Origin of the sequence: Lunatibacter salilacus, from assembly GCF_009797935.1 — a bacterium.
Classification (GTDB): domain Bacteria; phylum Bacteroidota; class Bacteroidia; order Cytophagales; family Cyclobacteriaceae; genus Lunatibacter; species Lunatibacter salilacus.
Genome location: NZ_VOLC01000012.1, coordinates 1 through 57671, shown reverse-complemented (window position 1 = coordinate 57671; position 57671 = coordinate 1). Strand labels below are relative to the sequence as shown.

Genomic DNA, 57671 nt, shown 5'->3' with positions numbered 1-57671 from the left:
GTTATTTGAAACAATCAACTAATAATCATAAAGTTATGATAAAAATTCTTTTGTGTTTTTCCAATCATAAAAATTATGAGAAAAATCATTAAATATAAATTTGGATTTTAAAAAATAAATTTAATAAGTGAGAATAGATAATTTTTTATATTCAACGCCTAAAGCCTAATATTCTAATTCTCAATTTATTAAAATACTTATTGGAAGATAAGTTAAAAAGCAGGCTATCAAAAAACATGGAATCAGTAAGTGGGTATCCTCCGAAAAAAGAACGATCGGTATACAAATTTTACCTGAAATATTGAAAATATCTACAAATATAAACCGTTTATATAAATTATGGTTTTAAGCATCTACTATTTAAGGACTAAGCTTAGTTATCCTTTTTTTATGGAACCACGAAGGTACTCTCAGAACGAAGGTATTAATTGCTCTTTGCAAACTTTGCGCTAACCTTAGCGTCCTTTGCGGTGAAAAAAAAAGGAGTAACCACTCGAAGAACACGAAGGTTTTTAATACTTCTTTGTGGCCTTTGTGGTATTTTTTGACAAGTGATCACATCGCCTACGCTCTATCCACAAAATAAAACGGATCCTGCCTCAGCACTTCCGCAGCTTTTTTCCAGAAAACCTGGCAGTCAAGCAGATAAACTTCCGCTTCCAATACCTTTCCAATCCCATAATCTTCCGGATCCAGCACATCCAATAGCCTATCATAACGCTGAATATAGCCTGCGAACCCATGGGGGACATAGGTTTTCTTTATAGTCTCATCGGACGAAATCCGTAGGGTGTACTCCCTTTCTTCGCCAAACAAATAAGGAGGTGTAACCAACTCCTCTACCCCATGCATGCTGGTATTGGGCTTTAGGCCACAGCCAAGAAAAAGCACCTTTCCTTTCGCTTGCTTTAGTTTAAAAAAGGGAGAATTTGATCCCACAGGAGTACGTTCATTAAAGTGACTTTCGGTAAAATGACCTGCCTCCTTCCCCAGCGCACAAACACTGTGGGTGGGATGAATACTGCGAATGGCACCGGTCCTGGTTCGGAAATACTCTGAAAGCCCTCCAACACAGGACGGGGTGTGACCCCAATCGAAAAAAGGATTTTCTTTTGTTACAGAACTATAAGATAAAGCCGGCATCAAGAGTGTCCCTTCATTTCCCAAAAGCTCTAAAAATGCATCGGTGACAGTTTTAGCCGCATCCGGCAGCTTTCCTAGTGACTTGAGGGATGCGTGTACCAACACTTTATCTCCCTTCTTAAGCCCGAGGCCTATTAGTTCGGACTTAATAACATCTTTAACCATCCAAGCGAATGGATTTAAAATCTCTAGTTAGGTCTGTAAGCGATTGCTCCACTCCCATTCGTTCCAAGGATGAGGCTCCTACAAATCCATGTGCCGTAGTTTGCCTTAATATCTCCCGAACATCCTCCGGGGTATTGATTGGGCCCCCATGGGCTAGGAAAAATAGGTTTGGATTTATCGAGGAACAGGCGTCAATAATTTCCTGCGTACGGGCAACGGCCTCATCCATGCTGCAGGTGGCTCCGGTAACTCCAACAGATCCCCCTACCGTGGTGCCTACATGGGAAATAATCGCATCCGCCCCTGCCTCAGCCATTTGCCGGGCTTCTTCTGGTTTAGCAACATAGACGATGGAGAAAAGCTCCATTTTGTTGGCTAAGCGGATCATTTCCACCTCTTTTTCAAATCCCATCCCGGTCTCCTCCAGTACCTGCCGGAAGTGTCCGTCCACGATGGAGTGGGTGGGGAAATTATTGATCCCGGAAAAACCCATCTCCTTAACCTTGAGAAGGTGATGCCAAATCCTTCTCCTGGGATCTGACCCGTGGACCCCACAGATCACGGGAACTTCCTCCACAACGGGTAGCACTTCAAATTCGCCAATTTCCATGGCTACGGCATTGGCATCTCCATATGCCATCAGACCGGCTGTGGAACCGTGACCTGACATTCGAAAACGCCCCGAATTATAGATGATAATAAGATCAGCACCGCCCTTTTCAATGAATTTAGCAGAAATTCCAGTTCCAGCGCCGGCAGCGATGATCGATTTTTGTTGGTTGACGGTGTTTCGCAATCTTTCTCTTACCTCTTCACGTGTGTAGGGATTCCCTTTTCCGGTCCATGGGTTTGGCATAGTGATATTGGATTTTGTTTTTGATTAAAGAAAGCAAGTTAGGAGAAATATGCGTTTCTGTCAAAATATACTAAAACTCAAAACAAATGAATTCGAATTATCCTAAACAATTGATCTTGAAAAATATTCGTAGTATATTGATAGTCAATTTCCTATAAATAACCCATCCACCTATGGTTAATTTTCAAAAATTGCCCGAACGTCTCCAAAATATTTTCCCTACACTATGTATCTTCTCAGTTCTGGTTTTTTTCGGCTGTGAAGACAACAATTCAAATGAATCCATAGACAGCGATGACATTGCTGGCCAAGTAACCGGGCCGAACGGCCGCGAAGCTGGGGTTTGGGTAATCGCCGAAACATTTGACCTTCCTACCAGGTACGCCAAAATTGTGGTAACTGATGACGATGGGAATTATTTGCTTCCAGATCTACCCGATGGCAATTTTTCAATATGGGTACGGGGCTATGGTTTGATAGATTCTGAAAAAGTCCAGTCAAAACCTGGCACAACGGTAGACCTGACTGCCGTAACTGCTCCTGATCCCCATGCAGCCGCGGAATATTACCCCGCAGGGTATTGGTTTTCCCTGTTGGATGTGCCGGACAAGAGCAATTTTCCGGGCACAGGTCCTGAAGGCAACGGAATTTCACCCACCGTCAAAACCCAAGCACAATACCTGATGACAATCAAGTCCGGCACCTGTCTTGCCTGCCATCAGCTAGGCAGCAAGGGGACCCGCGAAATGCCCGAAAATCTAGGCACTTTCGAAAATTCGGTGGAAGCCTGGGAAAGGAGAATTCAATCCGGCCAGGCTGGAGCTAACATGATCTCCTCAGTCGTACAGGTAGGCAAAGAGGGTCTCCTTAAAATGTTCGCAGACTGGACAGACCGGATTGCCGCAGGGGAAGTTCCAGAGGTACCCAAACGGCCGGAAGGAATCGAACGCAATGTAGTGATTACCCAATGGGATTGGGCGGATCCGAAGGCATACCTGCATGACCTGGTGTCCACCGACAGAAGAGACCCTACCGTCAATCCTTACGGCCTGATCTACGGGGCATTGGAATTAAGTGCCGACTACCTCCCGGTATTGGATCCAGTGAACCATACCATCAGCCAAGTCCCACTGACCGTGCGTGACACAGCCACCAGACCTACTAGTCCGGATATGCCCCAACCTTCGCCATATTGGGGAGATGAAGTAATTTGGGACAGCAAGGCAAATGTACATAATCCCATGTTTGACGAAAAGGGTAGGGTATGGATTACCGCTGCGGTAAGGCCGCCTGACAATCCCGCGGAATTTCAGGAAGGATCAGACCACCCATCCGCACAGGCCTTTCCTGTCCAGCGGGCAAGCAGGCATTTAGGTGTTTACGATCCCAGTACCGAAGAATACAAACACATCAGTACAGCCTTCAGCACCCATCACCTGATGTTTGCCGAGGATGAAAACAATACGCTGTGGACCAGTGGGGGTGGACAGGTAATCGGTTGGCTGGACACAAAAAAGTTCGACGAAACAGGAGACGAAGTCGCTTCACAAGGATGGACTCCGCTGATTTTGGATACCAACGGTAATGGCAAACGGGATGAATATGTAGAGCCAAATGACCCCATTGATCCTGCCAAAGACAAACGGATAGCGAGAGGATTATACGCCGTTGCACCCGCACCGGATGGCTCGGTATGGGGTTCTACACTTGGTTATCCTGGAGCAGTAATCAGGCTGGATCCCGGCGACAATCCCACTGAAACTGCCTTGGTAGAATATTATGAATTGCCCCTAGACGACAATGGCGAACCGATTGAAGGTTTTTCGCCAAGAGGTATGGACATAGACCGTAACGGAATAGCCTGGGTGGCACTGGCAAGTGGTCATATGGCCAGCTTTGACAGAAGCAAATGTACCGGACCATTAAACGGACCAGACGCGACGGGTCAGCATTGTCCCGAAGGATGGACATTTTACACCGAACCCCTTCCACAAATGAAGGGTGTGGCAGGTACCGGAAGTGCGGAAGGAAGCTATTATACTTGGGTAGACCAATTTAATACGTTGGGATTGGGTGAAAATATACCCATCAATACCGGTAATGAATCCGAGGGGTTGCTTGTGCTCAAGGACGGTGAATGGATCGTTTTGCGGGTGCCGTATCCCATGGGGTTCTACACCAAATGGATGGATGGGAGAATTGACGATCCTGACGCAGGTTGGAAAGGCCGGGGAATTTGGGCAACTATCAGTTCCCGCACACCCTTCCATATGGAGGGTGGTAAAGGCACTACATCCAAGGTATATCATTTCCAAATCAGACCGGATCCGTTGGCAAAATAGCTTACCAGATAAGAATACCTCCTGATAGCCATTTTTTGAAACTATCGGGAGGTTTTTTCTATCAACTCAATCAATTGGTTTACCGCAGCATGCGCAAAATCCGGGTGATTGATGGAAGATTCCACTGCAATTATAGGAATAGCTGAATCTAATTTTTCCCGTAAACCAAGAAGCCAAGCATTATCCGCTTCCGGATTATAAAACTTCCCTCCTGTTTCCCCCACTTGGGAGAATCCCTGTGTTGGAAATATTACAGCTACTTTATCTTTCAATGGATTAGTTATGGTCGCCATGTAATTTCCGAGCAGTTGATTTTCCTGCCTATTGGTTCGCATCAGGGTCACATTCGGTGCCCAATGATAAAAAGTCCGGTTTACGAACTCATCAGGAATGCTCTGGGGTTCTCCGAAGTTCACCATATCCAAACAGCCCGGTGCAATAACAAGCGGCAGATTCATTTCCACCGCCGCCTTCATCCTGTCGGGCCCCGCACTTAAGATCCCACCACAAAACTCATCGGCAAGTTCCGTGGTCGTCAAGTCCATTACCGCATCAAATACACCCTCTCTGATCAGCGCTTCCATAGCCTTCCCTCCTATTCCGTTGGCATGAAATGCCATGACCTCATATCCCTTTGCTTCCAGTAGGTGCGTACAAGTATTGACGCAATCCGTGGTATTGCCAAACATACTAATTGCTATGGTGCCTTTATACTTTTTAGTTTCCGCTAGCGGAACCTTGGCCATAGCCACCAATGCGGCTGCCGCCTGATTGATGATGGGTTCTATCACAGAATTGATACCGGCCACATCCACCACAGAAGGTATCAACACAACATCTTTGGCTCCCACCAGTTTGGAGACATCCTTGGTTGCCAAGGTTGAAATAATCACCTTTGGAAGACCCAAGGGCAAGGACTGTATCGCAGATAAAAAGACAAAGGTGCCACCGCCTCCACCCATGCCAATCACGCCTTTTAGTTTCCCCTGATCCTGCCATTCTTGCAACAGGTGTCTACAGCCCTCAGCCATCCGCTCCAATGCCCAGCCCCGGTCCTTTTTCTCCCGAAGGCTTTCAAGGTTCGCTCCTCCCCTTTCCGCAATTTCTACGGACTCTACCGCTATGGGAAAAAGGTCCGTACTTCCCATAATACCCACGTTGACCATTTCAACAGACTCTCCGGCCTCTTCAAGTTTCCTACGCAAATGGGCAAAAACTTCCGGTTTGGTATCAAAGCATCCAATGACTGCGAAAAATTGATTGGTATTGGTTTGGGGCATAGTGACGGTGTTTTTATAAGAGATTATTCAAAGGTATATAATCTGTTGTTTTGATGCCAATTGATTATCTTTGCTTTAATGAGAATTGTAAATTTTAAAATACCCAATGAAGGCAATGCCCAACCTTTCGGCGGTAAACATCGGTCGTGCCTACGGCACTTCTGGGTTATTTTGTTGCGCTTGACCATGGGTTCAAACCCATGGCTACTATGTCGGCCGCTCCTACGGAGCTAAGGAACCGAAGAGACAATCGATTGAAACCTATGGCAACTATGTCGGCCGATCCTACGGAGCTAAGATGTCGAAGAGTGCATTCAATCCCATAGTTCGCCAATTACTCCATTTTCATGGTGGAAGGGATTTCTTACTATCCCACAGTGCCGTAGGCACGAACGATATAGTAGCCGTAGGTTTTAACCTACGGAACTAAAGCACCACCGCCTCCCAAAGTCCCGTAGGGACGGACGATAGAAGGCGGTATAATTGACCAAGCAAAATAAACATCAAAAACAAGCCTACCATTCCATTCGGTTTAAACATTTCTGCCTTCAAAAAAATTGCTTCTTTAAAATCCCATTTCAATTCTATATTTTTTAAAAAACCAGTACTTTACTTACCTTTTTTTTGCTTGAACCAAACAATACACCTATATTAGTAAACTTCTTCACCAAAAATTTAACCCTATCCTCTATGCTACTTTTTGCCACATTCATTCAAAAAAAAAAAGGTAACGCAATCATATCGTGGGTTGTATTTAGGCTGTTGACAGCGGTAGTGTTTAACCGCAAAAACCTCCCCGAACGAATAGAAGATTTGGACGACTCCCTAACCAACCACTGCACCAGGGAACGGAGGAACCAATGGGTAAAACGGGTCAACTTTGTCGTCCAACCAAAATGGATCCGAAGAAAGATCGAAGCGAGGCTGAACAGAACTTCTCCAAGCCACGAGCATGTTATGCTTTCCCTGGACAATGAGCTTTCCTACAGTAAAATATACAAAAGTGACTTTCCCTACCGACAACGTTGGAGCAACTGGTATGGCAACCACAGTTCCGAACCCTTGAAAATATTTGTTCCCGGCAGCGGCAGCCATTCGGACTTCGAAAAAATGTCCGAAAGATGGAGCACTTACGATTTTGAGGGATTGCAGGGAGTAAAGGATATCATCCTCAGGGCAGAAGATGAAGGCAGAAAAATCAGGGCCATAGGTTCAGGTCATGCGCTAACCCCAATCGCCCAATGTGAAGATTTTATCATTTGCACCCACGACTTGAACCTAACCCAGCGTAAAGCTTCCCAATTTATCAAGCCGGAATATGTGGATGGATTTGATGTGGAAGTAAATTTCCAGAACAAAAAATCCTTAGAAAAGCATTTTCTCTTCGAAACCAGTGGGGGTACAAAAGTACACCAGTTAATAACCGCCCTGGAAAAAGAAGGGCTAGCCCTGATGAACAAAGGTGGATCAAGCATACAATCCATCTCCGGTGCGATCGCCACCTCGACGCATGGTTCGGGAATAGGCATTGGTCCCCTACCAAGTATCGTCAGGTCTATGACCATTGTTGGCACAGGCGGAAAGTCTTACCGGATCGAACCCTCGGAGGGTATCACTGACCGGGGGCTGTTTCTGGCAGACAGGGATATTCAAGATCATGAAATTCAACTTATTCAGGATGATGACGCTTTTCACGCAGTTATGGTCGGAGTGGGGTCGATGGGACTGGTTTTTTCCATGATTATAGAAGTACAGGAGTCTTATCGGCTATACGAGGAGCGCACAGTATGGGAGTGGGAAGCATTTAAAGCCAAAATGCGGGAAGGAGATCTCTATAAATTTATCAACAGCCATAGGCATTTTGAAGTGTTGATCAATCCCTACATAGATGAAACGGAAGATGTTCCTGCTAGAAAGTGTTTGGTGACCACCCGGAATTATACCCATTCCTGTAAGGTGCCACCAAACGCGCAACAGAACCGCAATTATCTATCCTCTTTTGTATCTGGGATTTCGATTTCTGGCAGGTTATCCTCCTGGATCTTTAACAGGAATTCACAAAACATCCCCCGGTTGACCAATAATTCTCTAATACGCTTGGAAGATTATGCGGAGAAGGGAGGCGGTTTTGAAGATGTATATAATAAAGTATTGGACCAAGGTCTGGGTGAACTTAAATTTTACGGCTATGCCATCGAACTGGGATTTGAGATTGATAAGGCTTTTGAGGCAGTGGATCTGATTATCAACGTCTGTAAAGAAGCGATGGAATACGGACACTATTTGGCAGCACCTTTTTCTTTGCGATATGTCAAACAGTGCCCCGCTTACTTTTCCATGATGAACCAATTCGATACCTGCATGATCGAGGTTGTGAGTGTCAAAGGAGTAACGGGTACCATTTCACTGCTGAAACGCCTTGAAGCCGAACTAGTTGAAATTGGAGGAGTTCCCCATTGGGGTCTTTCCTTACTTCCTTGGTCTAAGGAAATGGTGTCCGCCGCGTTTCCCAACTATGAGGACTGGAAAAAACACCAGGCAAAATTTGGCGGGGAAACCTTTACTAATCCTTTTATTAAAAATTTACTAGACTGACGCACCATTTTTTCTGAATTCAGCCAATTCCTTGTAAACTGCTTTTCTTGCCCTGTTAATAGCTCCAACAGGTTGATGGGCCTCCATGCAAACCCAGGGAGAGAACGAAAGCGCTTCGCCGAATTCGTTTCGCTGCCCGAAATCGAATTCCTGTTTGGGTATAATCAAATCTGCTACCGGAACTGCGGCTGTTTTCCATACGATGGAGGTATCCTCCACAGGCTCCGTTTTTTCATTTTCTTGAACCTGCACACAAAGCGTAAAGCCTTGACTGGCTTGTTGAAAATCTGCGGTTAACTGATCTTTCAAAAAATTTTCCGACTTCTCTTTTTCCAGCGAATATCCCAATTCAGGATTTTTCGGTTTCAACAGGAACTTGACAAATAGGTCTGGACCAAGAGAAAAAGCCCCTCCCGAGAAATAGGTTTGGGCCAACAGGTTGTCGTGCTTTTTGGAATATTTAAGGGTTAAATAAAGGCTTCTCCAATGCTTCGGGTTTAGTGCAAAAACTAATTGTTGTTTCCATCCCTTTAGAATGGCCTTAATGGCTTTGTTGTAAAGTGGTATATTCCAGGCAGAAAGAATGGGGCTGGTCGTCAATAAAAAATTTTGGCAATTCATCCCTAGTGGATCTACTTCAATTACAGGTCCCGGCACATCCAACACCTTGATGGCTAATCCCCGACCGGAACTTCCTTTATCCGATCCGATCTTTGGAGGCGCATTTGAAAACCGTAGCCAAACATCATAGGTACTGGGGTCTTGAAACAATCCATGCTTAAGGTTATCCGGTATGTCATTGCGGATAGCAAAGGTTGCCGATAAGCATCCGTGCATCTTGGGATGGAAATTTCTTTTTATTTTCCCATCCGGATAGGTCTTTGAAAGAAAATCCTTCATCGTTTGAATAATTTCCTGGATTTCCTTTTCCTCGTTGGGATTTATAGCTGTTTTATTCATGGCTGGCTAGGTATTTTAGTGCCCTGATTCCCGGGAAAAAGAAATAACTTCCACCTTTTATAAGCGTGAAATTCGGGATGTTTTTAAGTTTGCGTTTAACGGGATACTCGGGAATACAAAATTCATCGGTAACGACCTTATCGGATTTGTAGTGATTGCCTATGATCGGATCCGCATCGTGATCCTGGCCACCAAACTTGTGGAAGTTCACCCAGTTGTTTTGCACAAACTCAAACTGCCGTCGGATGTCTGTCACTAAACACAGGAAGTGCAATCCCCTCCTTTCATTATCCCTGGGCAATTCCATGATGCCTTTAGGTTCAAGGGGTTCCAAAACCGGCGTCCCGTAGGGTCGTCCTTTACGAAGCATGCGATGCTTGGCCGCCATTTCACTGGAATCTTTTTGCGTACGCTCGGTGACAAGGTGGTCCCTGGGATTGGTTCTGCGGATATGGGCTCCAATGGGACATTTTAATCCGGCTTTATCCTCATCCCAAAAACCAAAGGCATTGGCCGTACTAAGTGAAGGATCCGCTCTATCAGGTGTCAAAGTCAGTGGAGACCCATCCGGCCATCGGCCTACCATTTTGCTGGCTAAGCAAATTGTTTCTTCCGTGTCTTTTCCCTGTCTTTTAAGGTAGTCCCAGAATCCAAATACATCCTGTTCCATCTGTCTAAATACCAAATAGGTCCCATTCTTTCCAAAATCCTTCTTATCCGCAAAATCCGGCGAAGAGGGCAGGATGTTCATTTGATCGTGGGTAGCTGATAAGTATGGGGCGGGAGCGTATTCATTGTATAGGTTTTTGTATCCCATGATAAACTCCCCAGCAGGGAAAGTAACACCGACTTTCTTCTCGACGTTTTCAACCAGTTCCTCGATGATGGGTCTTGATATATCATCCCGAAACCCAAAATGCTCCTTGTGGTCCTGCAACAGTCCTGTTGGTAGGGTATGCAACTCCACTACCCCGTACTGGTCAGCCCGTGCTTTTTCAAAAAGAAGCTTTTCAGCCAAAGTGTCCGCATCTTTTGAATAGATAATCAGCAACAGGTGAATATCCTCCTGAGCGGCATTTCCCCATACCCAATTGTTCGGTGCATTTTCCCCGCTATCTCCAAGTATAAACTGACGGTGGTCTTCAGTCATTCCTTCCCGAAATTCTCTTGAAAAACTTATTAAACCCTCGTCAGGCAACTTCAAAAATGAAAATCCCGAATAGGTAAATGCCATCTGAATGGCGTGATCCGTTGGTTTGTCAGTCGCCGGAGTAATCAGGGGGAGCAGTTCGCTAATATATTTTTTACCGAGAGCCGCATCCGTAAAGCGAAGCAATACATATTGAGCTCCCAGTAGATTTCCAAATCCACGGATCAGAAGTCCCTGCATGTCATTTAGTTCAAGCGTCATGCCATTAATTCGTTAAAAGCCATTCTTTAATTTCCTCTTCTTCCATTTTTTGAAATAAACCTTCGCGGAACTTGCGGTTATTCTTTAGATTTTCCACACTAAGACCCGTATTAAAAGCATACCAAAACTGAGTGATTTTTTGATGGAAGCGAACTCCCTTCATGTACTCACTTCGGTGGTTATATCCCCGTTTGACGAGCCATTTTGTAGCCGGAAAACCAGCCGCATGGCTGAAAACCACAGCCATATTTCGGGACCGGTTGTCGCTGTCGACGAAATCGTGGGCATAGGCTTCTGAAATATTGTCAAAATTGGCAATAAATACCAATCTCCTTCCTCCATCCAACTGTAGCCAGCGGGCAGTATGTACGGTAGGTATGTAGGAGAAATATCCCACAAGCGTGATCAACCTTAAAGAGAGCCCGAGAAAAATCCTCCGAATCAACCCTTTCTTAAGAGGTGCAATTACGGTCATTTCGTTGAGCACCGGATTTTTCTCCCGTTCGATTATTTGTCGAATCCATTCATCGGAAACAGGCTCGTTGGGAATATGGGGATTGTTCTCATTGATTCGAAGCCAAATGAAAAGCAGGACAAGAATTACCAAAAACGCAGGAAAAACTAACCCCATCCAAGATAGAACTGCATAATCCATGAAAAATGACAGAACTAAGCAGACTAACGAGGTTGCCATAGCCAAAAGGAAGATGCCTAACGGTAAAAGCATCCTGACTTTATCCGCCTTTTTATCACTTAGGCCTGCACTGGCCCACCCAAATTCATCCTGATTTTTTACGAAATTTTCGATATCCTCCTTTACCGACGCTGGTGATTTTTTCGGAAAGTCAGCATTCTCCCGCTGCGTTTCCAAGAAGTCAAAAACAGTGGATTTTATCTCCTGTTCACGAGATACATCTTGGGTAGGAATAAATTTAAACCCCGAGTAAAATGCCTGAAAAACTGTCTTTCTGCGGATAAAAGCGGCAAGATCATCCAAGTTTGCAATGGAAGGCGAAAACTCTTTACTTATCTCAAATACAGCCTGAAGGCGTGGCCCTAAAAAATTTACCAGTTCCGAGATATGTTGCTTTTTACTTCCCACATAGCTGGTCATAAACAGGATTCGTGCGGGAAGTTTCACCTTTTCCGCATATACCTGCGCGGGAAGCGTAAGCCAGCTAATAAAATAAGTGCTCGGCAAATGCTCTTTGTAGGCTGTCTTATAGGTTTTGGCATGTTGGTTAAAATCATGCAATAACACGTTGACCTGCTCCAGCTTTTCCTCCTCAACGACAACCGTGACCGTCAATCCTCTGTGAATAGTAGACATAGGAGTGAAATAAAATTAATAACTACCAATATATAAAATTAACCGTAATAAAATTTCAATTATACCATTAATTCAAAAATAAAAAAGTAAAAAGGTCAACTATATCTCTTTTGGGTTATTGGTTAATAAGTTATTGGTTATTAAATGACAAGTGAATTAAATATAGGGTTAATGGCTAATTATTCAAAATTGGACTGGTTGAAGGTTAAATGGGTAAGTAAACGGTTCGAGGTTTGGTGGAAAGGTTTGGAATTATTAGAAATCGGCTATCATCATTCGGGGGAGAGAAAAAAAATTACTTAGGTGGTACACTTTTCTGGAATAAGTTGATTAATTTTAATTGATTGAATTTTCCGAAAGGATATATTTCACTTATCACCTATTGCACACTACCTATTTTGCCATTTCAGTTTTATTCCAATTATCCAAACAGCTGGACTTTAATTCTATCGGGTAATTGCCAATTCGTTCAGGTTTATTTGATTACATCAACTTTACCGCTATTGCTTCGGGCGTAATAGCTTAGCACCTATTCGGGCACCTACCCATCTACTTATTGTTCCATTAATTGAAAACAGGTCATGTATTGTGAAAAAATTAACGGATTGCTGGATTTCCAGCTGCAACATATCGCATTTAAGCATTTTGATCACTTATCCTCCTATCCAAACGTAACCAGTCCTTTCTCAAGAATGTATTTAATTACCAAGGGAGCCGGAAAGCTTACCACAGGGTCCGGTAAAGTGTGCATGGAGGAAAACCATATCTATCTCTTGCCCAGTTTTACTCCCTGCACCTATGTCTTCCAACCTGGACTAAGTCATATTTATATTAATTTTAAAGTAAGCATGAAGAACGGCCTGAATTTTTTCTCTTTGTTCAGCACAAACCAAAAAGAGAAATCTTCCCCATTTATCTCCTGCTTATTTCAGCGTCTTCTGGAAATAAACCCGGGGTTGGAACTACCACATGACGATCCAAAAGTCTATCAAAACAAACCCTGGATAAACAAGACCGCAACATTCGACTCACTCAAGCATCACTTGGAAACAACAAGCATGATTGGGCAACTGCTAAGCAATTTTATAAATCCGGAGCCCCCCTTACCCCCAACTAAAATAATGCGGTACAATCTACAGCCTATCCTGAACTTCATTCAAGCGAACCTTCATGCCGAAATAACTGTAGATGACCTCGCTACCATGGCCTGTTTTTCCAAAGACCATTTTACCCGGATATTTAAATCCATTTTGGGCATACCCCCTCACGAATACCTGATTCGAAAAAGAATAGAAAAAGCCCAAGCCTTATTGGTGACCTCAGATCTCTCTCAGGCCCAAATCATGGAAGAGACGGGTATCAGAAATGTTTCTTATTTTTCCCGAATGTTTAAAAAACACACTTATAAAACACCTGCTGAGTTTAGAAAACAAAGCTGGGCAATGGAGTAGAAATCTCTTTTCCAAAAACTGTGTAGGCAAATTGAGATAAGTTTTACAATCACCCTGCCTTTGGGTTCAAAAATTAAATAAGGCCAAGTATTAAATAACCTGGCCTTATGTGCATTACTATGATTTCGATTAATAACCCGGATTTTGAACCAGATTTGGATTAATATCAATTTCAGATTGCGGGAACGGAAACAGATAATGTTTTGCCGGATCAAATACCCTTTGGATATTGCTTCCCGGTTCTACCAAGGTATTGATGTATGTTTCGGCTAACTTCCATCTGCGAATATCCCGGTATCTCATGCCCTCGAAGGGAAATTCCACCCTTCTTTCGTTCCATATTCTATCCCTCATTTGTTCTTTCGTCAAGCCTGCCGGTAACGAAGGCATTTCAACACCAGGCCTTGCCCTCAGATCATTTATGGCGTCATAGACCGCTGCCGTTGGACCTTGGGCTTCATTGGTAGCTTCCGCGAAATTCAACAGGACCTCTGCATAGCGGATCAAGATCCAGTCCTGTTCACTACGGGTAGAGTAATCAATTGGCAATGTCTCCACATTGCCGCCTTTTACCGGAGACAACCCTGTTTGGGAAATGCCATTCCACGCAAACTGAACCACTTCACCGGATGCTTTGATTGCCGGATCCGTAAATGCCCGGATATTTTCCTCCAACCGCGGATCCCTGTTAAGTTTCCAGTTGGTAGGATCGTACAAGGGAGATGCAGTAATTGGTAATCCATCAATGCATTCATAGGCATCCCTTAATTCTCCGCGAGGATTCCATATACCATGCCATAAAACCCGAATGTCCTGCTGACTGGAATTGTCCGGGTTCAGGTATTTGGTGGAGAACATAATCTCCGGATTGTTAGTCTGACCCTCGGCTAGAAACATCGTTTTGTAATTATCGGAAAGGCTAAATTGTCCTTCATCCATTACTTGTTTAGCGGCAGCCGCAGCTCCTGTCCAATCAGACATATTGAGCAGCACCCTACTTTTTAAAGCAAGGGCGGATCCTCTTACAGCATGCCCGCCGGAGCTATAATCCGTATTTGGAAGGTTCGCAATGGCAAAATCCAAATCCGACAAGACCTGCGCATAAACCTGTTCTTTGGTGCTTTTAGCAATGGTTCCTTCTTCGATGGTTACCGGTGTCGTGTATAAGGGAACGCCACCATAAAAGTCCACCAGATTGAAATAAAACAACCCTCGCAAAAACTGGACTTCCGCTTTGTAGATGGTCCTAACGTTTTCAGGCATATCCACGTTATCGATATTTGCTAGAAAGAAATTACATGAGCCTACGCCCCTGTAACATTCATTGTAAATATTCGCCAATAAACCTCCTGAAACCGCTTCCATGTTCCCAAGGGCAAAAGATCCAGTGGAGCTCGCCCCGAGGCTTTGGGCCCCTTCATTTGCATCGCCCGCCATAATGTCCAGGGAGTAAACTCCCTCATAGTTAAATGAGTTTACATTCAGCCGGGAATATACTCCCGCCAATGCCATATCCGCGTCGTTTTGAGTTTTCCAAAATGTGGGACTTGAAATCTGCGTCGTCGGATTCTTTTCCAAGAAATCCTCGCAGGAAATCAACAGGGTCGAAAAGGCACATAAGAGGAAGTATGGACGCATTATATTGTATCTGATTCTATCTATATGATTCATGATATTTCAAAATTTGTGGTTGGAAAATGCCAGCTTATAGGCGTACTTTGAGACCCATAGTATAGGTGGTGATCTGCGGATAGGCTTGAAACCAGTTGGTAGCAGCTCTTTCAGGATCAGAACCTGGCCATTTGGTAAATGTCAGGAGGTTATCGCCGGAAACATAGACTCGGGCATTTTGCATCCCAATCCGCTGGGAAATTACCCTGGGAAGGTTATACCCGATTTGCAGGTTTTTCAACCTGAGATAAGAAGCATCCAACAACCAATACGAGTTTCTGGTGCCAGTAACCGGACCATAACCGGAAATATACATGGCAGGATGGGAATTGGTAGACCCCTCTCCGGTCCACATATTATTGATAAAATCCACCGGTGGCGGTGATCCCTGAATATAAGGCACCAAACCCCATGACAAGCCCTGCGTACTTTGCTTCACGCCTTCTACGCCTTGAAAGAAGGCATTAATATCAAAATTCCTCCAAGCCAAATTAATGGTACTGCCGTAGATAAAATCCGGATAGGCCCCGTCCATTACAACCCGATCACTCGCGTTGATTACCCCATCTCCATTTTGGTCTTTGAATTTCAAGTCACCGGGTTTGGGGTTAAAGGGATGTAAAGGGCCTTCTGCAATCTCCTGCTCATTCTGGAAAATTCCCGTCCATTCAACCATAAAATGGGAATTGAAAGGAAGCCCCTCCTGCACGGTGTAGTTTCCGTAAATTGGAGCCAAAATCCGCAACACTTCATTTTTATAGGTAGTGAAGTTTACACTGACGTTATACGTGACCTCTCCAATTTGCTTTGTTGAGCCCAACTCTATCTCCCAACCCCTGTTTCTCATCTTGCCGAAGTTAACGGTCGGAGAGGTCAAACCGATGCTTGCCGGAATGGGTATATTATAAAGAATGTCGTCGGTGACTTTATCAAACCAGTCAAATGTTACATTCAACAGTCCCTCTTTTACACTTAAGTCAAAGCCAATATCAGCCATGGTGGTGGTCTCCCATCTTAGTCTTGGGTCCACCATCCTGTTCATGATCGCTCCTGGAAACGCGGTAGAAAACGGATACGAAGTGGTGGACAAAACTTCCTGATAAGGATATAAACCGATGTTTTGGTTTCCTAACTGTCCCCAAGAAGCTCTGATTTTCAAATTGTCCATCCAAGTACTTTGCATTAAAAATGGCTCTTGGGAAATTCTCCATCCGGCGGAAACAGAAGGAAAAAAACCCCATCTGGTGTCTGCCGCTATTCTGGATGTTCCGTCATACCGGGCATTTGCTTCAAAAAGGTATTTCCCTTTAAACCCATACATGGCCCGCATAAATAGGGATTGAATGGCCCATTCCCCAGAGCTACCGCTTGTGCTTTGATTTAGAGGCGCTCCGGCATCCAATTCTTTTAGTTCATTTGTTGGGAAGAAAACCCTGGATCCTCCCAATGATCGGTCCAAGTTATATTCTTGATTGTATCCTCCCAGAATATTTACATCGTGTATGGCATTAAATTGTTTTTGATAATTCAATGTGGAATAAAACGTAGATAACATCTGTGTACTCCAATTTTCCCTCACCCCAAGCTGCCAAGTTGAATTGTTATGGGCATAGGATCCGTCTTTGAAGAAATAATTGTCTACAGGCACTTCATGGTTCTTATAGGCCCTAGTATTGTAATTGATGGCTCCCTTTGTAAACCATGTTAGGTTCTTTAAAGGTTTGATTTCAGCATAGAGCTGCGGAAGGACATTATAGCGGATATCTGTCTGGACTCCGCTGGCATCTTGGGCGTCCGGATTTCGAACGGTCCATTCCCCAATCGCTGAACTATATCTTGCCACATGCCCTTGAGACCCGTCGGAGAGCGTCATAGTAGGATTGTAGTTCGGACCTGCCCCGTATATCGCCAATATCTGATAATCCACATTGCCATTGTCCCAATTGCTACGTTGAATGTCCTGACTTACAAATTGAATATCACCCCCAATCTTTATTTTATCTTTTATTTGGGACTCAATCACGACTCGGGAGTTTACTTTTTTAAACTCATACAAACTTGTAATCCCTGGCTGATCAAAATAGCCAAGGGAGACATTGAACGTCGTCTTTTCATTACCCCCTCCAATATTGATGGACTGGTTGTGGGCAACGGCAGTTCTAAAGGAATGATCTATCCAATCGAAATTGGGATAATTCACCGGGTCGTTCGTATTGTTTCGGAAAGCGTCTATCTCTGATTGCGTAAAATAAGGAGTCTGTCCGGACCTTTCCCTTCCTTGATTCCAATACATCATATAGTCTGCGGAATTTGTCAATAATTTCGGCAAGCGGGTGGCTTGCTGGACTTGTACGTTGCTGTGGATGTCAATAGACAATTCACCGGCTCTGCCCTTTTTGGTAGTGATCAATATTACACCATTAGCAGCCCGTGCGCCATAAATCGCACTGGATGCGGCATCCTTTAACACCGAAATGGATTCCACATCATTTGGATCCAAGGTGGTCATGTCACCTGCGATTCCGTTGATTAAGACAAGGGGATCACTTCCCGCTGCGCTAAAGGTACCCAAACCCCTGATTCGAAGGGTATTGTTTTCACTTCCGGGTTTTCCCGAATGGGAAGAAACCTGCAACCCAGCAACCTTTCCCTGTAGCAAATTAGCCACATTGGTACCGGGACGTTTTATGATTTCATTCGCGTCTATCGTTGCCACTGATCCTGTTAGGTTTGCCCTTTTCTGGGTTCCATACCCTACCACGATGACTTCATCCAGGCTTTTCAAATCCTCCTCCAGCACAATGTCAATCACACTTCTGTTTCCAACCGCCACACTCTGACTGATAAAGCCGATGAATGAGAAGGATAAGGTAGCATTTTCCGGTGCTGATAGCCGATAGGAGCCATCACCATCCGTCACCGTCCCGACATTGGTTCCCTGGACGACAACAATAACTCCGGGTAATGGTTGGGCATTTATATCCTTGACGGTACCCTGGACGATAATATCCAATCTAGTTGATTCCATTGCCTTCGCCGAACTCGACGAAACCAACTGAAACCCAATGAAGATGCCAAGGATCAAAGCCTTGCCCCATAATTGATTAATAAAGATTTTTTTCATAATGGTTTTTTGAGTTTATACACCCTTAAATCTATCCATTATCGAAGCATCATTTTATGCACTAAACCGACATTTATTGGCATAAAAACGACATGTTTTAAGTTAAATAATCTTAAATCAACGGAATGAATTGATATCGATGGCAAAAATGATCAAATGCAGGTAACCAAAAATGAAAATGTTGTCGCCTTCATTTTGTCTAAAGTCTCGAAAATAGCTTTATATTTCAACCATGCAGGAATCGTGGAAATTTATAAACCTTAAAGCCCCTGAAAGTAGGGAGAAATCTCTTATTCCCTGGTTAAATAACGTAATGGATCAAAACGACAGCGAGATGGGGATCTTCTTGTCTTACTATTACCGCCGGGAAGGTGCGGTAGTGGAAAATGTTCGGCTTAAGCCTCCTTCCTCCGATTTGACTGAAATGACAGGCTCGATTACAGTTACCTTTGAGCTAGTCCACTTCAATGCCTGTCTTAATATCCATGACACCAACCCTGAGCAACTGATCCTTTTCTACGAAATCTCAGACCAAGGAACAGCACTTACCCTCACAGGACCCTATTGGCCGGAACGGGAACCCGATGAGCTTTGATTTTTTTGGTGTTTGGTCAAAAATTTAATTTTACATTTGTATTTTTAGCAGTTATTTTAAAACCTTTTATTCTAAAATAATATGAATTCATTTGATGTAGTGGTTGTGGGTGCCGGACCTTCCGGTGCTATGGCTGCCTACGAAGCTGCGGCGGGAAATCTTTCGGTTTGCATTTTGGAGAAGAAGGTCCTACCCCGGTATAAAACCTGCGGAGGGGGTTTGGTCTATAGGGGTAAACGAAAACTCCCCTTTGAAATCTCAGAAGCTGTCTCAAAAACCTACAATGATCTAGCTGTTTACTTTGATCATTCTCCCATTTCCTTTACAACCTCTAGAGACAAGCCTATCATTAGTATGGTGATGCGGGATACGTTTGACCATTTGCTCGTCAATAAAGCGAAGGAAAGAGGTGTAGTCGTAATGGAAGATAGCTGTGTATTGGAAATAGAGTCTAAAGGGGAAATTTTGCTTAAAACCTCTAACGGGAATATTTCTACCCGATTTTTAATAGCAGCTGATGGGGCATACAGTCCAACTGCGAAGTTGTTTGGTTGGAAAGAAACTAGAAAGCTAATCCCTGCTCTTGAATATGAAATTATAGTTTCTGAAGCAGATTTTAATCGGCTTTCTAATGAAGTTCGATTTGACGTAGACGCTATTCCATATGGCTATGGCTGGTGTTTTCCAAAAGAAAACCACTTGTCTGTAGGTGTTGGATGTTTTAAACACAACAATATAAGTTTGAAAGAATACTACCGTAAATACCTTAAGACGTTAGGTATTAACGAAATTTTAAGAGAAGAAGCGCATGGGTTTCAAATCCCAATATCGCCCAGAACTGACGGGTTTTATCGGAACGGGGCATTTTTAATCGGAGATGCGGCCGGATTTGCTGACCCACTTACTGCCGAAGGTATTTCCAACGCCATATATAGTGGTCAGATGGCTGGAAGGGCCATCGCCCAACATCCCCAGGATCCTTATAAAGCCGGAGGACAGTACGAACAACTATTAAATGAAGACCTGCTCCATGAATTAAAGATCTCTGGATTTCTTTCCAAAATATTCTATGAAAACCCCCGGCTTCGTAATTTGCTTGTTGACCGCTACGGACAGCGGGGTTGTGAAATTCTCACGGATATCTTTATGGGGGACAGAAAATTCCCCAAAGATATCCGCAAGAAATTAAAGGAAAAAATACCTTTTTTACCGTTTTGAAATGGGAATCCGAATGACATAGCTGTCAGCAGTCACATAGAGAAAGTTCTCATCGGCATCTAACGCTACATTTGAGGTTAATTCCCCGACTTTTAGGCGGCCAATGACCATCCCCAAGGCATCGAAAACCCAGACCCCACCGGGGCCTGTTGCGAAAATAATTCCCTCTTTAGAAACTTTTAGGCCGTCAGGCAGTCCTTTTTCTTTTTTCAACGCATCGCTGCTATCGTAAAATAATTTCCCATCCGAAAGCGATTTTCCCTGATCTGCCAATCGATAACTATACCAATGAGGTTTCTGGGGATCCGAATTAGCTATTATTAACGTCTGTTCCGCAGGCAAAAATGCTAGGCCATTTGGGCGGGTTAGGGAATCCAACAAAAGAGTAAGAACACCTTCCGTATCGTATCTATACACTCCCTGAAAATCAATTTCCTTTGCTGGGTCATCTATATTAAACTCCAGTCCATAGGGCGGATCTGTAAAATATAGATTGCCCTGGGAATCATAAACGGCATCGTTGGGGCTGTTGAAGCGCATCCCTTTATATTCCCCAACGATTGTTTCATATTCAGGGGTGGGAGAATTTAAAGAAGCAGTCATTCTACCCATTTGCCTATCCCCATGTTGACAAAGCACTAGATCCCCGGATGGACTTAGCAAAAGTCCATTAGAACCAACTTCCCCTCCCCTGTCCGTATCTCCCGTATATCCTGACGGATTCAGATAAACTGACATTCCTTCAGCTTCAGTCCAGCTGTGTATGGTATTGGTGGGAATTTCTGAAAAGAGCAACATATTCTCTGAATCTACCCAAAGAGGACCTTCCGTCCACTCAAATCCCGAACCTAAAATTTCCGCTTCCGTACCCTCCGGAAACAGGATGTCTATTAATTCATGATTCCGTTCAATTTCAAGAGGCAACGTTTTCGTTTTGTCGCCCTCTACCTGCTTTTTCCCAGAAGGGCCGCACCCTGCAAAGACTATAAGCAGGGATGCGACGATGTAATTTGAAATTTTATTCATCTGCTGCTTCAATTTGTTACGGAAAAGGCATAGATGCAGCTATGTTGATATTTCTCTCCCGGGTTTAACACTGCCGATGGGAAATTAGGCTGGTTGGGAGAATCCGGGAAATGTTGGGTTTCCAGACAAATAGCACTTCTTTTTCCATACGTTTTGCCTTCTTTCGATTTGGAGCTGCCATTCATAAAGTTGCCTGTATAAACTTGAATTCCAGGTTGGGTAGTATATACCTCCAATGTCCTTCCGTTTTCTGGGACGACCACCGTAGCAGCCCAATTGGGCGCATCACTACTCCCACCAGGGTTTATTACCCAGTTATGATCATATCCACCACCCACTTTCAACTGTTCGAAATCCTCGTCTACACGCTCCCCAATCAAGTGGGGCTCTCTGAAGTCCATTGGAGTGCCTTCAACCGGGGCAATCTTACCCAAGGGAATTAACACATCGTTTACTGGCGTGTAGTGATCAGCATTTAATTTAAGCTGATGATTGTGCACATCTCCATTACCATGGCCGTTAAGGTTAAAGAAAGAATGATGAGTCAGGTTGACGACGGTTGGCTTATCTGTTTCCGCCTCGTATTCGATCTTAAATTCATTTTCGTCCGTCAACGTATACGTCATTACTACCGTGAGAGTACCTGGAAAGCCTGCCTCTCCATCTGGAGATACGTACTTCATTTTGAGCATCTGATCGGATTCCTCCAATACCTCCCAAACGACATTATGGTATCCACCTGGCCATCCGTGAAGGTTGTTGGGGCCATTGTTGGCTTCCAGTTCATACTTTTTGCCATCGAGCGTAAAGGTAGCATTGGCTATCCGGTTGCCATAGCGGCCGATAGGAGCGCCAAAATATCCTCCGGGGCTGTCCTGATAGTCTTTTAAGTTATCAAACCCCAATACAACATCCTCAAATTTTCCTTCTTTATCCGGGGCGAAAAGCTCCACTACACGTGCACCAAAATTGGTAACGGTCATCTCCATGCCGTTTTTATTTTTCAATACATAAAGTTTTACCTCACCTGCCGGAAGTGAGGCTTGGAATTTTGCTGGGTCAATTTTTGAATACATAAGGGGTTGGTTTTCTTCAGTTGATTTTTCTTGTGGTGAGCTGCAGGCCAAGGCCAATGCAACAGCGGTAATAAGGAGGATGGCTTGTTTCATGGTTAGTCAATTATTTATCATAAATTGGATATACGGGTTCAAATTGGCAAACTTTGGCATTGGCAATAAGCTCGGAATCGGAATCCGATTGGTTTTCGTTTTTGAGCAAAAGCAAAGGTTAGGCAATAAAAAGTAATAAAGGAACGATTTCTGTTTGCATAGATTTTGGGTTTAGGACAAATTTAGCTTTTTTACCCGGTACCCCCAAGAGTTTTATTTGCTATCCCGTTACCCTTCATTCGCGAATATAAATACACCGGATATTATTCTTCTCCTTAATTTCCTAACCACACATATAAAGGAGTTTTTTAGATTTATCAAAATTTAGTTATTTTTAGCCAAATGAAAAACTTTGTCCCGAATCTCCTCTTTTTGTTCCTAGTCTGCTCGGTCCTCTTTTCCTGCCAAAAACGATGGTCCGACGAAATTGCCGCCAATGAAGCCGTGGCTACATATATGGAAAATTTTGAGGGGAGGGGTGATCTTACCGATCCACTTTCCCGACCTACACCTCCGGAGGATGCTGTTAAAGGTTTCGAGACTGCTCAAGATTTATCTATATCCCTTGTTTTGTCCGAACCCGATATTGTTCAGCCACTTGAGATCAACTTTGACCATAAAGGCAGACTTTGGGTAGTGCAATACAACCAATATCCTTACCCAAAAGGGTTGAAAGTGACCGCTATAGATAACCACACCCGTGTGATCTTTGACCGTGTCCCTGATGCACCGCCGGCAGGAGCCAAAGGAGCGGATAAAATCACATTTTTTGAGGATACCAATGGAGACGGCATCTTTGACAAATCCACAGATGCCATCACTGGTCTAAATATCGCCACCTCTGCGGCCTTGGGCAGAGGCAAAATCTGGGTGCTAAACCCTCCCTATCTGCTTGCCTACCCGGATAAGGACAACGACGGGATTCCCGATGGGGAACCAGAAGTGCATGCAAGTGGATTTGGATTGGAGGACACCCATTCGGTGGCCAACAGCCTTACATGGGGCCCTGACGGCTGGCTATATGGAGTGCAAGGAAGTACTACCACCGCTACAATAAATACGAAGGCAACGAAAAACCTCCGCTTTTTGGGGCAGGCAATTTGGAGATACGATCCAGAAACTACAGTCTTTGAAGTTTTTGCCGAAGGAGGAGGAAATAACCCTTTCCACCTAGAATTTGATAGCAAAGGAAGGATTTTCTCCGGTTCCAACGGGTCAGGAAGAGGACCCTATTACAAGCAGGGCGGCTATTATATCAAAAGCTGGGGAAAGCATGGTCCCCTGACCAATCCCTATGCGTTTGGTTATCTGCCAACGATGCCCTTGGATGGTGACACCAAAAGGTTCACACACGGACTAATAAGATACGAAGGTGGAGCACTGCCTGACCGCTATACAGATAAAATGTTTGCCGTTAACCCCCTGCATAATTTTATCCAGCTTACCCGATTTGAACCATGGGGATCCTCCTATAAGAATATTGACGAGGAAATCGTTTTGTCCACACCCGATAGATGGTTTCGACCCATTGACATCAAACTAGGTCCAGACGGAGCCATTTACTTGACGGACTGGTACGACAGCCGCCTTTCACACGTGGATCCCCGGGACACTTGGCATAAAACCAGCGGGAGGATATACCGGCTTGGTGCAAAAGGTGCAATAACTCCGATTCGCCCCTTTGACTTAAGCCAGTACAGTTCCAACGAATTGGTCTCCCTACTTACTCACGATAACAAATGGTATAGGCAACAGGCCCAACGGTTATTCGCAGACCGAAAAGACCGACTTATCGTCCCTGATCTTCTGAAAATTATGGAGGATAACAACGGACAGGTTGCGTTGGAAGCACTATGGGCCGTCTACTTATCCGGGGGATGGAATGATTCAGTAGCATTACAGGGGCTTTCACATGCCGACCCCTTTGTCCGTATGTGGAGTGTCAGGTACCTAGGAGATCAGGGAACCTTGTCCACGGAGGTGTCGCAAGCAATTAATAAATTGGCGGCTAATGAATTACATCCCGAGGTCCGAAGCCAGCTCGCCTCCTCGGCAAAAAGACTTGAGAGTATTTCGGCATTTCCTTTAATTAGGATTCTGTTAGCAAGTTCGTCCGATGTTGGGGATCCGGATATTCCGTTGTTGATCTGGTGGGCAATAGAATCTAAGGCCCATGAAAACCATGCCGAAATAATGAAATTATTCAGCCAGGGGAATTCTTGGAAATGGCCCTTGGTGGAACAAACAATCCTAAAAAGACTTGCTCAGCGTTGGATTATGACCGGAGAAAAAGTTGATATGGAAGCATGTGCGGCGTTACTTCGGCTGGCACCAACTGAAGCACATGAGAAGCTTCTGGTAGATGGAATCATGGAAGGATTGAGGGGAACAAGTGCTGCTTCACTTCCCAAAGAACTCGCTGAAACCTTAGAGAGCTTTCAGAAGTCACTGGGCACGGCGCCTCTTACCTTAGCCCTCAGGCAGGGGAATCAGGAAGCCATAAAAGAGGCATTGGCCATTATCTCTGACAGGAATCAAGAAATAAGCCTGCGCTTGTCATATATTGAAATAATGGGAGAAATAAACCCAAAAGAAGCTGCACCCGTGCTGTTGACACTGGTGGAAAAAGATCCTTCGTCCGCAATAAAACAAAGGGCACTCCATGCCCTTCAGGGGTATCCCAGTTACGAGATTGGAGAGAAAATAGCCAGTATATACCCAGGTATTCGGGCAGACAGCTACGTCCGGGAAGCAGCGATTTCGCTCTTTGCCACTAGGGCAGAATGGGCAAAGGCCTTTTTCAACGAGATTGAAAATAGCCGTGTCATTTCACCTGATGACGTTCCCTTTCATTTGGCCCAAAACTTCGGTTTCTTGGAGGACCAGACCGTCAGTAAAAAAGCAGAGACACACTGGCCGACAATCAAGCCCGCTACACCCTCCGAGAAAACCAATCAAATGAACGATTTAAGAGCGATACTGACCAAAGAAAAGGGGGATCAAGTACGTGGAAAAGCCATCTATGTGGAAACCTGCGGAGCATGCCACCGTATGAAAGGATCAGGAGGTATTATCGGACCAGAACTGACCGGCTATGACCGAAAAAACCTGGATTATATGCTCCTACACATTGTCGATCCCAATGCAGACATCAGGGAAGGTTACGAAACCTACCAAATTCAAACAACAGATGGCCGGTCGTTGGTAGGAAGTATTGCCAGTCAGTCAGGTGGAACTATTGAGCTAATGCCGATTTTCGGAAACAAGCGTACAATAATTCCTGAGGAAAGAATTTTGACAAAAAATATCCAACAGGTATCCTCCATGCCGGAAAGGCTTTTGTCACCTTTAACCGAGCAGGAAGTGAAGGATCTCTTTGCTTATTTAATGCAAGATTAAACTAATTATAGTTTTTCTTCTCCTAGCAATACAGATGGCTTTACAACTTCCCGCTGCCTCAATCCAAACTCTTCGATGGCATATTTTTTCAGATGATTCTCCATTTCCTCCAAGTCATCGGTCAAGAGAAACAAATCTATATCAGATTTGCTGATTGTACCAACCTCTGCCATGTGGACGATATGCTCATAGACATGTTGATGAAATTCTTTTCCCATTAATACAACAGGAAAGCGATGAATCACCTCCGTTTGAATAAGCGTCAACGCTTCAAAGAGCTCATCCAAAGTACCGAAGCCTCCTGGTAAAACTACAAAACCATAGCTGTATTTGGACAAAAGCACTTTTCTGACAAAAAAGTACTTAAAATTGACGAACTTGTCCAGATAGGCATTGGGAAACTGTTCAAATGGAAGGACGATGTTGCAGCCCACCGATTTTCCCCCTGCATTTTTTGCACCCCGGTTAGCTGCTTCCATAATACCCGGACCACCCCCGGTCATGACTGTAAAGCCCAGTCGGCTAATTTTCTCCCCTACTTTCATCCCAAGTTGATAATAGTCGTCCTTCTCCTCAAAACGTGCCGATCCAAAAACGGTCACACAGGGGCCAACAAAGTGTAGTATTCGAAAGCCCCGGATAAACTCCCGCAATACTTTTAAGCTAAATTTAAAGTCTTTATATCGGGTTTGCGGACCTGCAAAAAATGCCTCCTCTTCCGGGTTCACTAATGGTGGTATTGATTTATCTGTCTTTTTGATCATGGTTCAATTATTTTAAAAACATTAGGCATTGCTTAGTAATAGCACTTATACCCCTTCCTTCGATAATTTAAACGCTTCTTGAAGGATTTTAAATAATTATAAGTATGTTCAAAACGTGATTTTTCGTTAAGAAGTTTACATTACACAAAGCTGGAAAATATCAATGTTGTTTTCTTTCCAGTCTATTTGAAAGTAAAAACTTGTGATTCAATCGTTTACAAGCATGTTCTTACTTGGGGTAATTGACATAAAAATTTCGAGGATTTTCAGATTATAAGAATTTCAGTCCCACTGTATGGATTTTAACCTTTCAGTAAGGTCGTTCAGCGAGTTAATGTTGATTTTAAACTCATTTTCGAGTAAGGACAAAAGTTCCTTTGGAGTTTGAAGAATTCTTTTTACAGTTGTTCCATCCTTTTGATGCTTACTGAAAAGATTGTTTTTCAATGTATATCTTCCCTCATGTAGTGTTCTAGCGGCCATAAGGTCTTTAGTAAAAATAGAATCCGGATGGTTTCCCAAATACCAACTGATCACCTGATAATCCGGAAGCAAATACTCCTCCAATCCAAACTGGTACATCTCCTGCCATTCACCGTTGATCTGTATTGAAAGCATAAACTGATCGTCCAATCTGCTTACCCGAAACCATTCGTGGGATGTTGGCTGAGGCTCATCGCTATCCATAAGCATAGGTGCTGTCATCGTATTTCCGCCAAATCCTACATCCACTAAAAATCTTTGTCCTTCCAACCTCACCATTAATGCCATATGATCTCTCGGAAGAATTTTATTTTCCGGTACGTTCCATAATACCCTTCCCGCCAAACTTTTTACTTCAAAACCTAGAGAATGTAACAGGGCACCAAAAAGTAGGTTTTGCTCAAAGCAATAGCCTCCCCTTCCGTCTACTACCATTTTTTGAAATATTGCAGCCGTGTCAAGGTCCACGTCAATCCCTAAAAGGGGATTTAACGACTCAAAAGTAAAAACCTGCGGGTGGAGATAGTGCAACTGTTGTAAGGTTGCCAAGGTTGGCATAGGGGAAGAAAGTATTCCCAATCTATTTAAGTAGGTTTTAACTTCGGATGGAGAAAGGGGTAGTGCAAAGGGAGAAAAGCCTAATCGGGAATAGTTTATGGACATTTGGAGGCTTTTTTATCTGTGGTAAACAAGAGGCTAAAATTCATTGTTGAGGATTAGTTTTACGGATTTTTCCAGGTCCACTATATTCTCTTTGATCGTATGCCAAACTGCTATGTGCCTAATCTCAAAATTATCTTGCCGCAAGAGTATTCGGAATGTTTTCAATAGATACCACGGATAGTCGTATTTTTCAAGATAACTATTGTCAACTTCCAGTATGGCATCACTAATAACTGCAAACTGAAAAAGTACCGCATCCTTAAGCATACTACTCGTTTTAAAATCATCCCAGTTGGTTAATCTCATGTATTCGTTGATTTTTGCGATTGCCTGGAGAATCTCCCGAAAACGGTTTAAGCTTTTATCACCCTTTTTCATAAATCAAAATTATCTCATCTTTTATGGATTGCATCACCTCTTCCCGAAATTGATCCATCCATCCGATATCAATGGGCCTACCAACCCTATTCTCCAACTTGTTTTTAATATCGGCTAGGTCAAAATAAGTAAATGAATCGGCTGTCTGAATAGCTAAATTAATATCACTCGCCGCAGTAACCCGCTTTGAGGCGAATGAGCCATATATCCAAGCCTTTTCCACTTTTTGAAATCTACTTATGACGTCTACCAAATCTGATAGATTTCGCCGATAATTGAACTTTTGGAAATTGCGAAAAGCAACCACCTGATGGGACAGTTTTAGTGCCTCGTCGGCATATTCGTGGTCCTCTCCGATGGTCGAAGCTACTTTTTCCGCAACCCAGGGTGTGAGTAAAATCTCAGGAGAAACGTCAAAAATTGAGATAAGTTTCATCACCTGAGGTTTAGTTAACTTTCTGATTCCCCTTTCGGCCTTACTTAGTATCGCTTGATCTACTCTAAGGAGATCGGAAACCTTTTTGAGCGTCCATTTCTTTTGTTTTCTTAGTGTCCGGATTTTATCTCCAAATGGGTTTATCATGAAGGGTGGCTTTGTTGACGAAATTAGGAAATAAAATAAAAAAAGCAAGACCGAAATCTTGCTTTTTTACAATTGTTTGAAATTGGTAAGCTCTATACCTTAGGCAGTTTCCAGCCATTATTATAATTAGCTTTGGCGATTTTATTTGCTTCTGATTCAGAAAAAGCTCCTTTTGCGGCGTCCCAGTAAATCTTCTTGCCCAACTTATAAGCCACGTTACCCATGTGGGCGTTGATCGCAGCCACAGAGCCAGTTTTTATTCCACATTTTAACATTGAGGGATCATTTGCTTTAATGGAATCAACAAAATTTTTGCAGTGAAGCTGTTGGGCATTGCCTTCCGGCTTTACCAGCTCCATCGCCTCAATTTTTTCTTTTCGCTGCCCATTCACATTTTCTGTTTCGGCGATGACTTTCCATCCGCCTCTATTTACCACAAGGGTGCCATTGTTTCCAATGAAAGCTATACCCTCCGTAGTACCATAGTTTCCCCCGTCAATTCCAGTCGCATGTTCCCAAAGCATATTAAACCCATCGTATTCATATACGGTTTGCAATGTGTCGGGAGTTTCGGAAGCATCATCCGGATAGGCCAGTTTACCCCCGGACGCCATAATGGATTTGGGAGCACTGACACCCATGGCAAATAAGGCAATGTCAATTTCATGTACACCCCAATCGGTCATAAGACCTCCAGCATAATCCCAAAACCAACGGAAGTTAAAATGAAACCTGTTTTCATTGAAGGCTCTACTTGGAGCTGGGCCCAGCCACATGTCGTAGTCTACGCCAGGAGGAGGAGTCCCATTTGGTTTTACAGGAACCGGATTCATCCACCCCTGATAGGCCCAGGTTTTTACGAGACGTATATTTCCAAGCTTTCCAGTCTTTACAAAGTCGATTGCTTGGGCATATTGGGAACCACTGCGCTGCCATTGTCCCACCTGAATTATCTTTCCATACCGTTCAGCAGCTTTCACCATCAGGTTGCACTCCTCTATAGAATTGGCCAGGGGTTTTTCCACATACGCGTGTTTTCCAGCCGAAAGACTGTCTATCAGATTCAGACAATGCCAATGATCCGGCGTACCGATGATAACGGCATCAATATCCTTATCTTCAAGCATTTTCCGGTAATCCTTATATTGCTTGGGTTTCTTACCCCGTAGTTCCTCCACATTGGCAGAACGCTGATCCAGGACACTTTGATCTATGTCTGCCAATGCAACACAATTGACTTCCGGTAACAACAAATGGCTGTTCATATTTGACCAACCCATTCCTTTGCAACCAATCAGCCCAATATTTAGTTGATCATTGGCGCCCACTCTCTTTTTTAATGCAGCAAGATGCTCTGCGGTAATCACGTTCGGTAAAGCCGTCATACCAGCAGTGGCTAAAATGGATTTTTGGATGAATTTTCTTCGTGTATTCATGGTTAGTTTGTTCTAATTGATGGGTTAGTCAAGCTTTCTAACCCAAATGTTTCGAAAGCTCACCAGATCTCCATGGTCCTGTAGATGAATAGGTAATGCCTCCGGGTGACCCACATAGTGGGGAATTCCGATGTATTCGGTAGGTCCTTTTAATTCCACGTTGTTTTGAACCAATACACCATTATGAATAACCGTAATTCGAGCAGGAGAGATTAACATCCCGTTCTGATTAAATCGTGGAGCGGTGAATATAGCGTCATATGTATTCCACTCTCCCGGAGGTCGCATAGCGTTGGCCAATGGAGGGTGTTGCTTATAAATACTAGCAGCCATACCGTTTGTATAGGTTTCGTTGTCGTAGGAATCCAGTATTTGCAATTCGTATTTGCCCATAAAGAAAAATCCGGAATTCCCTCTTCCCTGTCCGGTGCCTTTTACGACAGTGGGTGCTGACCATTCGACGTGAACCTGCACGTCACCGAAGGATTCTTTGGTGCGAATGCCCCCAGTCCGTGGAACAACAGTAAAGGCTCCATTCTCCACCTTCCAGGGAGCGGCGGTACTTCCGGCTTTGTCGCTTACCCATGCATTAAGATTATTTCCGTCAAAAAGTACAATGGCGTCGGCAGGCGGCTGATGGTTTTCGTTTCCGGGTGAAACTTTCTTTACAACCGGGGTATAAAACTCAGTGGCCTGGGGGGGTAATTTAATCTCTTCCTCCTGTGCCATCGACGGGGAAAGTACAAAAAGGCCCGAAATAAGACCCAAAGATATAGCGTGTAATTTCATAGGTAATTGAAGTTATGTTAATTGTCAAGTTCAAAATAAATGAATATTGAGAAATAAACCCCACCATTTGTAAATAAATTTTGGAGGCTTACATTCAAATCATCGGTATAGCAACTGAGATTTTTCACTTTAAAACAAAAAATGTGAATTGTGAATTGTGAATTTGTATGCATTGACCATTCACTTTTCACATCTATCAGTATATCCCCTAAATCTTCAATCTTTGCCCTACTTCCTTCATCCAATCTCACGATCAAATCAAAAATCTTAGCGCCTTCATAAATATCCGATACTTTTTTTCCCGCAATAGCGGCATCTATAAATTCATTGAATGCTCCGATGGTAATTCCGGAATTGTTGAGTAAGTCCCTATTTGGTTTTATTTGAATCTGCGGAATTTCAACCTGCTGTTCCACACTCAAATCAACCAATCCTTCAATATTTTGTATTTCATTTTTAATTTGGATAGAAAGATAAAAGAGTTTGTTCAGGTCGTCTCCAAAAATCCGGATGGCAATATTTGCCCGTGTCCCAGTTAGCATATGGTTTATCCAGTGTCCAATAGGTTGTCCAACCGTAATATTCGCTCCTGTTCTTAATTCATCCCAACATTCAAAATTAAAAACCCGATTTTTTGGTTCGGCGTTAATCCGTATTTTTGTGCCATGCAAGTGAAAACATTATCCCTTACGCCCCAGCACTGGGAAGATTATGAACTGTTGGATACCGGTGGTTTTGAGAAATTGGAGCGGTTTGGGGAATATATACTTAGCAGACCCGAACCTCAGGCAATATGGGACAAGCGTATGGATGACGAGACTTGGCGAAAAATGGCCCATGCCCATTTTGCCAAAGAAAAGGGAAATCCCGACAAGGGCAACTGGGAAATCCTTAAAAAAATGCCCCAACATTGGACCATATCCTATAGGAATCCCGCGGGTTTACAGATGACCCTCAATCTATCTTTAACCTCTTTCAAGCATATCGGAATCTTTCCGGAGCAGGCCGTAAACTGGGACTATATCACAGAAACGCTCGATGGGTTTCCTCCGGGAAAAGCAAAGGTACTAAACCTCTTTGCCTATACAGGAGCCGCAAGTGTGGCCGCCAAGGCAGCGGGTGCAGATGTGACACATTTGGATGCGGTAAAGCAAGTAGTAACTTGGTCCAAATTTAACATGGAGGCCTCCAAGCAGCAGGACATCCGCTGGGTCATAGACGATGCGATGAAATACGTCAAGAGGGAAGTGAGAAGGGGCAGCCAATATCAGGGAATCATATTGGACCCCCCTGCTTATGGCCGCGGACCAGATGGTGAAAAATGGATTCTGGAGGAAGGCATCAACGAACTGTTAAAACTTTGCTCCCAAATACTGGATCCAAAAACAAACTTTCTAATTCTTAACATGTACTCCCTTAGTTTTTCTTCGCTGATCGCTGCCAATTTGGTCCAGGCGAGTTTCCCCTATATTTCCCAGGCAGAGCATGGAGAACTTTATTTGGAAGACAAATTTGAGAAAAAGTTACCCCTTGGTATTTTTTACAGGTTTAGAAGCCACCCATAACCTACATCCCCCACTTCAAATTTCCATACATGAACAACCGGCAACTTTTTCTTTCCAATCTGGCACAGACCACCGATTTTCCATTACTTATAGAAATTGATCGGGCTGAAGGTATTTGGCTGTATGGTCAGGAAGGGGAGAAATATATAGATTTGATATCTGGAATCGGAGTCAGTAATGTGGGGCATCGCCATCCCAAAGTACTCGAAGCAATACACCGACAACTGGATAAATACTTACATCTGATGGTATATGGCGAATACATCCAGGCTCCCCAGACGCTCTTAGCACAGGCACTTTGTCAGACTTTACCCTCCAGGCTCGACAATGTATATTTAGTGAACAGCGGCAGCGAAGCTGTAGAAGGTGCTTTAAAGCTCGCTAAGCGATACACCAACCGCCGGGAAATCGTGTCCTGCATAAACGCTTACCATGGCTCGAGCCACGGGGCACTGTCCGTGGGTGGCAACGAACAATTTAAGCGGGCCTACCGACCCTTACTGCCTGGCATTTCCAACATCGTATATGGCAGTATGAATCAATTGGAAACCATTAATTCGGAAACTGCTGCGGTAATTATAGAAACCGTTCAGGGAGAAGCGGGAATTCGGGTAGCCTCCACGGAATACTTCAAGGCCCTCAGAAAACGCTGCGATGAAGTGGGATCTCTGTTGATTGTGGATGAAATTCAGGCAGGCTTCGGCCGTACCGGAAAATTTTGGGCATTTGAGCATTACCATTTCATACCAGATATCGTTGTTTGTGCCAAAGGAATGGGGGGAGGAATGCCCATAGGCGCGTTTATCGCCCCGCAGCGGATTATGTCCGCATTAAAAAACAATCCCTTGCTGGGGCATATTACCACCTTTGGTGGGCATCCTGTATCGGCAGCGGCTTCCTTAGCTACGTTACAAATTCTCCAATGTGAAAATCTCATTGCGCAAGTGGAAGAAAAAGCCAATCTTTTCAGACAGCTATTGGTACATCCCAAAATCAAAGGTATTCGAAACAAAGGATTGATGATGGCCGTGGAATTTGAATCCTTTGATGTATTAAAGCCAATAATTGACCGGGCTATCGCTTTAGGGGTAATAACTGACTGGTTTTTATTCTGTGACGATGCCATGCGAATAGCACCGCCGTTGATTATTTCCCACGAGGAAATTCGGATTTCCTGTCAGATTATATTGAAAGCCATAGAAGGAGATTAGTTCAAAAACCAAAACAATGGCACCATTCTTAGGGTAGTTCTGTTACACTCAATTAAATCAAGCTATCATGAAATCCCCCAAAGAGCACAGCTTTCCTATAAAAAAAGAAGAGCAGGATTGGAAAGAAAAATTGGATCCGGAAACCTACCACGTCCTAAGGCAAAAAGGGACGGAAAGACCTTATAGCGGACAATATTATTTAAACGAAGAAACCGGCATCTATGAATGTGCCGGCTGCGGAAACGAGATTTTCCACAGCAGGCACAAATATGACAGCGGCTGCGGATGGCCGAGTTTTACAGAACCGGTAGCTCCAGAAGCCATTTTGGTAGAAACCGACCGCTCACACGGAATGATCCGAGAGGAAATTTTGTGTGCTTCTTGTGGCGGACATTTAGGCCATCGGTTTCCGGACGGACCAAAGGACAAAGGTGGGATTAGGTATTGCATCAATTCTGTTTCACTGGAATTTAAAAAAGAAGCCTAATGCGAAAAACTTGATTATGACCATGAATATCATGATGTATTACCATAATTAAGTCCACAATCGTTAATATTGTAAAAAATTTAAAGCATTTTACCGATAAAATTTAAGTACCAACCGATTAAGCTATGAGAAGAAACAACCTTATTGTGCTCTCCGCCGCAATTTTTATTTTCGCCGCATCATTTCAGCATACCGAAGCCTATGCCCAAGAAGGCGGGTTGGATAGAGGGTCAATCAAGAGTCAATTTGAATATATTAACAGTGTTTCTACAAACTACCAAGAGTATAAAGTTATCAGAAAAACACAATTGGATCAGCTTGAATCCAATATTATTGATTCCATCGGCGCTTACCAGAAACAAATTGCTGACATCAATATCCAGCTTAATGAACAAAAGTCAAGTATTGAAGGGTTAAATGCGGAAATAATTCAAACTAACGAGGCTTTGGAGGATGCAATATCCCAAAAAGACAGTTTCTCTTTCCTTGGTTTTTATTTACATAAAAACCTCTATAATAACCTGGTGTGGGGGTTGATAATAACATTGGCTTTGATTTTGATCGTATCCTATTTTCGGTTCAGACGAAGCCATGTCGTCACTGCGGAAACCAAAAAGCGTTTGGATGAAGTTCAGGAGGAATATGAACAACATAGGAAAAACACTTTGGAACGGGAACGAAAACTGAATCGTCAGTTGGTAGATGCGCTCAACAAAAAATAAAAGCATGTTCAAACCTTCGATTGCGGTGGATATGGATGGTGTCCTGGCTGATGTCTACGCAAGCTTCATAACGATGCATAGGGAGGAGACCGGCGTATTACTGACGGCGGAACATCTTGTAGGGAAAACGGAAGCAGAAGCGTTCCCACATATCCTGAAACATGTCAACAGCCCCGGATTCTTCAGCAAAGCCCCAATAATTGCTGGATGTCAGCAGGTAATGGAAAAGCTTAACGAATCCTTTGAACTATTTATCGTCTCAGCGGCTATGGAGTTTCCAAACAGCCTAAAGGAAAAGTACGATTGGTTGGCGGAACATTTTCCGTTTATCCATTGGAAGCAGATTGTCCTCTGTGGTTCGAAATCGTTAATTTGTACAGATATTATGATTGATGACCACTTTAAGAACCTAAATGTCTTTAAGGGACAGAGAACAATTCTCTTTACCCAGCCACACAATTCAATTGCAGATCCCGGAAAGCATCATCGGGTTGAAAATTGGGAAGAAGTGGAGCGGTTACTGCTTTGATTTTATTCCTTCCGAAAAACCTTGCTAGCCTGCGTTGCTTTTTCTATCTGTGCACGGTCCATCAGTTGAGGTCTATACTGGCCGTTAGCATAAAGAGATGCCTGATCCTTGTACCAAGGGCTGAAGCGGTTGCCGCTCTGACCGGTGGGTAGAATTGACTCAGAAGCATCAACATTTGCAAAATCTAAAATGATTCGCATCGCAGGACCGCTACTCACCTGATACCTGCCGGACCCGTTCAACTTAAATGGCAGCTTGTTTACAGATTCTTCGTTGGCAGGAACCGGACCAACTGTGACGTTGAAGATTCGGTCAAGCGGCTTTTTTGCACCCAAAGGATGAGGGTGCTCCAATGAGACAGATTTTTCCCATTGCCATTGCGATATGTCCGTACCAAATTGTTCCTTTAGTTCGTTCAGTGATTTTTCCAATGCCTGATTTATAATTTCCTTTCTTGTTTCTACCTCATTAGTTTCGGTATTATCCCACCAGGGTGAATCAGAATTTCTAATCATGCCCGGTGTACTGCGAATATAGAGGAAGGTTGCCAAGTAGGTATCAAAATCCGCCTCGCCCAGCTCGTCGGCCATCATTCCATGGAGGGTATAGTAGAGCCATTTATAATATAGCGTAGGGGCAATTTCCTTTAACCCGTGGTCTCCTGTCCAATTATACAGTGCATCCCTTATTGGCTCGACACCATCGAACGCACCTGGCTGAGCCTCTTCAAGCATGATCCGGGCAGTTTTTGGGTGGTTTTCATTGAGCACTTCAAGCTGCAACGTTTTGATGGATTCCTGCGTCCAGTCATCACGGGATTCCAAAGTTTTGGCAATCCGGTTCCAACGGTCTCCCGGATAATAATAGCCCGGATAAAAAGTACCGTTGCTGAGCGTGTCGGGTTGATTATTGGCAGATGCCACATAGCCGGAGGGAGGATTGATACTCATGGGATTCTCCTCAAATGGAATCCAGCCAATGGATTCATTGTCGGGATCCGACCCGTCTATGAAAATCTTGCTGTTAATGTGTAAAGGCCGAATTGGTAATTTTGCTGCTGCCCACCAAGCAATGTTTCCGGCCTTATCTCCATACATCACATTGAGACCGGGGGCGTGGATAAGCCGAACCGCAGCTTCCACCTCCTTTATATTTCCGGCATGGTTCATTTTCCAAAGAGCCTCAAGAGCTTTCGTAGGTTCCTGCGTATACACCCACCAGGAAGAGACGGGATTATCTGTTAACGCTGCCATCTCAGGAATTACGCCATTCATAAAAGGTCCGTGTATAGAGGATTCAATTTGAAGAAGAACTGGATCCTTTCCCTTGACTTGAATGGTATCTGTTCGTAAAGCTATGGGACGGGTTTCTTCCCCGTAAACCATTTCTTGCGGGTTTGTCGGATTTCTAGTTTCTTCATAAAAATCCTGGTCGTCGTTTTCAAACATGGTCAGCCCTATGCTGTGATGCCTAGAATGGCCAACTAACCCAAAGGGAATTCCCGCCAGGTGATTGCCATAAAAGCTGAACCCCGGATATTCCATATGTGCTTCAAACCACACAGACGGCTGGGCAAAACCGATATGGGTATCGTTACAAAATAAAACCGCACCGGATGCCGTCTTTTCCGGACTTACTACCCATCCGTTGCTTCCTTCCAAAAGCGGTACGGGTAATTTTTCCAGCAAAGACGTAAGGGAATTTCCTAAGTCTATTTCTTTACTAGAATCTCGATGGGGATAGTGGTTGGGGATAATATGGTGTTCCGGCAAAGTGTGGATAGAAAGATCTTTCAGGTATTCCGGGCCAAGCTGCCGGGCCATCTTAGTCACCAAGGGGTCGGTTCGCAGCGACATGGCAAAGGTAAATGACATATAACCAACGATGCCATGCATATCATTCACAGAGAACGGCCGAGGTTTATGGCCTAGAAGAGAATACTCCAGCGGAAGTTTACCTTTCTGAATAAATTTATTTACACCTTGGACATAGGCATCAACAGCACTTTTCCAATCAGAATTTCCAGCCTCATTCCATTCCTCCGTACTCCAATGGGCATGTTCGGGTACGCCGAGGGTTCGGAAAAACCTGTCAATATCCACGACATCTTCTCCTAAAAGCTCTGCCAGCGTTCCCGTACCTACGCGGCGCATCATATCCATTTGGAATAGTCGTTCTTGGGCATGGACATAGCCAAGCGTAAGGTACGCATCGGCCATGGTGCTGGCATAGATATGTGGGATTCCGTAGTTGTCATAAAGTACCTCTGTCTCTGAATTTAAGCCAGCAATGATTACTTCCCCTGAATAAGTTGGGGAGAATCTCCACCATGCCCAGAGAACGGTGGTCAAAATCAAAATCACCAATATACCTATTACCAGTAGAATTTTTTTCATAAAGGGGTGGCGTTAATATGATTTACCGGAGAAAATAACTATACAAATATCAAAAAAATAATGGGTTTACAAAGAAATTAAATTCATACCGTAAGTCCGCAAACCTTGCTAACAATAATCCTTCCTTACAGATACTGACCGGGCTGGGTTTAAATGATGTCATTCACGGTTGGACGGATGAGCACACTATACAAGAAGCTGGCTGGTACCAACAATACACCTCAATTGACAGTGGGATTACGATTACTTATGTTCCAAGTCGTCATTGGTCCAAGCGATGGCTTAACGACGACAACAAAAGCCTTTGGGGAGGTTTTTATATACAGTTTGGTGATAAAGCCATTTATTTTATGGGAGACACGGCAAAGGTTCCCATTTTTCAGATATCAAAAACACTCTAGGTTCTCCGGATTATTGCCTAATGGGCGTTGGTGCATATAAGCCGGAATGGTTTATGCACCAGGTCCATATCAGTCCGTTGGATGCCATAGATGCGTTTCATGACTTGGAGGGAAGTTATTTTATCCCCATGCATTTTGGCACGTTCGGTCTATCTGATGAGTCCATTATGGAACCATGGGATATTTTGGCAAAGGAAGAAAAATCCGTTCAGGGAGTGTTGGTAGAACCTGTGTTGGGTAGGAATTTATTTGTGGGAAATTAGGGTAAAGGCTGTTGAGCCTATTTTGCAGTAAAAATTCTTCCAACAAGCCCTATTGATAAAAAATGCCAATTCATTAAAAGTTGCCAATTTTTTTGGGGGGATTAATTCATTTCAACACCTCCTGCGAAACAGCTTTTGTAAAGATCTATTTTTGAACCGATCATTCACTAAGCGATCACGGCATCCGCTGTGTAATTTGATTTAGAATCCAACAAAAATAAAACAAAATCCTTTTTATACTTTTTTTTCGTTCCCACTCTTTAATTACATCGAAAAATTTTAAAATAACTCATTGAGAAAATCAATGATTCAACTCTTTCTTGTGTGACAAAAGTCCCCCTAAAACAGCAGAGTGATTATTACCTTTGACTTATAAATATTTAGTTAAAAATTTTAAATATATCATGCTATGATTAACGAACAAGAAATTTCATCCATGCCTAGAATAGGTGATCTGGCTCCAGATTTTAAGGCCATGACCACTACCGGATCAATGCAATTTTCTGAGTATATTAAAGGAAGGTGGACCATACTCTTTTCCCACCCCGCTGATTTCACCCCGGTATGTACGACAGAGATGAGTGGCTTTGCGTTGGAAAAGGAATTTTTTGCCGAACAGGAAACCAAATTGGTGGGGCTAAGTATAGATTCCATTCATTCCCATATCGCATGGGTAAATAATGTCAAAAAGAATTCGGGGATTTTGTTCGAATTTCCAATTATTGCGGATATCGATATGAAAGTTTCCAAACTTTATGGGATGCTACAGCCTGGAGAAAGCGAGACCGCAGCAGTAAGGGCTGTATTCTTTATAGATCCGAAAGGCAAAATACGGCTAATCATGTATTATCCTTTAAATGTAGGACGAAATATGGACGAAATAAAACGGGTATTGCTCGCTTTAAAGACCTCTGATGAGCATAAGGTTTCCCTTCCGCTGGATTGGAGGCCGGGTGAGAAAGTCATAGTATCTCCACCAAAGACCATAGCTGAAATGCAGGAACGTGAAGCGAGTAACTATGAAATGGTAGACTTCTATTTGGCAAAAAGAGACTTATAAGAAAACAGGAAAGGTGTATAACCTTTCCTGTTTTTATTTATCCCCTCCCCCGGATGTAACGTGTCGACATTATTGTTTTATTCATAGGCAAGTCTGAATGCAACGATAATAATCAAAAATCAACTAGGACCAACTGGAAAGCTTTTACACCTTTGCTGTAGCGTGTGCAATATGATGTAGGAGTTTAGATTCGGAATATGCACTGGGATTTCTACTGCGGACTTAAAACGCTTTAAAATCAGCCACTACGCTTCACTTTTAGAGTTCACCGTAGGGGTGGCTATGCCTCACTCTCCAAAGTGACTGATTTTCTTGCGTTTTATTCGCATCCCGACTTTGTCGGGACAGACTGTAACGAACCCTAATGCATAGTCCGGGTTAAAGATATTCGGCATGCGAAAAATGCTTTGGGTCTACACGAATATGTTTCTGAACTAAAAGATGAACGCTACCTGCTATTATTCTGGTTCAAAACCTTAATTTTGCCATTGGGACCAACAATCCCTATCTGTCATCAACTGATTTTTACGCATAACAATGGAACTTCCAAACAAAATGCCTGCTTCAGAGCAAACTGTAACAAGAAAAAAAATCTGGCTTTCCTCACCCCATATGGGTGGCACGGAGGAACGCTATGTCAAAGAGGCTTTTGACACGAATTGGGTAGCACCGCTCGGCCCAAATGTAAATGGGTTTGAAGATGACATCGTACGGTTTACGGACTGCGGTCACGCCGCGGCCTTAAGTTCCGGGACGGGCGCCATCCATTTGGCCCTTTCTCTATTGGGAGTAAGTGCGGGAGACTTTGTTTTATGCCAATCTTTCACCTTTTCCGCATCAGCAAATCCTATCCGCTACCTTGGAGCCATTCCTATTTTCATTGATTCTGAAGAGGATACATGGAATATGTGTCCAATAGCAATGGAACAAGCAATCCTTTCTTGCCAAAATGGGGAGATTTCTAGAACATTTCCTTCGCTAGAATTGCCGTTTACAGGAACGCTTCCCAAAGCGATCATTGTAGTCGACTTATACGGTATGCCTGCCAAGCATTCTGAAATATGCGAAATAGCAGCAAAGTACAACATACCTGTCATCGAAGATGCGGCAGAAGCTTTGGGGTCCTCTCTCAATGGGAAAAATTGCGGGACTTTTGGCGATATAGGTATCTTTTCGTTCAACGGCAATAAAATAATCACCACTAGCGGTGGTGGTGCTCTAGTGAGCAGTCAAGAGAATTTTGTTAACAAAGCCAGACACCTTTCCACCCAAGCCCGAGAGGATGCCCCTCATTATGAACATACAGAAATCGGATACAATTATAGAATCAGCAATATTTGTGCAGGCATAGGTAGAGGGCAGATGGAGGTTTTACCGGAAAGGGTGCGCCAACGCAGGGAGAACTATGCTAGGTACCGAACAGTTTTGGAAAACATACCGGGAATATCTTTCTTACAAGAGCCGAAGGGATATTTCAGCAACCGGTGGTTGACAACCATTCTGATAGATCCAAGCCTATCCGGGGGGATAACCCGGGAAGATCTAAGGTTGTCATTGGCAGAAGTGAATATTGAAAGCCGACCATTATGGAAGCCTATGCATTTACAACCCGTATTCAGACATTTTCCGTTTTATGGCAATGGGATAGCTGCTCAGTTATTTGACCAGGGTCTTTGTCTGCCGAGCGGTTCCAATTTAGAGCAGTCCGATCTCGATTTCATCATTGACAGAATAAAAAAAACATTTTATTCAAAATAATTTTTTCTCACAAAGTTTGCTGAATATGTATACTAAAACCGATTTAAAAATTGGCTTTTTGCAATTCACCCCAAATCAACACTATAACTCACCATAAGGCCTAGGAATGACTTGAAACAATTTTCGATAAAAGTTGTAAACTTTAAAATATATTGAATACTTTGGAGATAAATTATATAAAATTTTTGGTGCATGTATATATACGGAGCGTCTGATCAGGGGAGAGTAGTGATTGATATCATTGATTCTTATGAAAAAATTCACGGGGTATTTGATGACGACCCAGAGATTGAAGAGGTACTTGGATACCCTGTATTGGGAAAAGTCCCTGCCAATTTTGTATTTGACCATCAACTTTTTATTGCAATTGGAGACAATGCGATTCGAAAAAGACTGGTGTTATGTTACCAGGAAAGGGCAAGATTTGCCACTATCATTCATGAATCAGCAATTTTCAGTAAACGGGCTAATCTGGATGAGGGATGTGTCGTAATGGAAGGGGCTATTGTAAAAGTGAACTCCAACCTCGGTAAACACGTAATCGTGAACACAGGAGCCTCTATCGACCATGATTGCAACGTAGGCGATTTCGTGCACATTGCTCCGCAATCTACATTATGTGGTGGGATATCCATTGGAGAAGGCACGCTAGTTGGCGCAAACGCAATCATATTACCGCGGGTAAAAGTGGGTGCTTGGTGCCGGATAGGGGCAGGAAGTATCGTTAATGCGGATATCGCAGACGGTGAAACTTGGATTGATAGGGGATTGAAATCAGTCAGAGTATCCAAATAGGTGAAAAATATTTTATACATATACTTTTTTGAACTTTATATTAAAAACACAAACATTTTTAATATAAAGTAATATTTTTATATTTTATTTTAATTTTCTTATATTTTCAATATAATTATTGGAACATCGGTATTTATAAAATATATTATGCTAAATTCTTATTAAACTTAAATTTTTTTACTAATTTTGAGGCGTGGTCTGATTACATTAATTTAGATTTTTGCTTTTGATTTCTTTGTGTTAAAGTTAGTAGCGTTTATTCATGTAAAAGCTCTTAGTGAAACCCCTTAATAGAGTTTGGTCTAACACTTTATACATGCTAAAATTATAGTTTATTAATCGTTAAAATTTTACTTTTATGGTATCCATAGCCAGTAGATTAGCAAATAAGATAAAAATCTTGCCAAAATGGGGGGTTTTTTGTATCGACGCCACGATTTTAGTTTTTTCGGGTATAGCCGCTTTTTTCGTCAGGTCAAACTTTGACTTCAGTTTGCTAGATGAAAATCAAATTTGGAATGGGAGTATAATATATTCTATTCTGGGTGTGTTAGTCATATATTTCACGAAGACATATGAGGGGATTGTCAGGTATACCGCTATGAGAGACGGTATCAAAATCCTGAGAAGTACACTAATTTTGGGGGTATTGGTCTTTTTTACAAATCTTATTTGTGGGAAAGTTTTTGGAATGTCCCAAATCATGCCTATTTCAGTAATCATCATAGCCTCCTATATTTCTCTAGGTCTGTTAATTATTTACAGACTGATTGTTAAGGACTTACTTTACCGGGTCAACAATATCGAAAAAAAGAGAATAGAAAAAAGGGTGATTATTTTTGGAGCTGGGCAGGCAGGGGTGCTTACTCACACGACTATTAGAAAGGATAGTCAGATTAAGTATATCAACTGTGGCTTTTTAGATGACGACCCTAGCAAAAAAGGGAAGTATATTGAAGGTGTAAAAGTATTCGGGTCTTTAGATGAGCTCGAGACAATAATTGCGCTTAAGAATCCAACTGAACTTATCATTTCTACTCTGAGCATAAGCCCAGAACGTAAAAAGGAGGTAATAGAAGCAAGTATTGAAAAGGAACTTCATGTTTTCACAATTCCTCCTGTTAATCAATGGGTAAGTGGAGAATTGAAGACCGATGAAATTCGCGAAGTGAATATTGAGGATCTATTGGGAAGAAAAAGTATAAAACTTAAAAATGAAAAGGTTATTCAAGAAATGAAGGGCAGCGTAGTGCTGGTTTCAGGAGCTGCCGGTTCTATAGGAAGTGAACTTGCCATTCAGATAGCCCGTGCAAAGCCTTCAAAATTGTTGCTTTTAGACAAGTCGGAATCCGCATTATACGATATCGAGAACCAACTTGAACGACTAGGTTACGGGGTAGCGACAGAAGTAATTTTGGCCGACGTAAAAGAAAGAGACACTATCTTTAACATTTTTGAATCTTATAAACCCGAGTATGTTTTCCACGCTGCGGCGTATAAGCATGTTCCAATGATGGAAAAATACCCTAAAGAAGCTATAAAATGTAATGTATGGGGGACTAAAAACATGGCGGATGCAGCCTTAACGTTTGAGGCAAACAAATTTGTTTTTGTTTCTACCGATAAAGCTGTAAACCCAACCAATGTAATGGGGGCAAGCAAGCGGTTAGCGGAAAAATATATTCAGTCGCTCCATCAATACCATGATAAGCAAGTAGGAAATCCCAACCATACCTTATTTATTACTACCAGATTTGGAAATGTGCTGGGATCTAACGGATCTGTAATTCCCCTATTTAAGGAACAGATTAAATATGGAGGACCAGTTACTGTCACCCACCCGGACATTACCCGTTATTTTATGACCATTCCAGAAGCCTGCGAATTGGTATTGGAAGCTGCCGTGATGGGAAATGGCGGGGAAATATATGTATTCGACATGGGAAAACCTGTAAAGATTCTTGACCTTGCTAAAAAAATGATCAAGTTGAGCGGAAAAAAACTGGACGAGGAAATTTTTATCGAATATACCGGACTTAGGGAAGGTGAAAAAATGATTGAGGAATTGCTTAACAATACAGAAACTGTAAAAGAAACCCACCATGAGAAAATCAAAATAGCAGATGTTTCGAATGGTTACTATCCGGAAATCAATGCAGAAATCGAGGTGTGTATGGAAAACATTGAAAATTCCTCTGAATGGGATCTTGTAGCACGTATCAAAAAACTTGTACCGGAATTTATCAGCAATTCTTCCCGCTTTGAGATTTTAGATAACGAATTAAAGGAAAAATAAGTTATTATTTTACTTCCCTTAACTCATAAATATAGCATCACTGGTATTCCTTCTCAACCTCCTGGAGGTCAGCTTGGTCCCGGGCATACTGGATAAATCGGTTTTCTCCGACACCCAATACCAAATCACCCGGCCTGTCCCAAATTAATGGTCGGCCGATTACCCTACCATCATGAATAGGAATATAATAGGTTTTGATTGTTTCCCTATATTTTTCTCTTGCTTCCTCTGTCATTTCTTCCGATCCTAGACTTTTATCTCCACCAGATTTATGGGCTAATAAAAAGGAATTTCCTTTGCCCAAAATATTATATAAGTTACCGCTGAAAGCTTCCGCAGCCGGTTTTTCTGGAACGTTTCTCTCCCCGCTTCTGACATTGGAATCGGCTCCGGGTGCCAACTTAAACTATCTCCTCCCCAACAAATCCGCCCCGGTGAAGCACCATTCCAAACCCATTTGGACCATCTGCCAGCGAATTCTCCACTATAATGTCACCATTTTTATCAATGATGTAATTGGTCCCTTCCAATCCTGGTACCGACATCAGGTAGAGTTCCTTTTCCTTGTGAAAGTCGATCAGATGAAGTGTCTTCATCATGTCAAAGGTTAGAGAATCCGCTAATGTAAATTCCATCTCCTTAAGAACCTCATCCTTCTTGGAAAATGATCCTCCACATCCAACAAACACAGAGACTAGGAACAAAAAGGTCCAAACGGGTACAATTCGATTCATGGCATACAATATTATGATGAAAAACATATTTTTAATTAATTAGTTAAACCTAAGTTGTTAGCCTTTTAGTTTAAATTATTCCAACCGCAGCGATTTGGCTTCTTTCACTAGGTTGTTATAAATATTTTCAATTAATTTTTTTTGTGCTAAATCCAAAAGTTACCCCCAACTCGTAACTGTTGTCATAAAATAAAAACCAATTGATTATGATAAAGAAAATTATTCTAGGAGTTGCGGGGATAGCGGTGCTGCTTATAGGCATTTTGGCTGTTCATATTTATCAGGTCACAGCCGCAAAGAAAAGTAAGGCCCCATCTCTAGCCATGAGTAAAATATTGCTTCATGAAGAATTGGACTCACTCTCTTCATTGGAGCTGAAGTCCTTTATTCAAATAAATGATGGAGTTAAAGACGCCAGGATAAATAGAGCTGCAGGACACGCTATTTGCTTGTATGACCGGAATTCGGCTGATGTACGGGATATCATTTCATCAATAAATCAAAAATTCGAGCTACAGGCAACACTTTTTCAACCATCTGCTGATGAGCTTGCCATGAGTTGTCCGGCCATTGATCGTAACTCGGTCACATTTAAACTTGGGAATTTCTTTGAAAACCTTTTTGCCAAATTATAATTAGTTACAATTTAAACCTTTATGAACATGAAAAAATTAAATCGATTATTGTGGGTATTCGCGTTGGGGTCCTTACTAGGCGCATGTCAGGACGATCCGATAGACGTTATGCCAGATCCTGTTGATGAGTCGTTTTATGCGACCAAACTTGGAGGAGAAATGAGAGTAGCCGATCCGAATAATTCCGGTGCCATGATAGAGCAAGGGTACCTTAACTTAAGAACAGTCGTAACCAACACAGTTTTGGAAATTGCGACAAACGAGGGAGGAGCATACGATAATTTGCAGCCTTATTTCTCCGTGTTACTAAATGAAGTAGGAAGAGGCGAAACATCGGGATTTGCGATGCTGGTTGGAGATTTTACAGACTTTCTAGCCGAAGCCACGGGAGCAAAAAACTTTGAATATGATGGGTTGAATATGGTTGAAGCGCATGATCCTGAAAAAAATAACCGTATGAATGGGTTAATCAGCAACTCAGATTATGACCTTTTCGTGCAGGCAGTGGTGGCCGGTGCGGCTACTTCTGGTATTACAGATGCTGAAATTATTGGGCCTGTCGGACAACTGTTAGAATCAATCCGTGAACCAATCGTTCAACGGGGAGCTGATGAAATGCTTGATTTGTATACGCGATTGGGTGGTTCGGGACTTATCGTTGATCCATCCGACGAGAATGAGTTAATTGAGGCAGGGTATATTCCTCTTAGAGCCGTTGTGACAAGTACAGTAATGGTTATTGCTACAAATGAAGGGGGTAAATATGATGAGTTGCAACCCTATTTCTCCGTTCTTTTGTCGGAAGTTGGAAGTGGAAATATGTCGGGATTTGAGATGTTGGTGTCAGATTTCAGTGATTTTTTGGCTGCTAATATTGGTTCTCAAAACATCACATATGATGGATTAAATATGGTTGATGCCCATAATCCGGATGTGAACAGTCGAATGTCTGGGAGAATCTCTTCCGACGATTATGATTTGTTTATAGGTGCGGTGGTAGAAGGGGCCTTGGAAAATGAAGTACCGATGTCCATAATCGAAGAATTTGGAGCGATATTGACAAGCGATGGGTTGAAAAATGCCATAGTTCAGGGATAATAGTAGTGTTGGTTTAGTGGTGATGTAAGGTCTTGGGATGTTCCCAAGACCTTTTTTAGTTGGTAACTTCGCCCTTTTTATCATTTACCTCGTTCTTAGTTCAAAGTTTGTGACCTTAATGCTTCTCTACATTCTTAAGAATCTTCATGAACAAGTTTTACGGTCAAGTTTAGGAAGTCCATCTTTTATTGCAAAATAAAATTATTTATCTTTGTAAAAGTTATTAGGTCCGCAATATTTTTACATTTTAACTATTTTCAAATCAACCTATTATCGTCCATTAAACTACTCCGTACTACAACAAATATTTTTCGAATGCAGTCATTAAAAAAACTATTGTCTTTTTTCTATACATTGGGTCAATCGAATGAAGAGAACTACTTTTCAATTTGCTGTTACCTCAAGGACGAAAATGAATATTTGAAAGAATGGATTGATTATCACCAAAAGATTGGGGTAGAACATTTTTATCTTTATGATAATGGAAGTAAAAAACCAGTAAGGGAGACCATTGAATCGCTAAATTATAGCTCTATTACCACTGTAATTGAGATACCGGGAAAAGAAAAGCATATTGAAGCTTATAATCATTGCTTAAGATATTTCGGGAACAAATCCAGATGGATAGCATTTATTGATATGGATGAGTTTCTTGTCCCCAAAACTGACGACTCGAATTTAAAAAAATTCATGCGGAAATTCGAGCCATACGGAGGGTTGGGAGTGACATGGTTAATCTTCGGTTCTAATGGGCATAAAAACAAACCGCATGAAAGCCAATTAGAAGCTTTCACTATGCGATCGGAAGTTAGCTTCAACGCTAATGTCCATATCAAAAGCATCGTACAGCCAAGGTATGTTCGATCTGCACGTATAAGTCATTGTTTTAATTATAAAATTGGTTTTCATTGTGTCAGTGAGAACTTCCAAAAAATACCACGTGCAGTTTCACCTCCAAGCGTAGACACCATTCAACTGAATCATTATTACTGCCGATCTCTGGAAGAATACCATGAAAAAATTCAAAGGGGCCGGGGGGACAGACTTGACCTAAGAAAATTGGAGGATTTCCATGACCATGACCGGGATTCCAACGTAGTTGAGGACAGGACCATTCTGGAAATAGCGAAGTTATAGAAAACTAGTTAAGCTAGGGAGGATACAAATTAAACGGTTTTTTAGGGATCTTGCAGTTATCAACTTGCGCTATAGGGCGGTTACAATAGTTCCACAATACTATTCGCAAGGGCACTTTATCAAATCTTTTTAAAGAAAATGCTATACTTTTTTTAATTGCAATAATATGCTCATTGCAAAAGATAGTGGACAACACGGCTCATTTAGCATATATAGAAATTAAAAAAAACCCTCCTAACCTTTTCACCTTACTATTTTTGAAGTTATCCCCTATTCTACCAATCCATACTGCCTCTTTTCCTCGTATCTTTTAAAAACCATATAAAAGCCATGCAAAAATTTATTCTATACAGCCTTTCTTGGGAGCAATCGGATGTAAAGACACGAGAAGCTTTCTCTTTTTCCAATGAGGATATTGTACGCTTTAATGATCAGATGCGCTCATTGAACCATGTCAGCGAATGGATGGTTCTTTCAACCTGCAACCGAACTGAAATTCTTACATATGGGAAGCCATCTTCTATGGACGAGGTTTTGACTCAAATTGCCAAAGCTAAAAACCAACTTGCGGCAGCTACTTCGGAAATATTTCAGGTGAGAATAGAAGATGCTCTACCCTATATTGCGGAGGTAACCAGCGGACTAAGATCCCAGATTTTAGGTGATGCGCAGATTCTCAACCAAGTAAAAGTAGCTTATAAATTTGCCTGTCAATGCGAAACTGTAGGTGCTTTTACTCACAGGGTGATGCAACTACTGTTCGCTGCAAATAAAAAAATTGCTACCCAGACAGACTTCAAGACAGGCATTAGTTCAGTTCCATACGCAGCGATTGACATGGCAAAAGAATACATGGAAATGTATAACGATCCGGCAATTGCAGTGGTGGGTTTTGGGGAAATGAGCCAGTCAGTTTGTAAGTACTTAATTTCCAAGGGTGTTGCAAACATCACAGTCTTTAATCGGTCAAAAGAAAAAGTAAGGGAATTTTTTCAATTCCGGCCAGTCCAATGGACAGTTTATAGTTTAGATGAACTTGAGAACAAACTAGTGGATTTTGATATTGTTTTTTCGGCAGCGACTGTCCCCAATTACGTCATAACACCAAGTATGCTAAACAAAGAGCGTGAGGGATTCTTTCAACTGCTGATGGATATTTCTCTTCCCAGATCCGTAGACCCTAATGTGGACAGATTAGAAGGCGTAATTCGCCTCGACATGGATGACATTAAAGAAGTGACGGGCGCATCAGAAAGTAGAAAACAGGAAAGTATTGGAACAGTAATGCGTATTTTAGAAGATTGCGTGCATACTTTTGAAAATTGGGCTGAATCCCATAAAAAACTAAAAGGGGTAAGGGAATTAAAACAACGGCTATATAACATTGACTATGGCAGGCTTCTTGCTTTTTATTATAATAGGACGGAATATAAAGATTACACCATCAAACATGCAAATCCCGACTCTTTACTCATTCAAAAGTTGATTAGGGAAACTGTATTATCAATCAAGAACCTCCCTTCTTGACGTTTTAGAAGTTAATTTTCAGGTGAATACCAAAGTTCTTTTGATATGGAAAGTAGCGGATATTTTGAGCAAGGATAAATCTGTCGGTATTTCCGGTGGAAACTCTTTTTTCAATGTTTTCAGGACATGGCACATGTTTTTTCCGTCTAGAAACAAACCAAGCCGATATCTACTTTAACTATGATTTCAGTAATCATTTGTACCATTAACGAATCCCATAAACTGCGTATTTTCCAAAATATACAAGATACAATCGGGGTTCCCTTTGAATTTTTGGCAATCGATAACCGTCACGAACCACGTGGGATTTGTGCTGTTTATAATGAGGGAGCTAGAAAAGCAAAATTTGAATGTGTTTGCTTCGTTCACGAAGATGTACAATTTAATACTCAGGGTTGGGGAAAGTCGCTGGTTTATGCTTTTAAAGATCAAACTTGGGGACTTTTGGGACTGGCAGGTGCTGCCCATAAACCTAAACTCCCATCCGGTTGGGGAGCGGAAGGGCTACAAGACCGTTTTATAAAAGTAAATTTGGTTCAGCATTTCAAAGGCAACCGGCCTCCTTCACTCCAATATCAAAATACTGAAAAAGAAAAAATAGCAGAGGTAGCCTGTGTGGATGGTGTATTTCTTGCAACCACCAAATCAATCATTCAGGAGATCCCTTTTGATGAATCCCTTTTAACTGGCTTTCACGGATATGACTTGGATCTTTCGCTGGCAATTGGCCAGCATTATAAGGTTGGTGTGACCTACGAAATACTTGCGGAACACTTTTCGGAAGGAAGTCTGAATATAGACTGGTTAAAAAGTTCTTTACAGGTCCACGAAAAATGGGCCGACAGTCTACCTAAGTCCGTAGCTCCAATCTCAAAAAAAGAGAAAACAATTTGCGAAAAAAGAACATATCGTTTTTTGCTCCCAATTTTAAAGCGAAATGACGCACTGGAATATAGTCTCAAAATCCTCCACCAAGGAGAATTAATGAGGCTAAATATCTGGACATATTTGAAGATGTATATAAGTCTGGGGAAAACATACTTTGCCAAAGAAACTATTTAGGCTCTTTTTACCAATGTTTTTGCCTTAATACCCCAAATTTGTCGAAGAGCAAAGGAGAGCGTTTTAAAACTTCTATTTTTTGGTATATAAGCCAATTTATTCTGGTATTTCCATATTAAATACCCAAACCGAAAATTCAGAAAATTATGAGTCCGGTCTTTTCCACTTTCATATATTTTCTTGGCAAATTTATTGGCAGGGTGATCTTTTGTTTCTGAGCATATTTTTAACCAATTATTTTCCCTTTCCATTCTCTCCTGTGTCACTTTTAGCTTGCTTTTTCCTTTCTTTCTGCCTAATATGTCCGTGGAATTCCCTGAATGCTGCCGGTGACCGACCAAGGATTCCGGCATATACTTTATTCTGCCTTTTCCACTAGCGACGAACGCAATATAATGATCATAAACTCCAATGTCTGGAAATGGCAAGACAAATTCAAGCAGGTCTCTCCGAAACATCATACTATGGCCGGACACACAATTGAAAAATAAAAATGGAACGGGGTCGTTTCCTTCGACCATATGCAGTCGATCTGACATCTTCATTCCAAGATCATTACCTGAATCATCCACGAATGCTGAGTCATGATATATCAATAAATTGTCTTCGACCGCATGCTGTAGTTTGGTTACTTTATCTTTATCCCATATATCATCCTGGTCCGAAATCAAAATATACTCCCCTTTACAGAGCCCAAGGGCTTTTTCAAAGTTCTTTTGATAACCCAGATTAGTGAAGTTTCTAAACAACCGAATAGAAGGATAACACTCCGCAAATTCGTGTAAAATAGCCCAAGTTTGGTCAGTGGATGCATCATCAACAATAATGATTTCCAAGTTGGGATAGGTCTGTCCCACAAGGGTACCAAGTTGTTCACAAAGGTATTTCTCCCCATTATAGGTGCAGAGAGCGATGGATATCAGCGGCAAGTTTTCGTTCATGACACCGTAAATTGTTGCATATCAATTAATCGGGCATATAGCCCTTCCTTAAACAAAAGTTCCGCATGGGTTCCTTCCTCCACGATTCTGCCCTCATCCAAAACAACAATCCAATCCGCATTTTGAATGGTAGACAGTCTGTGAGCAATGACCAGTGTGGTCCGGTTTTGCATTAGTTTATAAAGGGCATCCTGTACCAGCTTTTCAGAGGCTGTATCCAACGCAGATGTCGCCTCATCCAGTAATAGGATAGATGGATTTTTCAACACTGCCCGGGCAATACAAATCCGTTGCTTTTGTCCGCCAGACAATTTGACTCCCCTATCTCCCATATTGGTATCGTATCCTTTGGGAGTCTTTATTATAAAGTTGTGTGCATTGGCTATTTTGGCCGCATCCATTATACTTTCTAAAGAGGCATCGGGATTTCCAAAGGCAATATTGTTACGAATACTGTCGTTGAAAAGTATTGACTCCTGATTGACAATCCCTATATGTGAGCGTAGGGAGAAAGTATTTATTTTTGACAAAGGCACTCCATCTATAAGAATAGATCCTTCCGTTGCCTCCAAAAAGCGGGGAATAAGATCAATCAACGTTGATTTTCCGCCACCAGATGGACCAACCAAGGCAACGGTTTTACCCTTAGGCACCCGAAGATTTATATTTTTAAGTATGGCTTTGTCGCCATAGTGGAAACCTACCTCCTTGAATTGAATACCTTCCTGAAAGCCCTCTAGAATCTGAGCATTCTCCACATCAGTGATTGCAGGTTTTTCATCGATCAACTGCAATACTCTTTCTCCGGCGGCAATACCGGCATGAATGGTACTGAATGATTCCGTCAAGGCTTTTGCGGGCCGCATCACTTGAGAGAAAATAGCAATATAGGTAATGAACTCAGCTGCGGAAAGCGCGGATTCGTTAGTCATTACCAAAGAGCCCCCATACAATACAATGAGAGCGACCATCATAACTCCCAGCGTTTCAGATACCGGAGACGCAAGTTGTTGGCGGTAGGCCATTTTTCTTCCCAAATTGGAGTATTCTACATTTTCATCATGAAATTTATCCTTGATACGTTCAGTTGCGTTGAAGGCTTTGATAATTTTAATACCTGAAAGAGCTTCATCCAACAAACTGATCATCATCCCATACCTTTCTTGGGCTTCAGTAGCTTGCGCTTTTAATCTTTTAACAATTTTGGATATGGCAAACCCGGATATAGGAATGACCAAAACAGCAAAAAATGTCAATTTGGCAGATATTGCAAACAGGATAAATAGATAGGCTATCAACTGTAAGGGTTCCTTAAACGCCACCTGTAAGGTACTCGTGACACTATATTGCACTACCTGAACATCCGATGAAATCTTGGAAATTATGTTCCCTTTCCGCTGACTGTTGAAGTATTCCACCTGAAGATCCATTACATTGTCAAAAACACGCCTCCGAAGATTAAGTAGGGTATGAATCCTCAAATTCTCCATCACGCGCTGTGAAAAATAACGAAACAGGTTACTGAATATGACAGATAGAACTATCACCAAACAGACAACCTGCAGTGCTTTAAAGCCGCCAAATTCCTCATGAATGTGATAAGTGTAATAATTAAAAAACCCCAGAATATCGAATGCTGAGTCCGGATAGGCCACTGCAACTTGTTCTTCTTTGAAAAGAGTGGTCAATAACGGAGCCAACAGAGCTAGATTCAGGGTATTAAAAATGACTGCCAAAAGCGTCATAAGTACGTATGGAATTGCGTACTTTTCGATAGGTTTGGCAAATGACAATAAGCGAAAATAAGTATGCATGCTGTTTTAGTGGTTGTGGACTATAACCAGATGAGTTTTTTCTTAGAAAGGTCCTTTTGTACCTGCCTTTGGATATCAAATATTGACTTACTACTGTTTTGGGCGTTCATCAGTGAAGTAAGTTTTTGTTTGGAAGAGTGGATGGCATCCAGTTGATTGATAAAAGACATGTAACTTTTAAGATACCAAAACTGCCCCATAAGTAATTTTGGAAGCACATCAAATAATAAAATCTGGGCAAACCAGAATGGGAGAAGGTGACTTTCCAAGTGGATGGCATGTACCATAAAGCGGTTTCGGAAATAAATCTGCTTTACCTGGATCTTTTTACATTGGGTTTTCGTGGTAAATGATCCCCGGTGAAAACAGGTCGATTCATGATCGTAATAACTCTTCCAACCGACTCGCCAAGCCCTTAACCCTAGATCTAAATCCTCACTGTAATAGGGAGAAAAGATCTCATCAAACCCTCCAAGCTTTTTCATCTTTTCCGCGTCGATAAGTGCATTTGCTCCTGAAAGAAAAGCTGTGGGGGTTTGCTCAGTTTTACAAGTTTGATAGAAAAGTTTATTGGTTTTTATCTTAAATCCCACATTTTTGAGCGATCTGGCTGCAACTTCTATTTTATTGGAATCCATTTCCAGAATCTTACCCATTACGCCAAAGGTATCTTCCTTATCAAAATACTTCCATTGCTTTTCAAAATAGTCAAACGTGAGTTTTACATCGGAGTTCAATAAAAAAACCAGCTCATGTCGTGCTTCAAACAATCCTTGATTACAAGAAAACGAGAATCCACTGTTCTTTGAGTTTTTTATTACTCTGACGGCAGGATAATTTTGTTCGAGAAAGGATACAGAATCATCTGAGGAAGCATCATCGACCACAATAATTTCATACAACACATCTGCTTTTTCAAGAGCTGTATAAGTATGTGGCAAATATTCCTCAAGCAGGGATTTTCCATTAAAATTAGGAATGATGACAGAAAGGCTCTTCTTCATGTTTTATTGGGTTAGTCAAATAAGTTGGCTTACCTCAGGACGTAAGGATTGACAAAAATGCTACAAGTGAGCTGGGTTTTTTCGGGTTTACTGAAAACGAAGTAAAAAATATAGACGTCTCTATAAATTATTGTTTCATTTTATGAATTAAGAATTGATTTGTTTTATCCCTCCTGCTGATTTTTTTATAGCCTTTCGCTGGAAAAGCTATGATATTAATTGGAGAAAATCATATGCAGGGGAAGGTAAATCCCGATAAATACATTTAAATTAGAAGTTCTCAGTAACCACAAAATCGAATACCCCTTATGATTTCCCCCTATAGTTTAAATTCTTATTTTACTCTTGCAGCCATTATGATGCCAATTCTTTTTGTTTCATGCAATAAATCGCTGGATCAAAAGAATATCATTAACAAGTCAAACTTGGAAGCCCACATTAAGACTCTGTCATCCGACGAGTTTATGGGAAGGATGCCTTTTACTGCCGGTGAAGAAAAAACGGTTGCCTATCTGACAGAGCAGTTAGTTGGATTTGGAGTACAGCCTGGTAATGAAGGTGGCTATGTGCAGAAGGTACCCATGGTGGAAATTACCACCACAGCTTCGGACAAATTGACCATTACTGATGGTCAGACAACAATCGATTTGGAAGGACTAAAAGATTACGTGTTTTGGACAAGAAGAACTGATTCTCCTATCGCCTTCGAGCAGGTAGAGATGGTGTTTGCTGGATTTGGCATAGTTGCTCCAGAATATGATTGGAATGATTACAAGGATATAGATGTAAAGGGAAAGATTGTCGTCGTACTTGTCAATGATCCGGGATTTGGAACGGAAGATGAAAGCTTTTTTAAAGGGAATACCATGACCTACTATGGTCGATGGACCTACAAGTTTGAAGAAGCCACCCGGCAGGGCGCATTGGGATGTCTGGTTGTTCACAATACCATTCCCGCTGGTTATGGGTTTAATGTGCTTCAAAATAGCTGGAACTCCCCAAAACTCTATTTGGACCCCAGGGGCAAGGAGCAATATGAAATGGCATTTGAGGGATGGATTACTTTGGCTACCGCCAACCGGCTTTTCCAACAGGCGGGAATCAATGAAAGAGAATTACTGACAAAGGCCAGAAGAGCAGACTTCGAAGCCATACCATTAGGCATTCAGGCATCCGGAAGCATGGAGGTATCCGCTAAATTCGATGTATCGCAAAATGTAATCGCAAAAATTTCCGGCACCAAACGACCAGAAGAATATATCATCTACACTGCCCATTGGGATCACCTGGGAGTAGGTACTCCAGATGAAACCGGAGACAGTATTTATAACGGTGCTCTGGACAATGCCAGCGGAACAGCCGCCTTGCTGGAAATTGCCAGGGCATTTGCGGAGGCGCCGAAGGCTCCGGAGAGAACCGTTATTTTTCTTTTTGTCACTGCAGAGGAACAGGGCCTATGGGGTTCCGCTTATTATGCGGAAAATCCAATCTACCCCATAACCAACACAGTGGCCAACGTCAACATGGACGGGATCAATCCCTATGGAGAGATGAAGGATTTGGTCTTGGTGGGCATGGGCCAATCCGAGTTGGAGGACTGGGCTGCGGAAGAGTTGGAAAAAGTAGGCAGATATATTTCCTCTGAGCCCAATCCTGGCGCGGGTTACTACTTTCGTTCCGACCATTTTAACTTTGCAAAAGTTGGTATTCCTGCATTGTATACAAACACAGGTATAGACCATTGGGAATTGGGGAAAGAACATGGCAAAAAATTGCAGGAAAATTATGTTTCCCAGTACTACCATAAGCCATCGGATGCCTATGACGCAGCTAGATGGAACCTGGATGGAGCGGTGGCTGACATTACAATTTTATATGGAATTGGCAAACGCCTGGCGAATTCTGAGAAATGGCCGGGATGGAAAGACGGTTCGGAATTTAAAGCACTGCGGGCAGATAAGAAATAAACGAAATTGGAAAGACTATATTCTTAACCACTATTTTATGAACAAAACGTATGCTTCGGCGATTCTACCGGTTTTATTTTTGGCGTTGAGCTGCTCCCCTACTGGCCCTATGGATTCCGTCAACCGGTTATTTGACAACTACAAAGGAAATCAACCCGGTGCTGCGTTGGGAATTATCAAAGATGGTCATCTGGTTTATTCGAAAGGATTTGGGAAGGCACGCATAGAAGGAGACTTGGATGTAACTCCTTCCACAAACTTTCGCTTGGCTTCCGTTACCAAACAATTTACAGCCACGGCAATTTTATTGCTAAAAGAAGAAGGTTTAGTCAATTTGGAATGGACGCTTACCGAGATATTTGATGATTTTCCGGAATACGGTGAAAAAATAACCCTAACCCATTTGCTGAATCACAGTTCCGGAATTAAGGACTATGAGGAATTTGTACTCGACACTGGCGTAAACAATCAAATAAGGGACGCTGGGGTGCTGAATATAGCTAAAGAGCAAATCGAAGGATATTTTTCGCCTGGAGAAAAATACAAATACAGCAATACCGCCTATGCGATTTTGGCTATGGTGGTGGAAAAGTATTCAGGAATGGACTTCCCTGCCTTTTTAAAGGAACGGATTTTTGATCCACTGAAAATGGATAGTACAATTGCCTACGTCCGAAATATCAATTGGGTTCCAAAGCGGGCATATGGGTATGATTCAATCGGTGGCAAATGGATTGAGCGGGATCAAAGCCCTACAAGCGCAGTGCTTGGAGACGGGGGTATATATTCCAATGTGGAAGATCTGTATAAGTGGGATCAATCGTTATATACCACAAAGTTATTGACGCAGGAATCGCTAGATCTATTGTTTGGGTATGGCAGGTTGAAAAACGGGGAGGAATTTGACTACGGATTTGGGTGGTACCTTAAGAAAATGCCTGATGGAGAGCAGGTTGTTTATCATACCGGAAGTACTATCAGTTTTCGAAATGTGTTTTACCGGATTCCCGCCAGAAAATTAAGTGTTATCATCCTAACCAACCGTAACCAGGTTCGCGAAGAAGGTATGACGCTTTGGGCCGAAAAGGTGATTGAGTTGTATGAGGGGGATTAGCATAGAAAGGGACACGGATAAAGTATATTTTTTGTGTCGGAATAATCTCGACATCAATAAAAACAATCCGTACAATCCGCCAAACCAGCGGGCAATCCTTCTTGGAGGTGGAATAGAACACGGATGACTCGGATAAAACGGATAAAGCGGATTTTTTTGGATCGGAATAATCTCGACATCAATAAAAACAATCCGTAGAAATCCGTACAATCCGCCAAATCCGTGTTCCATTTGCTCCAAAGTAAAATAGAACACCGATGACGCGGATGAAACGGATGACGCGGATTTTTTTGGATCGGAATAATCTCGACATCAATAAAAACA

General features: G+C 42.4%; 48 protein-coding genes. 24 read left to right on the top strand and 24 right to left on the bottom strand.

All coding sequences use genetic code 11. The annotated features are described in order from the left end of the window. Positions 1 to 564 precede the first annotated feature (564 nt). Positions 565 to 1308: an AAC(3) family N-acetyltransferase gene (locus tag FQ608_RS16395; protein ID WP_158859329.1), complete on the bottom strand. Its 744-nt coding sequence runs from the start codon at positions 1306 to 1308 to the stop codon at positions 565 to 567. Continuing rightward, a complete protein-coding gene (locus FQ608_RS16390) occupies positions 1301 to 2164 on the bottom strand; it encodes a phosphoenolpyruvate hydrolase family protein (protein ID WP_158859328.1) in 864 nt (287 codons plus the stop codon). Before FQ608_RS16390 ends, FQ608_RS16395 begins: the two co-directional genes overlap by 8 nt. 173 nt (positions 2165 to 2337) lie before the next feature. Between FQ608_RS16390 and FQ608_RS16385 the strand changes: the two genes are divergently transcribed. Beyond that, on the top strand, positions 2338 to 4506 hold the full coding sequence (locus FQ608_RS16385; protein ID WP_158859327.1) for a carboxypeptidase-like regulatory domain-containing protein: 2169 nt from the start codon (positions 2338 to 2340) through the stop codon (positions 4504 to 4506). A 41-nt stretch (positions 4507 to 4547) separates the two neighbouring features. On the opposite strand, the gene FQ608_RS16380 is transcribed toward FQ608_RS16385, so the two are convergent. Continuing rightward, positions 4548 to 5786: a Tm-1-like ATP-binding domain-containing protein gene (locus tag FQ608_RS16380; RefSeq protein ID WP_158859326.1), complete on the bottom strand. Its 1239-nt coding sequence runs from the start codon at positions 5784 to 5786 to the stop codon at positions 4548 to 4550. Between the two features lie 690 nt (positions 5787 to 6476). On the opposite strand from FQ608_RS16380, the gene FQ608_RS16375 reads away from it, so the two are divergent. Then, positions 6477 to 8381, top strand: coding sequence for a D-arabinono-1,4-lactone oxidase (locus FQ608_RS16375; protein WP_158859325.1), 1905 nt, complete (start codon positions 6477 to 6479; stop codon positions 8379 to 8381). Here the strand turns inward: FQ608_RS16375 and FQ608_RS16370 are convergent. Genes FQ608_RS16370 through FQ608_RS16360 form a run of 3 tightly spaced genes read right to left on the bottom strand, consistent with a single transcriptional unit; the run spans position 8373 to position 12082 of the window. Next, the gene (locus FQ608_RS16370) at positions 8373 to 9341 is read right to left on the bottom strand and encodes a catalase family protein (RefSeq protein WP_158859324.1); all 969 of its coding nucleotides are present in this window, start codon (positions 9339 to 9341) and stop codon (positions 8373 to 8375) included. The two genes, FQ608_RS16375 and FQ608_RS16370, sit on opposite strands and share 9 nt — an antisense overlap. Next, entirely contained in the window at positions 9334 to 10752 is a 1419-nt protein-coding gene (locus FQ608_RS16365; RefSeq protein WP_158859323.1) for a Dyp-type peroxidase, read from the bottom strand. Before FQ608_RS16365 ends, FQ608_RS16370 begins: the two co-directional genes overlap by 8 nt. 4 nt (positions 10753 to 10756) lie before the next feature. Beyond that, entirely contained in the window at positions 10757 to 12082 is a 1326-nt protein-coding gene (locus FQ608_RS16360) for a peroxidase (protein ID WP_158859322.1), read from the bottom strand. Positions 12083 to 12663: 581 nt separating this feature from the next. On the opposite strand from FQ608_RS16360, the gene FQ608_RS16355 reads away from it, so the two are divergent. Beyond that, positions 12664 to 13533, top strand: a complete 870-nt coding sequence (locus tag FQ608_RS16355) for a helix-turn-helix domain-containing protein (protein WP_158859321.1) — start codon at positions 12664 to 12666, stop codon at positions 13531 to 13533. 129 nt (positions 13534 to 13662) lie between these two features. Here FQ608_RS16355 and FQ608_RS16350 read toward each other — a convergent pair whose 3' ends face one another. Both FQ608_RS16350 and FQ608_RS16345 read right to left on the bottom strand, forming a co-directional pair. After that, positions 13663 to 15204 carry a RagB/SusD family nutrient uptake outer membrane protein gene (locus FQ608_RS16350; RefSeq protein WP_158859320.1) on the bottom strand — a complete coding sequence of 514 codons (1542 nt, stop codon included), beginning with the start codon at positions 15202 to 15204 and terminating at the stop codon, positions 13663 to 13665. Positions 15205 to 15238: 34 nt separating this feature from the next. Further along, a complete protein-coding gene (locus FQ608_RS16345) occupies positions 15239 to 18328 on the bottom strand; it encodes a SusC/RagA family TonB-linked outer membrane protein (RefSeq protein WP_158859319.1) in 3090 nt (1029 codons plus the stop codon). A 232-nt stretch (positions 18329 to 18560) separates the two neighbouring features. Between FQ608_RS16345 and FQ608_RS16340 the strand changes: the two genes are divergently transcribed. Both FQ608_RS16340 and FQ608_RS16335 read left to right on the top strand, forming a co-directional pair. Further along, on the top strand, positions 18561 to 18923 hold the full coding sequence (locus tag FQ608_RS16340) for a hypothetical protein (RefSeq protein ID WP_158859318.1): 363 nt from the start codon (positions 18561 to 18563) through the stop codon (positions 18921 to 18923). 81 nt (positions 18924 to 19004) lie between these two features. After that, positions 19005 to 20141 carry a geranylgeranyl reductase family protein gene (locus FQ608_RS16335; RefSeq protein WP_158859317.1) on the top strand — a complete coding sequence of 379 codons (1137 nt, stop codon included), beginning with the start codon at positions 19005 to 19007 and terminating at the stop codon, positions 20139 to 20141. On the opposite strand, the gene FQ608_RS16330 is transcribed toward FQ608_RS16335, so the two are convergent. Beyond that, on the bottom strand, positions 20130 to 21167 hold the full coding sequence (locus FQ608_RS16330) for an SMP-30/gluconolactonase/LRE family protein (protein ID WP_158859316.1): 1038 nt from the start codon (positions 21165 to 21167) through the stop codon (positions 20130 to 20132). The two genes, FQ608_RS16335 and FQ608_RS16330, sit on opposite strands and share 12 nt — an antisense overlap. An 8-nt stretch (positions 21168 to 21175) precedes the next feature. Then, the gene (locus tag FQ608_RS16325) at positions 21176 to 22336 is read right to left on the bottom strand and encodes an aldose epimerase family protein (protein ID WP_158859315.1); all 1161 of its coding nucleotides are present in this window, start codon (positions 22334 to 22336) and stop codon (positions 21176 to 21178) included. Between the two features lie 342 nt (positions 22337 to 22678). On the opposite strand from FQ608_RS16325, the gene FQ608_RS16320 reads away from it, so the two are divergent. Next, entirely contained in the window at positions 22679 to 25735 is a 3057-nt protein-coding gene (locus tag FQ608_RS16320) for a PVC-type heme-binding CxxCH protein (RefSeq protein WP_158859314.1), read from the top strand. 5 nt (positions 25736 to 25740) lie between these two features. Here the strand turns inward: FQ608_RS16320 and FQ608_RS16315 are convergent, their stop codons facing one another. From FQ608_RS16315 to FQ608_RS16285, 7 genes are all read right to left on the bottom strand, one after another. Beyond that, positions 25741 to 26499, bottom strand: a complete 759-nt coding sequence (locus FQ608_RS16315; RefSeq protein WP_158859313.1) for an LOG family protein — start codon at positions 26497 to 26499, stop codon at positions 25741 to 25743. 282 nt (positions 26500 to 26781) lie between these two features. Then, the gene (locus tag FQ608_RS16310) at positions 26782 to 27645 is read right to left on the bottom strand and encodes an arylamine N-acetyltransferase family protein (protein ID WP_158859312.1); all 864 of its coding nucleotides are present in this window, start codon (positions 27643 to 27645) and stop codon (positions 26782 to 26784) included. Between the two features lie 33 nt (positions 27646 to 27678). Further along, positions 27679 to 28023 (bottom strand): HepT-like ribonuclease domain-containing protein, encoded by a 345-nt coding sequence (locus FQ608_RS16305; RefSeq protein ID WP_158859311.1) that lies wholly within the window; start codon positions 28021 to 28023, stop codon positions 27679 to 27681. Next, positions 28010 to 28606 (bottom strand): helix-turn-helix domain-containing protein, encoded by a 597-nt coding sequence (locus FQ608_RS16300; protein WP_158859310.1) that lies wholly within the window; start codon positions 28604 to 28606, stop codon positions 28010 to 28012. The genes FQ608_RS16305 and FQ608_RS16300 overlap by 14 nt, the downstream gene beginning before the upstream one ends. Positions 28607 to 28698: 92 nt before the next feature. Then, a complete protein-coding gene (locus tag FQ608_RS16295) occupies positions 28699 to 30042 on the bottom strand; it encodes a Gfo/Idh/MocA family protein (RefSeq protein WP_158859309.1) in 1344 nt (447 codons plus the stop codon). A 24-nt stretch (positions 30043 to 30066) separates the two neighbouring features. After that, positions 30067 to 30831: a 3-keto-disaccharide hydrolase gene (locus FQ608_RS16290; protein WP_158859308.1), complete on the bottom strand. Its 765-nt coding sequence runs from the start codon at positions 30829 to 30831 to the stop codon at positions 30067 to 30069. A 17-nt stretch (positions 30832 to 30848) separates the two neighbouring features. After that, positions 30849 to 31502, bottom strand: coding sequence for an efflux RND transporter permease subunit (locus tag FQ608_RS16285; RefSeq protein ID WP_158859307.1), 654 nt, complete (start codon positions 31500 to 31502; stop codon positions 30849 to 30851). On the opposite strand from FQ608_RS16285, the gene FQ608_RS16280 reads away from it, so the two are divergent. The 5 genes from FQ608_RS16280 (at position 31497) to FQ608_RS16260 (ending at position 35345) form a co-directional block, all read left to right on the top strand. After that, entirely contained in the window at positions 31497 to 32396 is a 900-nt protein-coding gene (locus FQ608_RS16280) for a class I SAM-dependent methyltransferase (RefSeq protein WP_158859306.1), read from the top strand. The two genes, FQ608_RS16285 and FQ608_RS16280, sit on opposite strands and share 6 nt — an antisense overlap. Before the next feature lie 29 nt (positions 32397 to 32425). Continuing rightward, positions 32426 to 33607, top strand: a complete 1182-nt coding sequence (locus tag FQ608_RS16275; protein ID WP_158859305.1) for an aspartate aminotransferase family protein — start codon at positions 32426 to 32428, stop codon at positions 33605 to 33607. Between the two features lie 67 nt (positions 33608 to 33674). Then, positions 33675 to 34094, top strand: coding sequence for a peptide-methionine (R)-S-oxide reductase MsrB (gene msrB, locus FQ608_RS16270; RefSeq protein WP_158859304.1), 420 nt, complete (start codon positions 33675 to 33677; stop codon positions 34092 to 34094). Between the two features lie 125 nt (positions 34095 to 34219). Further along, a complete protein-coding gene (locus FQ608_RS16265) occupies positions 34220 to 34816 on the top strand; it encodes a hypothetical protein (RefSeq protein ID WP_158859303.1) in 597 nt (198 codons plus the stop codon). Between the two features lie 4 nt (positions 34817 to 34820). Further along, the gene (locus tag FQ608_RS16260) at positions 34821 to 35345 is read left to right on the top strand and encodes a 5' nucleotidase, NT5C type (RefSeq protein ID WP_158859302.1); all 525 of its coding nucleotides are present in this window, start codon (positions 34821 to 34823) and stop codon (positions 35343 to 35345) included. 2 nt (positions 35346 to 35347) lie between these two features. Here FQ608_RS16260 and FQ608_RS16255 read toward each other — a convergent pair whose 3' ends face one another. Continuing rightward, positions 35348 to 37741: a penicillin acylase family protein gene (locus FQ608_RS16255; RefSeq protein WP_158859301.1), complete on the bottom strand. Its 2394-nt coding sequence runs from the start codon at positions 37739 to 37741 to the stop codon at positions 35348 to 35350. 131 nt (positions 37742 to 37872) lie between these two features. Here FQ608_RS16255 and FQ608_RS27905 point away from each other — a divergent pair, with 131 nt between their 5' ends. The 6 genes from FQ608_RS27905 to FQ608_RS16230 all read left to right on the top strand — a co-directional run bounded on the left by FQ608_RS27905 (position 37873) and on the right by FQ608_RS16230 (position 44314). Continuing rightward, positions 37873 to 38142, top strand: coding sequence for an MBL fold metallo-hydrolase (locus tag FQ608_RS27905; protein WP_317168932.1), 270 nt, complete (start codon positions 37873 to 37875; stop codon positions 38140 to 38142). A 20-nt stretch (positions 38143 to 38162) separates the two neighbouring features. After that, the gene (locus FQ608_RS27795; protein ID WP_262885512.1) at positions 38163 to 38405 is read left to right on the top strand and encodes an MBL fold metallo-hydrolase; all 243 of its coding nucleotides are present in this window, start codon (positions 38163 to 38165) and stop codon (positions 38403 to 38405) included. 409 nt (positions 38406 to 38814) lie between these two features. Further along, entirely contained in the window at positions 38815 to 39465 is a 651-nt protein-coding gene (locus tag FQ608_RS16245) for a peroxiredoxin (protein WP_158859300.1), read from the top strand. A gap of 537 nt (positions 39466 to 40002) precedes the next feature. Further along, positions 40003 to 41223, top strand: a complete 1221-nt coding sequence (locus FQ608_RS16240; RefSeq protein ID WP_317168931.1) for a DegT/DnrJ/EryC1/StrS family aminotransferase — start codon at positions 40003 to 40005, stop codon at positions 41221 to 41223. A gap of 192 nt (positions 41224 to 41415) precedes the next feature. Further along, positions 41416 to 42018: an acetyltransferase gene (locus FQ608_RS16235; protein ID WP_158859299.1), complete on the top strand. Its 603-nt coding sequence runs from the start codon at positions 41416 to 41418 to the stop codon at positions 42016 to 42018. Between the two features lie 358 nt (positions 42019 to 42376). Then, positions 42377 to 44314, top strand: a complete 1938-nt coding sequence (locus FQ608_RS16230; protein WP_158859298.1) for a polysaccharide biosynthesis protein — start codon at positions 42377 to 42379, stop codon at positions 44312 to 44314. Positions 44315 to 44351: 37 nt separating this feature from the next. On the opposite strand, the gene FQ608_RS16225 is transcribed toward FQ608_RS16230, so the two are convergent. Both FQ608_RS16225 and FQ608_RS16220 read right to left on the bottom strand, forming a co-directional pair. Continuing rightward, positions 44352 to 44714 (bottom strand): hypothetical protein, encoded by a 363-nt coding sequence (locus tag FQ608_RS16225; RefSeq protein WP_158859297.1) that lies wholly within the window; start codon positions 44712 to 44714, stop codon positions 44352 to 44354. Position 44715: 1 nt separating this feature from the next. Then, positions 44716 to 45048: a hypothetical protein gene (locus tag FQ608_RS16220; protein WP_158859296.1), complete on the bottom strand. Its 333-nt coding sequence runs from the start codon at positions 45046 to 45048 to the stop codon at positions 44716 to 44718. Between the two features lie 206 nt (positions 45049 to 45254). On the opposite strand from FQ608_RS16220, the gene FQ608_RS16215 reads away from it, so the two are divergent. The 5 genes from FQ608_RS16215 (at position 45255) to FQ608_RS16195 (ending at position 50507) form a co-directional block, all read left to right on the top strand. After that, positions 45255 to 45683 (top strand): heavy-metal-associated domain-containing protein, encoded by a 429-nt coding sequence (locus tag FQ608_RS16215; protein ID WP_158859295.1) that lies wholly within the window; start codon positions 45255 to 45257, stop codon positions 45681 to 45683. A 27-nt stretch (positions 45684 to 45710) separates the two neighbouring features. Continuing rightward, a complete protein-coding gene (locus tag FQ608_RS16210; RefSeq protein ID WP_199856396.1) occupies positions 45711 to 46781 on the top strand; it encodes a globin family protein in 1071 nt (356 codons plus the stop codon). 315 nt (positions 46782 to 47096) lie between these two features. Further along, on the top strand, positions 47097 to 47918 hold the full coding sequence (locus FQ608_RS16205; RefSeq protein ID WP_158859293.1) for a glycosyltransferase family 92 protein: 822 nt from the start codon (positions 47097 to 47099) through the stop codon (positions 47916 to 47918). 330 nt (positions 47919 to 48248) lie between these two features. Further along, positions 48249 to 49445, top strand: coding sequence for a glutamyl-tRNA reductase (gene hemA, locus FQ608_RS16200; RefSeq protein WP_158859292.1), 1197 nt, complete (start codon positions 48249 to 48251; stop codon positions 49443 to 49445). 180 nt (positions 49446 to 49625) lie between these two features. Next, a complete protein-coding gene (locus FQ608_RS16195; RefSeq protein WP_158859291.1) occupies positions 49626 to 50507 on the top strand; it encodes a glycosyltransferase in 882 nt (293 codons plus the stop codon). Here FQ608_RS16195 and FQ608_RS16190 read toward each other — a convergent pair. Genes FQ608_RS16190 through FQ608_RS16180 form a run of 3 tightly spaced genes read right to left on the bottom strand, consistent with a single transcriptional unit; the run spans position 50504 to position 54266 of the window. Further along, on the bottom strand, positions 50504 to 51448 hold the full coding sequence (locus FQ608_RS16190) for a glycosyltransferase family 2 protein (RefSeq protein WP_158859290.1): 945 nt from the start codon (positions 51446 to 51448) through the stop codon (positions 50504 to 50506). The two genes, FQ608_RS16195 and FQ608_RS16190, sit on opposite strands and share 4 nt — an antisense overlap. Beyond that, positions 51445 to 53262, bottom strand: a complete 1818-nt coding sequence (locus FQ608_RS16185; RefSeq protein WP_158859289.1) for an ABC transporter ATP-binding protein — start codon at positions 53260 to 53262, stop codon at positions 51445 to 51447. The genes FQ608_RS16190 and FQ608_RS16185 overlap by 4 nt, the downstream gene beginning before the upstream one ends. 20 nt (positions 53263 to 53282) lie before the next feature. After that, entirely contained in the window at positions 53283 to 54266 is a 984-nt protein-coding gene (locus FQ608_RS16180) for a glycosyltransferase family 2 protein (RefSeq protein ID WP_158859288.1), read from the bottom strand. Between the two features lie 308 nt (positions 54267 to 54574). On the opposite strand from FQ608_RS16180, the gene FQ608_RS16175 reads away from it, so the two are divergent. Both FQ608_RS16175 and FQ608_RS16170 read left to right on the top strand, forming a co-directional pair. Then, positions 54575 to 56233: a M28 family metallopeptidase gene (locus FQ608_RS16175; RefSeq protein ID WP_158859287.1), complete on the top strand. Its 1659-nt coding sequence runs from the start codon at positions 54575 to 54577 to the stop codon at positions 56231 to 56233. A 37-nt stretch (positions 56234 to 56270) separates the two neighbouring features. After that, entirely contained in the window at positions 56271 to 57347 is a 1077-nt protein-coding gene (locus FQ608_RS16170; RefSeq protein ID WP_234364234.1) for a serine hydrolase domain-containing protein, read from the top strand. Between the two features lie 53 nt (positions 57348 to 57400). Here FQ608_RS16170 and FQ608_RS27525 read toward each other — a convergent pair. After that, positions 57401 to 57671, bottom strand: a 271-nt coding sequence (locus FQ608_RS27525) for a hypothetical protein (RefSeq protein WP_234364233.1), incomplete at its 5' end; no start/stop codon positions are given.

What these genes read in the sequence shown, in the direction of transcription:
- FQ608_RS16370 (WP_158859324.1), bottom strand. Translation starts at nt 9,341, where the DNA reads ATGAATAAAACAGCTATAAATCCCAACGAGGAAAAGGAAATCCAGGAA.
- FQ608_RS16320 (WP_158859314.1), top strand. Translation starts at nt 22,679, where the DNA reads ATGAAAAACTTTGTCCCGAATCTCCTCTTTTTGTTCCTAGTCTGCTCG.
- FQ608_RS16185 (WP_158859289.1), bottom strand. Translation starts at nt 53,262, where the DNA reads ATGCATACTTATTTTCGCTTATTGTCATTTGCCAAACCTATCGAAAAG.
- FQ608_RS16280 (WP_158859306.1), top strand. Translation starts at nt 31,497, where the DNA reads ATGCAAGTGAAAACATTATCCCTTACGCCCCAGCACTGGGAAGATTAT.
- FQ608_RS16360 (WP_158859322.1), bottom strand. Translation starts at nt 12,082, where the DNA reads ATGTCTACTATTCACAGAGGATTGACGGTCACGGTTGTCGTTGAGGAG.
- FQ608_RS16345 (WP_158859319.1), bottom strand. Translation starts at nt 18,328, where the DNA reads ATGAAAAAAATCTTTATTAATCAATTATGGGGCAAGGCTTTGATCCTT.
- hemA (WP_158859292.1), top strand. Translation starts at nt 48,249, where the DNA reads ATGCAAAAATTTATTCTATACAGCCTTTCTTGGGAGCAATCGGATGTA.
- FQ608_RS16325 (WP_158859315.1), bottom strand. Translation starts at nt 22,336, where the DNA reads ATGAAACAAGCCATCCTCCTTATTACCGCTGTTGCATTGGCCTTGGCC.
- FQ608_RS16205 (WP_158859293.1), top strand. Translation starts at nt 47,097, where the DNA reads ATGCAGTCATTAAAAAAACTATTGTCTTTTTTCTATACATTGGGTCAA.
- FQ608_RS16180 (WP_158859288.1), bottom strand. Translation starts at nt 54,266, where the DNA reads ATGAAGAAGAGCCTTTCTGTCATCATTCCTAATTTTAATGGAAAATCC.
- FQ608_RS16215 (WP_158859295.1), top strand. Translation starts at nt 45,255, where the DNA reads ATGATAAAGAAAATTATTCTAGGAGTTGCGGGGATAGCGGTGCTGCTT.
- FQ608_RS16235 (WP_158859299.1), top strand. Translation starts at nt 41,416, where the DNA reads ATGTATATATACGGAGCGTCTGATCAGGGGAGAGTAGTGATTGATATC.
- FQ608_RS16240 (WP_317168931.1), top strand. Translation starts at nt 40,003, where the DNA reads ATGGAACTTCCAAACAAAATGCCTGCTTCAGAGCAAACTGTAACAAGA.
- FQ608_RS16195 (WP_158859291.1), top strand. Translation starts at nt 49,626, where the DNA reads ATGATTTCAGTAATCATTTGTACCATTAACGAATCCCATAAACTGCGT.
- FQ608_RS16260 (WP_158859302.1), top strand. Translation starts at nt 34,821, where the DNA reads ATGTTCAAACCTTCGATTGCGGTGGATATGGATGGTGTCCTGGCTGAT.
- msrB (WP_158859304.1), top strand. Translation starts at nt 33,675, where the DNA reads ATGAAATCCCCCAAAGAGCACAGCTTTCCTATAAAAAAAGAAGAGCAG.
- FQ608_RS27795 (WP_262885512.1), top strand. Translation starts at nt 38,163, where the DNA reads ATGGGCGTTGGTGCATATAAGCCGGAATGGTTTATGCACCAGGTCCAT.
- FQ608_RS16330 (WP_158859316.1), bottom strand. Translation starts at nt 21,167, where the DNA reads ATGAATAAAATTTCAAATTACATCGTCGCATCCCTGCTTATAGTCTTT.
- FQ608_RS16245 (WP_158859300.1), top strand. Translation starts at nt 38,815, where the DNA reads ATGATTAACGAACAAGAAATTTCATCCATGCCTAGAATAGGTGATCTG.
- FQ608_RS16350 (WP_158859320.1), bottom strand. Translation starts at nt 15,204, where the DNA reads ATGAATCATATAGATAGAATCAGATACAATATAATGCGTCCATACTTC.
- FQ608_RS16255 (WP_158859301.1), bottom strand. Translation starts at nt 37,741, where the DNA reads ATGAAAAAAATTCTACTGGTAATAGGTATATTGGTGATTTTGATTTTG.
- FQ608_RS16210 (WP_199856396.1), top strand. Translation starts at nt 45,711, where the DNA reads ATGAAAAAATTAAATCGATTATTGTGGGTATTCGCGTTGGGGTCCTTA.
- FQ608_RS16385 (WP_158859327.1), top strand. Translation starts at nt 2,338, where the DNA reads ATGGTTAATTTTCAAAAATTGCCCGAACGTCTCCAAAATATTTTCCCT.
- FQ608_RS16395 (WP_158859329.1), bottom strand. Translation starts at nt 1,308, where the DNA reads ATGGTTAAAGATGTTATTAAGTCCGAACTAATAGGCCTCGGGCTTAAG.
- FQ608_RS16230 (WP_158859298.1), top strand. Translation starts at nt 42,377, where the DNA reads ATGGTATCCATAGCCAGTAGATTAGCAAATAAGATAAAAATCTTGCCA.
- FQ608_RS16265 (WP_158859303.1), top strand. Translation starts at nt 34,220, where the DNA reads ATGAGAAGAAACAACCTTATTGTGCTCTCCGCCGCAATTTTTATTTTC.
- FQ608_RS16375 (WP_158859325.1), top strand. Translation starts at nt 6,477, where the DNA reads ATGCTACTTTTTGCCACATTCATTCAAAAAAAAAAAGGTAACGCAATC.
- FQ608_RS16220 (WP_158859296.1), bottom strand. Translation starts at nt 45,048, where the DNA reads ATGAATCGAATTGTACCCGTTTGGACCTTTTTGTTCCTAGTCTCTGTG.
- FQ608_RS16190 (WP_158859290.1), bottom strand. Translation starts at nt 51,448, where the DNA reads ATGAACGAAAACTTGCCGCTGATATCCATCGCTCTCTGCACCTATAAT.
- FQ608_RS16300 (WP_158859310.1), bottom strand. Translation starts at nt 28,606, where the DNA reads ATGATAAACCCATTTGGAGATAAAATCCGGACACTAAGAAAACAAAAG.
- FQ608_RS16315 (WP_158859313.1), bottom strand. Translation starts at nt 26,499, where the DNA reads ATGATCAAAAAGACAGATAAATCAATACCACCATTAGTGAACCCGGAA.
- FQ608_RS16290 (WP_158859308.1), bottom strand. Translation starts at nt 30,831, where the DNA reads ATGAAATTACACGCTATATCTTTGGGTCTTATTTCGGGCCTTTTTGTA.
- FQ608_RS16390 (WP_158859328.1), bottom strand. Translation starts at nt 2,164, where the DNA reads ATGCCAAACCCATGGACCGGAAAAGGGAATCCCTACACACGTGAAGAG.
- FQ608_RS16170 (WP_234364234.1), top strand. Translation starts at nt 56,271, where the DNA reads ATGAACAAAACGTATGCTTCGGCGATTCTACCGGTTTTATTTTTGGCG.
- FQ608_RS16365 (WP_158859323.1), bottom strand. Translation starts at nt 10,752, where the DNA reads ATGACGCTTGAACTAAATGACATGCAGGGACTTCTGATCCGTGGATTT.
- FQ608_RS16295 (WP_158859309.1), bottom strand. Translation starts at nt 30,042, where the DNA reads ATGAATACACGAAGAAAATTCATCCAAAAATCCATTTTAGCCACTGCT.
- FQ608_RS16380 (WP_158859326.1), bottom strand. Translation starts at nt 5,786, where the DNA reads ATGCCCCAAACCAATACCAATCAATTTTTCGCAGTCATTGGATGCTTT.
- FQ608_RS16275 (WP_158859305.1), top strand. Translation starts at nt 32,426, where the DNA reads ATGAACAACCGGCAACTTTTTCTTTCCAATCTGGCACAGACCACCGAT.
- FQ608_RS16335 (WP_158859317.1), top strand. Translation starts at nt 19,005, where the DNA reads ATGAATTCATTTGATGTAGTGGTTGTGGGTGCCGGACCTTCCGGTGCT.
- FQ608_RS16340 (WP_158859318.1), top strand. Translation starts at nt 18,561, where the DNA reads ATGCAGGAATCGTGGAAATTTATAAACCTTAAAGCCCCTGAAAGTAGG.
- FQ608_RS16355 (WP_158859321.1), top strand. Translation starts at nt 12,664, where the DNA reads ATGTATTGTGAAAAAATTAACGGATTGCTGGATTTCCAGCTGCAACAT.
- FQ608_RS16305 (WP_158859311.1), bottom strand. Translation starts at nt 28,023, where the DNA reads ATGAAAAAGGGTGATAAAAGCTTAAACCGTTTTCGGGAGATTCTCCAG.
- FQ608_RS16175 (WP_158859287.1), top strand. Translation starts at nt 54,575, where the DNA reads ATGATTTCCCCCTATAGTTTAAATTCTTATTTTACTCTTGCAGCCATT.
- FQ608_RS16310 (WP_158859312.1), bottom strand. Translation starts at nt 27,645, where the DNA reads ATGTCCATAAACTATTCCCGATTAGGCTTTTCTCCCTTTGCACTACCC.